At 35.5% G+C, this 57,671-nt stretch carries 51 protein-coding genes (2 of these 51 only partly in view); 27 read left to right on the top strand and 24 right to left on the bottom strand.

All coding sequences use genetic code 11. From position 1 onward, the window contains the following. On the top strand, positions 1–460 hold the 3' end of the coding sequence (locus IR022_RS18760) for a hypothetical protein (protein ID WP_194204874.1). 2,441 nt of this gene lie to the left of the window's left edge; only the last 460 of its 2,901 coding nucleotides appear in the window; the start codon falls outside the window, past its left edge; it ends in the stop codon at positions 458–460. Between the two features lie 226 nt (positions 461–686). Further along, positions 687–1,322: a class I SAM-dependent methyltransferase gene (locus IR022_RS18755; protein ID WP_050709100.1), complete on the top strand. Its 636-nt coding sequence runs from the start codon at positions 687–689 to the stop codon at positions 1,320–1,322. Positions 1,323–1,328: 6 nt separating this feature from the next. On the opposite strand, the gene IR022_RS18750 is transcribed toward IR022_RS18755, so the two are convergent. Next, on the bottom strand, positions 1,329–2,108 hold the full coding sequence (locus IR022_RS18750) for a Cof-type HAD-IIB family hydrolase (RefSeq protein ID WP_194204873.1): 780 nt from the start codon (positions 2,106–2,108) through the stop codon (positions 1,329–1,331). Between the two features lie 168 nt (positions 2,109–2,276). Then, positions 2,277–2,930, bottom strand: a complete 654-nt coding sequence (locus IR022_RS18745) for a tetratricopeptide repeat protein (protein ID WP_194204872.1) — start codon at positions 2,928–2,930, stop codon at positions 2,277–2,279. Positions 2,931–3,064: 134 nt separating this feature from the next. Here IR022_RS18745 and IR022_RS18740 point away from each other — a divergent pair, with 134 nt between their 5' ends. Then, the gene (locus IR022_RS18740; RefSeq protein WP_050709103.1) at positions 3,065–3,292 is read left to right on the top strand and encodes a hypothetical protein; all 228 of its coding nucleotides are present in this window, start codon (positions 3,065–3,067) and stop codon (positions 3,290–3,292) included. A gap of 79 nt (positions 3,293–3,371) precedes the next feature. Here IR022_RS18740 and IR022_RS18735 read toward each other — a convergent pair whose 3' ends face one another. Together IR022_RS18735 and IR022_RS18730 are read right to left on the bottom strand one after the other, a co-directional pair. Beyond that, positions 3,372–4,076, bottom strand: a complete 705-nt coding sequence (locus IR022_RS18735) for a 16S rRNA (uracil(1498)-N(3))-methyltransferase (RefSeq protein ID WP_194204871.1) — start codon at positions 4,074–4,076, stop codon at positions 3,372–3,374. An 83-nt stretch (positions 4,077–4,159) separates the two neighbouring features. Further along, positions 4,160–4,759 carry a bifunctional nuclease family protein gene (locus IR022_RS18730; RefSeq protein ID WP_050709105.1) on the bottom strand — a complete coding sequence of 200 codons (600 nt, stop codon included), beginning with the start codon at positions 4,757–4,759 and terminating at the stop codon, positions 4,160–4,162. A gap of 241 nt (positions 4,760–5,000) precedes the next feature. Here IR022_RS18730 and IR022_RS18725 point away from each other — a divergent pair, with 241 nt between their 5' ends. The 3 genes from IR022_RS18725 (at position 5,001) to IR022_RS18715 (ending at position 8,698) form a co-directional block, all read left to right on the top strand. Then, positions 5,001–5,432, top strand: a complete 432-nt coding sequence (locus tag IR022_RS18725; RefSeq protein WP_050709106.1) for a GtrA family protein — start codon at positions 5,001–5,003, stop codon at positions 5,430–5,432. 186 nt (positions 5,433–5,618) lie between these two features. After that, positions 5,619–6,821, top strand: coding sequence for a bifunctional phosphopantothenoylcysteine decarboxylase/phosphopantothenate--cysteine ligase CoaBC (gene coaBC, locus IR022_RS18720; RefSeq protein WP_050709107.1), 1,203 nt, complete (start codon positions 5,619–5,621; stop codon positions 6,819–6,821). Between the two features lie 173 nt (positions 6,822–6,994). Further along, on the top strand, positions 6,995–8,698 hold the full coding sequence (locus IR022_RS18715) for a M23 family metallopeptidase (protein WP_194204870.1): 1,704 nt from the start codon (positions 6,995–6,997) through the stop codon (positions 8,696–8,698). Between the two features lie 108 nt (positions 8,699–8,806). On the opposite strand, the gene IR022_RS18710 is transcribed toward IR022_RS18715, so the two are convergent. Continuing rightward, positions 8,807–11,749 carry a tetratricopeptide repeat protein gene (locus IR022_RS18710; protein WP_050709109.1) on the bottom strand — a complete coding sequence of 981 codons (2,943 nt, stop codon included), beginning with the start codon at positions 11,747–11,749 and terminating at the stop codon, positions 8,807–8,809. 368 nt (positions 11,750–12,117) lie between these two features. On the opposite strand from IR022_RS18710, the gene IR022_RS18705 reads away from it, so the two are divergent. Beyond that, positions 12,118–12,654 carry a C40 family peptidase gene (locus IR022_RS18705; protein WP_194204869.1) on the top strand — a complete coding sequence of 179 codons (537 nt, stop codon included), beginning with the start codon at positions 12,118–12,120 and terminating at the stop codon, positions 12,652–12,654. Between the two features lie 108 nt (positions 12,655–12,762). Here IR022_RS18705 and IR022_RS18700 read toward each other — a convergent pair whose 3' ends face one another. Further along, a complete protein-coding gene (locus IR022_RS18700; protein ID WP_194204868.1) occupies positions 12,763–14,289 on the bottom strand; it encodes a sulfatase in 1,527 nt (508 codons plus the stop codon). 145 nt (positions 14,290–14,434) lie between these two features. On the opposite strand from IR022_RS18700, the gene IR022_RS18695 reads away from it, so the two are divergent. Further along, positions 14,435–14,944 carry a hypothetical protein gene (locus tag IR022_RS18695; RefSeq protein WP_194204867.1) on the top strand — a complete coding sequence of 170 codons (510 nt, stop codon included), beginning with the start codon at positions 14,435–14,437 and terminating at the stop codon, positions 14,942–14,944. A gap of 70 nt (positions 14,945–15,014) precedes the next feature. Then, on the top strand, positions 15,015–15,650 hold the full coding sequence (locus IR022_RS18690; protein WP_194204866.1) for a DUF4377 domain-containing protein: 636 nt from the start codon (positions 15,015–15,017) through the stop codon (positions 15,648–15,650). A 73-nt stretch (positions 15,651–15,723) separates the two neighbouring features. Here the strand turns inward: IR022_RS18690 and IR022_RS18685 are convergent, their stop codons facing one another. The 3 genes from IR022_RS18685 to IR022_RS18675 form a co-directional block, all read right to left on the bottom strand. Beyond that, a complete protein-coding gene (locus IR022_RS18685) occupies positions 15,724–16,347 on the bottom strand; it encodes a sigma-70 family RNA polymerase sigma factor (protein WP_194204865.1) in 624 nt (207 codons plus the stop codon). Between the two features lie 66 nt (positions 16,348–16,413). After that, positions 16,414–16,665, bottom strand: coding sequence for a hypothetical protein (locus tag IR022_RS18680; RefSeq protein WP_050709111.1), 252 nt, complete (start codon positions 16,663–16,665; stop codon positions 16,414–16,416). Between the two features lie 95 nt (positions 16,666–16,760). Next, positions 16,761–16,913 (bottom strand): hypothetical protein, encoded by a 153-nt coding sequence (locus IR022_RS18675; RefSeq protein ID WP_194204864.1) that lies wholly within the window; start codon positions 16,911–16,913, stop codon positions 16,761–16,763. Positions 16,914–17,182: 269 nt separating this feature from the next. Here IR022_RS18675 and IR022_RS18670 point away from each other — a divergent pair, with 269 nt between their 5' ends. From IR022_RS18670 to IR022_RS18655, 4 genes are all read left to right on the top strand, one after another. Further along, positions 17,183–17,953, top strand: a complete 771-nt coding sequence (locus IR022_RS18670) for a helix-turn-helix transcriptional regulator (protein WP_194204863.1) — start codon at positions 17,183–17,185, stop codon at positions 17,951–17,953. 149 nt (positions 17,954–18,102) lie between these two features. Continuing rightward, complete coding sequence (locus IR022_RS18665) at positions 18,103–18,891, top strand: isochorismatase family protein (RefSeq protein WP_194204862.1); 789 nt, start codon at positions 18,103–18,105, stop codon at positions 18,889–18,891. Between the two features lie 78 nt (positions 18,892–18,969). Continuing rightward, the gene (locus tag IR022_RS18660; RefSeq protein WP_194204861.1) at positions 18,970–19,689 is read left to right on the top strand and encodes an MBL fold metallo-hydrolase; all 720 of its coding nucleotides are present in this window, start codon (positions 18,970–18,972) and stop codon (positions 19,687–19,689) included. Positions 19,690–19,748: 59 nt separating this feature from the next. Continuing rightward, positions 19,749–20,129 (top strand): VOC family protein, encoded by a 381-nt coding sequence (locus tag IR022_RS18655; RefSeq protein WP_050709115.1) that lies wholly within the window; start codon positions 19,749–19,751, stop codon positions 20,127–20,129. A gap of 77 nt (positions 20,130–20,206) precedes the next feature. Here the strand turns inward: IR022_RS18655 and IR022_RS18650 are convergent, their stop codons facing one another. Further along, positions 20,207–20,596, bottom strand: a complete 390-nt coding sequence (locus tag IR022_RS18650) for a hypothetical protein (RefSeq protein WP_050709116.1) — start codon at positions 20,594–20,596, stop codon at positions 20,207–20,209. A 288-nt stretch (positions 20,597–20,884) separates the two neighbouring features. After that, positions 20,885–22,537 (bottom strand): AMP-binding protein, encoded by a 1,653-nt coding sequence (locus tag IR022_RS18645; RefSeq protein WP_050709130.1) that lies wholly within the window; start codon positions 22,535–22,537, stop codon positions 20,885–20,887. Positions 22,538–22,860: 323 nt separating this feature from the next. Here IR022_RS18645 and IR022_RS18640 point away from each other — a divergent pair, with 323 nt between their 5' ends. From IR022_RS18640 to IR022_RS18630, 3 genes are all read left to right on the top strand, one after another. Continuing rightward, positions 22,861–23,712: a mechanosensitive ion channel family protein gene (locus tag IR022_RS18640; protein WP_194204860.1), complete on the top strand. Its 852-nt coding sequence runs from the start codon at positions 22,861–22,863 to the stop codon at positions 23,710–23,712. A gap of 64 nt (positions 23,713–23,776) precedes the next feature. Next, a complete protein-coding gene (locus IR022_RS18635) occupies positions 23,777–24,430 on the top strand; it encodes a hypothetical protein (protein ID WP_194204859.1) in 654 nt (217 codons plus the stop codon). A 54-nt stretch (positions 24,431–24,484) separates the two neighbouring features. Then, on the top strand, positions 24,485–26,254 hold the full coding sequence (locus IR022_RS18630; protein WP_194204858.1) for a hypothetical protein: 1,770 nt from the start codon (positions 24,485–24,487) through the stop codon (positions 26,252–26,254). A gap of 73 nt (positions 26,255–26,327) precedes the next feature. Here the strand turns inward: IR022_RS18630 and IR022_RS18625 are convergent, their stop codons facing one another. From IR022_RS18625 to IR022_RS18600, 6 genes are all read right to left on the bottom strand, one after another. Beyond that, a complete protein-coding gene (locus tag IR022_RS18625; protein ID WP_050709120.1) occupies positions 26,328–26,747 on the bottom strand; it encodes a hypothetical protein in 420 nt (139 codons plus the stop codon). After that, positions 26,744–27,109 carry a hypothetical protein gene (locus tag IR022_RS18620; protein ID WP_050709121.1) on the bottom strand — a complete coding sequence of 122 codons (366 nt, stop codon included), beginning with the start codon at positions 27,107–27,109 and terminating at the stop codon, positions 26,744–26,746. The genes IR022_RS18625 and IR022_RS18620 overlap by 4 nt, the downstream gene beginning before the upstream one ends. 111 nt (positions 27,110–27,220) lie before the next feature. Beyond that, the gene (locus IR022_RS18615; RefSeq protein ID WP_194204857.1) at positions 27,221–29,998 is read right to left on the bottom strand and encodes a prolyl oligopeptidase family serine peptidase; all 2,778 of its coding nucleotides are present in this window, start codon (positions 29,996–29,998) and stop codon (positions 27,221–27,223) included. Between the two features lie 100 nt (positions 29,999–30,098). Continuing rightward, a complete protein-coding gene (locus IR022_RS18610) occupies positions 30,099–30,815 on the bottom strand; it encodes a pirin family protein (RefSeq protein ID WP_194204856.1) in 717 nt (238 codons plus the stop codon). Positions 30,816–30,865: 50 nt separating this feature from the next. Next, positions 30,866–31,705 carry a 4,5-DOPA dioxygenase extradiol gene (gene ygiD, locus IR022_RS18605; protein WP_194204855.1) on the bottom strand — a complete coding sequence of 280 codons (840 nt, stop codon included), beginning with the start codon at positions 31,703–31,705 and terminating at the stop codon, positions 30,866–30,868. Between the two features lie 108 nt (positions 31,706–31,813). Beyond that, positions 31,814–32,470 carry a YceI family protein gene (locus tag IR022_RS18600; protein ID WP_050709125.1) on the bottom strand — a complete coding sequence of 219 codons (657 nt, stop codon included), beginning with the start codon at positions 32,468–32,470 and terminating at the stop codon, positions 31,814–31,816. Positions 32,471–32,776: 306 nt separating this feature from the next. On the opposite strand from IR022_RS18600, the gene IR022_RS18595 reads away from it, so the two are divergent. The 3 genes from IR022_RS18595 to IR022_RS18585 all read left to right on the top strand — a co-directional run bounded on the left by IR022_RS18595 (position 32,777) and on the right by IR022_RS18585 (position 35,419). After that, on the top strand, positions 32,777–33,817 hold the full coding sequence (locus tag IR022_RS18595; RefSeq protein WP_194204854.1) for a threonine aldolase family protein: 1,041 nt from the start codon (positions 32,777–32,779) through the stop codon (positions 33,815–33,817). Further along, positions 33,811–34,722 (top strand): LysR family transcriptional regulator, encoded by a 912-nt coding sequence (locus IR022_RS18590; protein ID WP_194204853.1) that lies wholly within the window; start codon positions 33,811–33,813, stop codon positions 34,720–34,722. The genes IR022_RS18595 and IR022_RS18590 overlap by 7 nt, the downstream gene beginning before the upstream one ends. 403 nt (positions 34,723–35,125) lie before the next feature. Then, positions 35,126–35,419 (top strand): hypothetical protein, encoded by a 294-nt coding sequence (locus IR022_RS18585; RefSeq protein ID WP_194204852.1) that lies wholly within the window; start codon positions 35,126–35,128, stop codon positions 35,417–35,419. A gap of 80 nt (positions 35,420–35,499) precedes the next feature. On the opposite strand, the gene IR022_RS18580 is transcribed toward IR022_RS18585, so the two are convergent. Then, positions 35,500–35,967, bottom strand: a complete 468-nt coding sequence (locus IR022_RS18580; RefSeq protein ID WP_194204851.1) for a lysozyme inhibitor LprI family protein — start codon at positions 35,965–35,967, stop codon at positions 35,500–35,502. Positions 35,968–36,218: 251 nt separating this feature from the next. On the opposite strand from IR022_RS18580, the gene IR022_RS18575 reads away from it, so the two are divergent. Then, a complete protein-coding gene (locus IR022_RS18575; RefSeq protein ID WP_194204850.1) occupies positions 36,219–37,019 on the top strand; it encodes a tetratricopeptide repeat protein in 801 nt (266 codons plus the stop codon). A 57-nt stretch (positions 37,020–37,076) separates the two neighbouring features. Here IR022_RS18575 and IR022_RS18570 read toward each other — a convergent pair whose 3' ends face one another. Next, the gene (locus tag IR022_RS18570; RefSeq protein ID WP_194204849.1) at positions 37,077–37,631 is read right to left on the bottom strand and encodes a hypothetical protein; all 555 of its coding nucleotides are present in this window, start codon (positions 37,629–37,631) and stop codon (positions 37,077–37,079) included. 278 nt (positions 37,632–37,909) lie between these two features. On the opposite strand from IR022_RS18570, the gene IR022_RS18565 reads away from it, so the two are divergent. The 3 genes from IR022_RS18565 to IR022_RS18555 all read left to right on the top strand — a co-directional run bounded on the left by IR022_RS18565 (position 37,910) and on the right by IR022_RS18555 (position 40,346). Next, on the top strand, positions 37,910–38,287 hold the full coding sequence (locus IR022_RS18565; protein ID WP_050711448.1) for a BlaI/MecI/CopY family transcriptional regulator: 378 nt from the start codon (positions 37,910–37,912) through the stop codon (positions 38,285–38,287). 5 nt (positions 38,288–38,292) lie between these two features. Continuing rightward, positions 38,293–39,762, top strand: coding sequence for a M56 family metallopeptidase (locus IR022_RS18560; RefSeq protein WP_194204848.1), 1,470 nt, complete (start codon positions 38,293–38,295; stop codon positions 39,760–39,762). An 86-nt stretch (positions 39,763–39,848) separates the two neighbouring features. Then, entirely contained in the window at positions 39,849–40,346 is a 498-nt protein-coding gene (locus IR022_RS18555) for a terminase small subunit (RefSeq protein ID WP_194204847.1), read from the top strand. A 119-nt stretch (positions 40,347–40,465) separates the two neighbouring features. Here the strand turns inward: IR022_RS18555 and IR022_RS18550 are convergent, their stop codons facing one another. Continuing rightward, the gene (locus IR022_RS18550; RefSeq protein ID WP_194204846.1) at positions 40,466–41,002 is read right to left on the bottom strand and encodes a PsbP-related protein; all 537 of its coding nucleotides are present in this window, start codon (positions 41,000–41,002) and stop codon (positions 40,466–40,468) included. 402 nt (positions 41,003–41,404) lie between these two features. Here IR022_RS18550 and IR022_RS18545 point away from each other — a divergent pair, with 402 nt between their 5' ends. The 4 genes from IR022_RS18545 (at position 41,405) to IR022_RS18530 (ending at position 47,010) form a co-directional block, all read left to right on the top strand. Then, complete coding sequence (locus IR022_RS18545; protein ID WP_194204845.1) at positions 41,405–42,649, top strand: glycoside hydrolase family 88 protein; 1,245 nt, start codon at positions 41,405–41,407, stop codon at positions 42,647–42,649. Positions 42,650–42,859: 210 nt separating this feature from the next. Next, on the top strand, positions 42,860–43,582 hold the full coding sequence (locus IR022_RS18540; protein ID WP_194204844.1) for a head GIN domain-containing protein: 723 nt from the start codon (positions 42,860–42,862) through the stop codon (positions 43,580–43,582). A gap of 118 nt (positions 43,583–43,700) precedes the next feature. After that, a complete protein-coding gene (locus IR022_RS18535; RefSeq protein ID WP_194204843.1) occupies positions 43,701–44,423 on the top strand; it encodes a head GIN domain-containing protein in 723 nt (240 codons plus the stop codon). 220 nt (positions 44,424–44,643) lie between these two features. After that, entirely contained in the window at positions 44,644–47,010 is a 2,367-nt protein-coding gene (locus IR022_RS18530) for an ATP-dependent helicase (protein WP_199330332.1), read from the top strand. On the opposite strand, the gene IR022_RS18525 is transcribed toward IR022_RS18530, so the two are convergent. The 4 genes from IR022_RS18525 to sprA all read right to left on the bottom strand — a co-directional run. Then, complete coding sequence (locus IR022_RS18525) at positions 47,011–47,871, bottom strand: SGNH/GDSL hydrolase family protein (protein WP_194204842.1); 861 nt, start codon at positions 47,869–47,871, stop codon at positions 47,011–47,013. A gap of 109 nt (positions 47,872–47,980) precedes the next feature. Beyond that, a complete protein-coding gene (locus IR022_RS18520) occupies positions 47,981–48,700 on the bottom strand; it encodes a response regulator transcription factor (RefSeq protein WP_050710144.1) in 720 nt (239 codons plus the stop codon). Positions 48,701–48,707: 7 nt separating this feature from the next. Continuing rightward, positions 48,708–50,249 carry a sensor histidine kinase gene (locus tag IR022_RS18515; protein WP_050710143.1) on the bottom strand — a complete coding sequence of 514 codons (1,542 nt, stop codon included), beginning with the start codon at positions 50,247–50,249 and terminating at the stop codon, positions 48,708–48,710. Positions 50,250–50,471: 222 nt separating this feature from the next. After that, on the bottom strand, positions 50,472–57,671 hold the 3' portion of the coding sequence (gene sprA, locus IR022_RS18510) for a cell surface protein SprA (protein ID WP_194204841.1). 270 nt of this gene lie beyond the right edge of the window; the window shows 7,200 of its 7,470 coding nt (coding positions 271–7,470); the start codon falls outside the window, past its right edge; it ends in the stop codon at positions 50,472–50,474.

Raw genomic sequence — 57,671 nt, 5'->3', positions numbered from 1 at the left:
TACAACAACACAGAGTCCTACAATCCCTAATGCTCAAGTAAACATGACCGGATGGTACAAAGTATCGGTGATGCCCGAATTTTGTGGTGAGCCCGTACAGGATAGTGTTTATATTCAGGTTTACCCCCCTTTCGCAATAGAAACTATTACGGCCGACCAAAAGACATGTGTCCGTACAAAACCAAGTACGCTTAGCTGTGACGTAACAGGAGGAAATGGTATATATACCTATCAGTGGCAATCGAGCACAGACGGTGTATCAAATTGGACAAATATAGTTGGTGCTACCAGTGTAATTTACTCACCTCCTGCTCAAATTAAATCTGGAATGTATTACTATCGTGTTATCATAACCAACACTTGTGGTGTTATTGAAAGTAGTCCTATAAAAGTAGATGTTACACCTTGCTACATTCGAATAAATCCTGATATAAGGGTACGGGTAAACGGCAAGAAATAAACCTTTTTTGCATAGTGATAAAAAAGACCTAGACTAATTATTATAAATTATAGTTTCGAGGGGAAGTCCATTTTTGGTACTTCCCCTTAATATTTGTCTCTAATAGGCTATCATAAGAACGTTGCCCTAGATTTTACCCCTATACTACTTTTAAGAAAAACTAATACAATTTATAATGCTAAAACATTACCTTTAGACCCTAATCACTAATGATAACCAAGTTCTTATGCAAAACGCAGATTATTATTCATTTGACAGAAAAGAAATCTTCCCATTTATACCCCAAAATATAGAGAAAACTTTAGATGTAGGTTGTGCTGCCGGAGTCTTCTCCAATAAGCTTAAAAAAGAAAGAAACCCTGAGACTTGGGGAATAGAAATGCAAAAAGAAGCCGCCGAAATTGCAAAAACAAGATTGGATAAAGTTTTAATTGGATCTTTTGACGAAGTTTCGGATGACCTCCCTCAACAATATTTCGATTGTGTTTTCTTTAATGATGTGCTCGAACATATGCCATATCCGGAAACGTGCTTAACAAAAATAAAAGCGAATGTACATCCGAAGGGAAAAATTATAGCGTCAATTCCCAATATGAGACACATAGAGGTATTGAGAGAATTATTGTTTCAAAAAGACTGGAAGTACAAAGATTCTGGAATTTTGGATAGAACCCATTTGCGTTTCTTCACGAAGAAAAGTATAATACGAATGTTTAAAGATTGCGGATATAAAATAGATCTGATAAAAGGAATAAACAGTGTTAGCCCTTATTGTCTGACATCAATACTCTCCAAATTATCATTAAATTCACTTGACGATATAAAACATAAGCAATTTATAATAGTAGCCTCGCCAATATAAGAAGTTTTAGATAACACCAAAATGCTTCAATGCGTTTTGAATCCCATCACCATCTACCGAATCTGTAATGTAATCGGCAGCCTGCTTTGCCTCATCGCCGGCATTGCCCATAGCTACACCAATGGCAACATGCTTCAGCATCTGAACATCGTTACCACCATCACCAAACGCCATCGTTTCGGAGAGGTCTAACTTATAATATTCGAGAAACTTATCAATACCCGTTCGTTTACTATTACCTCTAACATTTACATCTGCAAAAAGAGGATTCCAACGACTAGCGTCACAATGAGTCAACACTGTATCTAAGATTTCTTGTTCCTGTTCTTTATTTATAAAAGCATCTATTTGCAGAACTTCCTCTTTATCTATTTCATCCAATATTCCCAGAGGAGACAAGGGAACATCTACCAAACGACTTATTTCTCTCACATTTTCATCAATACAATTAATAAGCTCTTTCTTTTCGGTTATAAAAATAGAAGGGAAGAGGAACTTTTCCGAATGATAACGAAGAAGGGCATCTATATTTTCTCTAGGTATCGGATTGGTGATAATCGTTTCATTTTCGGAATTAATACAATGAGCTCCATTCAAAGTAATAAGCCCATCGAAAACCAAACCGTTCAGATCACCTATTTGCTTGAAATAACGTCCTGTTGCTATAAAAACTTTAATTCCTTTTTCCTTTACCTCATTTATTGCATCAATTGTAGATTGAGGAATAGAATGTGTCTTAAAACTTTTCAGAGTACCATCAATATCAAAAAAAATAGCCTTTATCATATTTTTGTTTCTTCTATTTTACTAATTCCAAATCAAGTATCTAAAAGAGTTTCTCTAATCATTTAAAAGAAATATTCTCTAGAGAAAGTACTCTTTATTTCCTCTGTCACTTTTATAAAAACCTCCAGTCTTACTTATTGCATAAAGAAGACTATATATCGTTTTTTTTCAGATGGATTTTTTCTCGAAGAAGATACTATTCTTTCTGGTAACAGCGTATTTCATCAATAACTCTTCGAATTTCTTGTCTTTGCGAATATTATCAAAATCGGGATCTTTTTCAATTAGAGACTTAGTTAGCCTATTTGATTTAATTTGATACTTATTTGTTAAAGCTTTTTCTAACCATTCTAGAGATTTCTTTTTCTTATTTAATAGAGAATACATGCATGCTAGATTGTATGCCGCAACCTGATCGCCCAACTTCTCAGACTTTAGACACAATGTTGTGATCTCAGATTCGTAATAACGAATATTATTCTCCATTTTAGCCAGTCTTAATACAGCTACAGCCCAATCGTTATATACATAGACACTAGAAGAACCTAACTCCGAAGCCCTTCTATACATCTCAAAACTTTCTTTGAACATTGTCTTATCTTTGTTTTTTTCGCCAAGATCTACTAAAACATTTGCTCTACTATAAAATATATACTGATCTGTAGAGTCTAACTCTAACACTTTTTGATAACAGATATTTGCAGCTTCCAAGTTCCCTGCTTCTTCAGCAACATCTGCTCTCTCAATCCAGACATCAGCACTTTGCGAATAAATGATTGTAGATATAAAGCATAAGCAGAAAAGTATAGTACATTTTTTCATAAGGTCTCAGACTTAAATTAAAGATGTAAAAGTAATATAATTGTACGAGTATCTCAAAAACCCTTTGAAGGAATAAGGATTCTACATTCTAAGAATTTATTATCTTTACATATCTAAAAAATGGATCAGAAAATATGAATGAGCTACCCAAAGAAAACAATCAATCACTGCCACCCAATGAGGCTTTAAAACCCCTCATTGATGCCTTTGTAGAGAGTGCCAGAAGATCGTTAGAATACGATATTACAAAGTATTCTCTAAAACGATACGAATCATTTATATGCAAAGGGTATTACAAAAAGAAATTATATAAAGCCATTCTAGCTTTGAGAGAATTCAATAAAGAAGTCGCAGAAAAATAAAGACTCAGCCCTATTTATATAGTAAATATAAATGCCTTAATTCTTTTGAGATTAATATTAAGATACCTCGTACTGATTATTATCCATTAAGTATTTGGATAGTATTGCAAGCAACCAAAGCAGCAGTTTCAGCACGTAAACGGCTTTCCCCTAAACTTATCGGTTCAAACCCGCACTTTAGAGCCTCTTGTACTTCTTGTTCACTAAAATCACCTTCGGGTCCTATCAATATTAAGACATTACCCCCAGTCTTGTAGATTGTTTTTAGTAATTTCTTTTCTTGAGGATAGCAATGAGCTATAAACTTTTGCCCATCAAAAGGCTTCTTTATAAAGTTCGAGAACGAAGTCATCTCATCTAATTGAGGTAGAACTGCTTTCTGAGATTGCTTCATGGCTGAAACCAGAATTTTTTCTATACGTGGTAGTTTAACCTCCTTTCGTTCCGAGTATCTGCATAACAAAGGAGTCAGGTGATCTATCCCTATTTCTGTTGCCTTCTCAGCAAACCATTCAATACGATCTAGATTTTTAGTAGGTGCAAATGCAATATGTAGATAATTGCCCCAAGGCTTTGGTTCAACTATAGTTTGGAGGATATTTACAACACAATGTTTTTGATGAGCCTCAACAATTTCGGCATCAAAGAAATTCCCTTTTCCATCGGTCACCAATATTTCATCGCCTTCTTTTTTACGCAAGACTCTCACACAATGTGCTGATTCATCTTGTGGCAAAGTACTATCTTGCTGAATATTGGGGGCGTAAAATATCGTTTTATCCATAATGTTATATAAAAAGAGCTTGATACTTAAGCTACAGAAAAGATTACTACCGCTTTTCGGAATCAGAAAAAAGATTGGAGACCTTAATGATTAAATCGTTTATCCATTTCGTCACGTAAGACGGATGCCAATTCATAATCTTCATTATCAATTGCTTCCTGTAACATCGAGTTCAACTCTTCTTCACTAAGTAATGCATAACTATCCATATATTCTGTACTATCATGACCAGTTACAATCTCTTTGTTGTCAATATCGTCTTCGCCCTCGCTGAATACTATTGCCAACTTCTGCATTATCTCTTCCGTAGTATATATGGCAGATTTACTTCTCAAAGCAATTCCAATAGCATCGGATGTACGAGACTCTATTGAAATCTCTTTTTCTCCTTGCTTAAAGATCAGTTTAGAATAAAAAATACCATTATCATACTTATAAATAAGCACTTCTTGAAGAACGATTCCCCATTCGGACATAAATGAATAAAACAGATCATGAGTCAATGGACGTGGAGGAGACGTATTTTGCAACTTAAAGGCAATAGATTGAGCCTCAGGCGTCCCGACAACAACCATAAGACGTCTTACACCATTCTCTTCTGCCAAAACCAAGCCATATGTGCCTGATTGTGTTTGGTTAAACGAGAATCCCAAAACTGATAATTTCACCTTTTTTTCCGTCACAATAAATAACCTTTGTAAGAGTATTGTAATTCAAAAATAGTCATTTTTATGGTATTTGCAGAGCGAAAAAGCAAATTTTTAAATAATAATCGTACAAAAAGACAAATCTCAAAAGAAATAAAGCCTTATCTTTGCGCCCTAGGAGAACAATAAAGTATTTATCATCATATCTTTATTTCAATAAAATTTGGTTATTTTTTCACCAAAATAATAAAAAGATCTGAGATCTAAGTAATACATAATGAATCAATCTTTCAAAGAATTAGTAAAGTACGGAATAGTCGGTTTTATTGGATTAGGTGTCGATTGGGCAGCATTTTTTCTCTTCCGAGATGTTATTGGAATCAACTATATTGCCTCGCATATACTCAGTTCGATATTAGCTATTACAAATAACTTTGTACTTAATAGCTACTTTACTTTCAAAGCCACCGATAAAATATGGCAAAGAGGTATTTCATTTTTCGGCATTGCCGGAATAGGATTAGTTATCGGTTCTGTTTTGCTTCCGGTATTCGTACAGCTAATCAATCTTAGCATCACCCATCTCGACTTAAGTCCATTAGCACCAAAGGTTGTACAAAATCTTTCGAAATTAGTAATAACCGTTATTATCGCTTTTTTACAATTCTTTTTAAATAAATACTTTACATTTAAGAAAAAGGATGCGTGATGTAGCAAAGCGTTTGCTATTTTTGCAATGAATTCAATATTAATTCGAGACAATATTTAAACTTGACACCACTTAAATAAACAGAATTATTTAATGGTGTATTTTCGAGCTACAACAGTATATAATTGTTATTCTTATCAAAACATTAAATAGGTCTATGACCTTAATTTATAAGACAATAGAGAAATGACACTAAAAGGTAAACATATAGTATTAGGTATAACCGGTAGTATCGCTGCATACAAAGCAGCATCACTAGCCCGTCTGTTCGTTAAAGAAGGCGCAGAAGTGCAGATTGTGATTACCCCCTCGGGAAAAGAATTTATTACTCCTGTTACATTATCTGCTTTAACCGGCAAACCAGTTGTATGCGATTTCTTTGGCGCAAACGATGGTACGTGGCACAGTCACGTAGACTTAGGCTTATGGGCTGATTTTATGGTTATAGCTCCGGCAACAGCAGCAACAATGGGTAAAATGGCAAACGGAATTGCCGATAATATGCTTGTAACGACCTACATGTCGATGAAAGCTCCCGTATTTATTGCTCCTGCAATGGATTTAGATATGTTTGCGCATCCTTCTACTGCACGAAATATAGCTCTACTTCAATCATACGGTAACCTCGTCATTGAGCCTGCTTCGGGCGAATTGGCTAGCCATCTGATAGGAAAAGGTAGAATGGAAGAACCCGAAAACATCGTAGCCTACATCAAGGAACATTTCGAGAAACAAGAGTCTCTTTCAAAAAAAAAAATCCTGATAACAGCGGGACCTACGTATGAAAAATTAGATCCCGTACGGTTTATAGGAAACTATTCGTCGGGAAAGATGGGTTTTGCTTTAGCTGAAGAATGTGCCGAAAGAGGGGCAGAAGTTATTCTTATAGCAGGTCCTGTATCTTTAAAAACAAGCCATCGTAACATCCAGCGAATCGACGTTGAATCGGCTGAACAAATGTACGAAGCTGCAACAAAAGAATTTGCAGACACAGATGCAGCCATATTATGTGCTGCTGTAGCCGATTATCGCCCCAAAGAACAAGCTGATAATAAAATAAAAAGAGCTGAAGGTTCAAATCTCACATTAGAGCTCATTCCCAACAAAGACATTGCAGCATCATTAGGCAAAGTAAAAAAAGAGGGACAAATCTTGATTGGTTTTGCTTTAGAAACTAATAATGAAGAGCAGAACGCACTTGCCAAAATTCAGAAAAAGAACCTTGATTTTATTGTGCTAAACTCCCTAAATGATAATGGTGCAGGGTTTCAGTACGACACCAATAAAATTGCAATCTTAAACAAGAGCGGCAAGCGTACAAATTTCGAATTAAAGAACAAAAAAGACGTAGCTAAAGACATTATCAATAATACCTTAGAGCTCATCTAAAGTTTCTTCGAAGTATATTTTCCATTTAAAATAAGCAAACACAAAATCTTTATAGCCTAATACTTGTTGTATTAAGGATAATGTTTGTAGAATCGTATTATATCACAATAATGCGATTCAATAATAGTAACACGAGTTTAAGACTTTCTTAAACATCTTATAATTAATATATAATGAATAAGATCATCACAACTATATTTCTATTTCTATCGTTAAATAGTTTTGCACAAGATTACAGAAGTCCATTAGATATACCCCTATTATTGAGCGCCAATTTCTGCGAACTTCGTAATAACCATTTCCACTCAGGTATAGATATAAAAACACAGGGTGTTGAAGGCAAGCCTATATATAGCGTAGCCGACGGATATATATCGCGAATAGGTGTTTCGCCCAGCGGATATGGATTGGCTTTATATATAGACCACCCCAATGGACAGACGTCGGTTTACGGACATTTGAGTTCTTATAATGTAAGAATAGGCGAATATGTAAAACAAGAACAATATAAGCAGGAAAGTTTTAGAATTGATGTAAAACTTAAACCTTATCAAATTCCGGTAAAAAAGGGAGAACTTGTAGCTTATAGTGGCAATACAGGAGGATCAGGAGGTCCACACCTGCATTTCGAAATAAGAGATACTAAAACAGAAAATGCTTTAGACCCTTTGGTCTATTATAAGAAATTAATCTCCGATAATAAATCGCCCGATATAAAAGGAATTGCAGCCTACCCCGTTCCGGGCAGAGGTGTTATAAATGGCACTATCCTACCCTTGCGCCAAGCTGTTAGCTTACTAAAATCAGGAGAATACTCGGGATTAAAACAATCGATTGAAGCATGGGGATTAATAGGATTTGGAATAAAAGCTTATGACCGAATGGATGCTACATCTAACATTTATGGTGTAAGAGTTGTCAAACTTTCAGTAGATGGCAAGCAAATATTCAAATCAGAGACTGCAGGCTTCTCATTTGATCAAAGTCGTATGATAAATACATTTACCGAATTTGCAGAATGGAGACTTAACAAGTCGTTCTATATGCAATCATTTATAGAACCAGGTAATAAATTGCCTTTCTATTCGGCTGTAAATAGCGGCTACATCAATATAGATGAAGAACGTCCCTACAAAATATCTTACGAGTTGGAAGATCTGTATGGAAATAAGTCTACATACGATTTTACAATCAGAGGTCAAAAGCAAAATATACTTACGCCATCTGCCTGCAATCAGGTTTTGATATGGGACGAAGATAACAAATACAACACCGATCAATTTTCGCTATCTATCTCAAAAGGGAACTTATACAATGATGTATGCTTCACTCTTTCTCAAGCTTCGTCAACAGATTTCTTTTCTGATATCTTTACAGTAAACAAAACTCCTGTGCCCCTCGATAAATCGGGAGAGGTGACCATAAAATTATCATCAGACCCTATAAGTAATAAAAAACAATATGGCTTGGTACAAGTGAACAATAACAACAAAAGAGGATCTTGGGTTGGCGGCACTTACAAGAATGGATCTGTGGTAGCTTCAATTCGCGAATTGGGCCTGCGATTAACTGTCTCTGCTGATACCGAAGCACCTACTGTAACACGTATAGAATCCTCAACATCGGGAAAAAGAAGAATAATAGTACCTAAAGACGAGATAAGACTGCGCGTAAGCGATAACCTTAGTGGTGTAGCCACTTTCAGAGGAACAATTGATGGTAAATTTGCATTATTTACACATGACATGAAATCTCCTATAATTACATATAAGTTTGATCCTGCACGACTAAAAAAGGGTATAACTCATAAGCTTGTTTTTACAGCAACAGATGCATGTGGAAATTCAACCCAATACACTGCTGACTTCGTGTATTAAGACTACTGAAAAAAACCGTAGTTGTTGTTTACAATGCTACAACTAAATACAAAATAAAAGACCATCCTTCAGCAGGATGGTCTTTTTTATAATATGTTTTATTATTCTTTACTCTTCAAGATTGTCATTCGAATCTGGCGATTGCACCTTCATCAACTTGGTTATAACATCCACTTGCTTCTGAGCCTTTTCAATTAATCTCTGATTGTTTGGCTCCAGCGAAATTACCTTTATAAAATCGTTAAGACCTTGTTGATACTGCTCTGTTACTTTACTAGCTAATCCTCTATTAAAGTAAGCTTTTGTATAATTAGGATTCAACTCAATAGCTTTACTGTAATCTTCAATCGCAACACTGTGCTGACTATGATTATAATAGATATTGCCTCTATTAAAGTAAGTTTCTGCTAACTCAGGATTAAGACGGATAGCCTCCGTATAATCTTTTACAGCCGAATCGTATGCCTGCTTATTAGTATATGCATTTCCTCTATTAAAATACGCTTCCGCATTTTCAGGAGAAATAAGCAATAACTCGCTAAAGTTAAAGATTGCCGAATCAAAATCTTTAAGGTATGCATACGACAAACCTCTATTCAGATAAGCTTCTGCATAATTAGAATCTAACTCTAACACTCTATCATAATTAGCAATAGCCTCAGAGTATTCCTCTTCTTTAAAGTAAGCTGTTGCCAAATTAGCATATACATGAACTCCAGCCTTCTGATTAATTACAACCTTGTTATAATCGACAATAGCCAATTTGAACTGATTGGTTTTGAAATAAGCATCGGCTCTGTACAAATACACCTCAATACTATCAGGATTTAAACGAAGTACCTCATCAAAGTCGGCTATTGCCTGATCGTATTGGTCTTTGATATAATAACACTCTCCTCGTTTGAAATAAGCCCTCTCGTCTGTTGAATTAACATTGATGGCTTCCGTAAAGTCAGCTATTGCTTTATCGTATTCGCCTACACTAAAATATACGCTTCCACGACTAAACAAGTCTATACTATTAGGATCTAAACGCAATGCTTCATTACAATCGTCTATTGCTTTCTGAAACTCACCTTTATTATTATAAGCATTGCCTCTGTTATTATAAGCTTCTGCATTATTAGGATTTAGTTCTATAGCTTTATTAAAATCTTCAATCGCTTTATCAACATCATTACGTTGCAATAAAATTGTTCCTCGAAGATTATACACAGATGCATCATCTGGATTCAAACGAAGTACTGTATTAAAGTTATCAATAGCTCTGTCGTATTCTTTTCTATTATAATACACTAACCCACGATTGTAATATGCTTTATCATAATCGGGAGATATAATAATTGTAGCATTATAATCATTGATAGCCTTATCTAATTCATTTATTTTTGCATACGCCAATCCTCTATTATAATAAGCATCTTTATCATTAGGATTAAGTCTAAGTGTAGCATTGAAGTCTTCAATTGCTTTATCATAATTCTCCAACGATAGGTACACCATTCCTCTATTCAAATACGCTTTGATATTATTAGGTTTGATACGCAGGGTTGCATCAAAATTTTCGATTGCCTGATTATTCAATCCTTTACTTTTACAAATCACACCCCTATTAAAATAAGCTTTGGCATCATAAGGATTCATTTTCAAAGTGGTATCATAATCATTCAAAGCATCATCAAACAAGCCCATATTAAAATAGGCATTGGCTCGATTATAATAAGCATTGGTATAGCTAGGGTTTAATTGAATCGCTTCATTGTAATCTTGTATAGCTTTATCGTACTGTCCCATATTACTGAACGTAGTACCTCTGCTATAAAATGTTTCAGCATCATTCAAATTCAAATTGATAGCTGTATTATAATTTTCGAGAGCGTGCTCAAAATCACCTTTATCGCTGTATGCTGTTCCTTTATTAAAATACGCCTCAGCATATTCAGGATTTAATGCTAATGCCTGATTATAATTCTCTATAGCAACATCATATTGTCCTTTGTTACCATACGCTGTTCCTCTATTATAATAAGCCTCTGTATAATTTGAGTTTAGTTCGATAGCCCTATCATAATCCAGTATAGCTTTATCATGCTCACCTATACTATTGTACACATTTCCTCTATTATTAAAAACCTGAGGCTGATTCGCATTTATTTCTATCAGTTTTGTATATGTTGCAATAGATTGTACAGTATCTGCATTTGCTGAATAAGCCTGAGCTAAGTAGAAATAAGTTTGATAAAGCAAACTGCTTTTTCGATCTTTATCTATCACCTCATCCTTTTCTATATTTTTTGCAATTTCCTCCAACGCTCCAATTTTTGTAGTCATATCAGCTTTACTTATTGCTGCATGTATATCAAAATTGTAGCTCGAAGTGCGTGCGTCTTCTTTTATATTTCCCTCTATTTTTTCGACTGCCGAAAGGGTACTTTCCACCTTACCCAAAGCAACTTCGATCTCGTTCTTACGATCGTCTATTTCTTGAGTCTTAGCATCAATTTGCTCTTTCTGAGCATCAATCTCTAATTTTTTAGAATCTATATCCTTTTTCTTGTGGTCTATCTCATCATTTTTATCAGTCACCTTGTCAAGAGTATCCTCCACGGCTTTCATTCGATCTTTTAACTCCATAAAACCTAAGAATGAAAAAATGAGAGTTATGAGAGCCAATACCGCAGCCCAAACAAATAAGAGCATCACTGTATTATCTGCAGTTCTCGATAGCATTCCCGAATATTCGGTTAATTGGGTAGTGGCTTGTTTAATAATCGCATCCTCAGCCATTTTAGCTTTCTGGGTTTTAACCAAATTGATGCTATCAACATAATGGCGTCCTACCTGATCGGTAGCAACCACATATTGAGAGTTCTCACGAAGCATCCCAAATAGTTCTTTTAACTCCTGATTATTTTGTTCGGCACGATCAACAATACGTTTAGTGTTAATATAGCTTATGCTGCCCGCAGTTAAGGTAAGTGCTATAAGAATACACGCAAACCAGCCAAAATTGATGAATCGAGCAGTTTTTCTGTTTTTGTCAATAGCCATAGTATAGCTTTTTTATAATATATTTAATTTATGATTTTCACCTATTAGGTTCTTTAACAACGAAGTAATTATGCATACCTCATCTATCCCGGGTTAAGGAAAAGAAGCGATTTATGTGCACAGATGAATCCTTTATTATTAAGTGCCCTTTATGTTTTTTTAGATACACAGCGTGTGCTTTATTTCATATGTACCTATAAGTTACAAAAATAAGAAAAAACATTAACACTTGAACACTAAATCCTTTTTTTTAGAAATGAAAATAAATGCAAAATTTAACAATAGGAGCATTTACCTGACTAAAGGCGTCAATCATTATTACTATCTTTATGTTTCATTTTGATCATTAGAGAATAAATTAAATATGTATGAACAGTTATTACAAGCTGACTAAATGGGTAGTTTTCGCAATTGGTATATGTATACTTACAGGCTTATCTTCTTGTGGAAGCAGCAAGGTTTTATATAATCCGGTAGAAGTTGAGCAATTATCTCGTAGTTTAAGCATTCCGATTAACAACGATGACCCCAACATACCATTATATGTAGAAGTATCTCTATGGCTGGGCGTACCTTATCGTTATAGTGGAAACTCAAAAGCCGGATCCGATTGCTCAGGTTTTGTAAGCGAAGTATACAGAAGAGTATATAGCAAGAAACTCGAAAGATCGTCCGAAGATCAGGCAAAAAAAGATGTACACAAAGTAGGCAAAGGTGGATTAAAAACCGGCGATCTCGTATTTTTCAGTACCTCTCCCAGATCAAAGAAAATAGATCATGTCGGAATTTTTCTTAGAGACGGCTACTTCATTCACGCATCCACCTCCAAAGGAGTAATAGTTAGCCATCTGAATGAAGATTATTATAAACGAACGTGGAAAAAAGGAGGCAGAGTTAAATTATAAATAACTTACGATTTATAAATGAGTAAGACACTTCTAATTCTATCCCATTCTTTTAAATATATCAACAAAAAGCAGACATTTTTCTTGTCTGCTTTCTTTTTAAACTCTTTATACCTCATCAGGCCAAGGAACTAATTTTCCTGTATTTTTAAAAGAAGGTCTTTGAGCGTCAACTCGTCTAAGGTATTTACCCAAGTCTTTCGATAGATTTCTAACAATATCTACTCGTTTTTCAGATAAATTATTTATTTCGCCAATATCTTCTGTTACATTAAAGAGTTCTTTCTTTCCTGTGTCATAATAATAAATCAACTTCCAATCTCCATCACGTACAGAACAGGTTGCTCCAATTCCTGGTCCTGATGGTCCCCAGATATTCGGAAAATTCCAATACAATTTTCGACTTTTAGAAGGATTGCCTTTCTCTGTCAACAACGGAACAAAACTCACACCATCAACAGGCTGCACTGACCTGTATTTTTCCACACCCGCCATCTCCAGAATCGTTGGAAAGAAATCTTCTATAATAACATACTCATTATTTTTAGATTGCTTTTTAACTTTTTGAGGCCACGAAACAATCATAGGTTCACGTATTCCTCCCTCGTAAGCTGATCCTTTACCACTATTGAGTGGCGAATTCTGAGTATGAGGCTCTCCACTTCGCGAAGTTGCGGCAAGCCCTCCATTATCAGACATAAACATGATTATTGTATTATCGGCTATTCCGTTTATTTCTAAGTAATCCATTAAATCACCCAAACTTTTATCCATTCCCTCAATAAGCGAAGCGTATGCCGATTCGATCTCAGTCATCCCTTTATCTCTATATTTTTGATAGAATCGCATATCTTTCTGAATAGGAATATGAATGGCATAATGCGCCATATATAAAAAGAAAGGTTGATCGAGCTTTTGAGCATGATCCAGAGCTTTTTTAGCTTCCAAGGTAAGAGCTTCGGTTACAAAAATATCTTGTCCCCAATATTTATCGAGACCCGGTATAGCTTGAAGAGGACTTTTTTGTCCATCAGTTTTGTTTCCAAAATTTTCAGTCCCCAGATAACTAGCCAAACCACCTCCGGCGTGCCCTGCAATATTAACTTCAAATCCGAAATGATAGGGACTTTCACCTGGAGTATCCTTGGCTCCAAAGTGAGCTTTTCCACAGTGTATAGTATGATAGCCATTATCTTTCAAAATCTGAGCCAATGAAGTTACCTGATAAGTATAGTTAATTCCCTCAGTTTGGCAGATTCCATTAATATTCCAGTTTGGAGGTTGTATTATATCACTCTTTCCATCATTCGATTTATTCTTCTCCAAAGTCCAGTTTGTAACGCGATGTCTGGCAGCATTCATCCCAGTCATCAAACTGACTCTTGACGGTGAACTCACACTACAAGCATAGGCTTGAGTAAACATCATCCCTTGGTCTGCTAAACGCTCCATGTTGGGAGTTTCGTACAGATTGTTCCACTGAGTTCTTTCAGTCCAAAAAGGTAGCGAAGTATCTTGCCAACCCATATCATCAACCAGAAAGACTATAATATTTGGTCGCTCTTGTATTTTTTTTTGAGCAGTACTAACTAATGGGATGCATATAGCTAATGGTACAATAGATTTCCATTTCATCTTTAATGCGAATTTATGTTTTTCATAGGTTATCAACATAAAGGTACAACTTTTCGCGCAACCCATAATTTTAATTATCCTCTATTATCATATAAAATATCAACGACACAACCTCTTAGCAATATTATTTTTTTACATTTGCTTTATGAGAGTTCGTCTAGCAATAGTTGCCATTTTGCTCATAGCAGGATTATTGATCAGTTTGTTTTCCAAAAACAAGCTGACTCGCTTTTGCCTGCACACTCCTCTCAAGGTACTACTTATCAGCTTAACAATATCTCTTCCCTTATGGATTATATCGGGCTATATTTTTAAAGACTCAGACATAAAACAATATATGGATGTTAACAATAAAGACTTATTCTTTTATCCATTTTTTATCTGTTTCAGCTGCGCCATAGCATCTTACTCTATATTTCTTAGCAAAATACGCAGCGTTCGCAAAAACTTTCTTTTGTCATTTATAAGCTTTCTCCCACTGCCCCTGCTCATATCCTTTTTCCTTGTTTCATCACAGCTAGAATCTAGTGAATACTATTTACAAACAGCCTATTATTCGCTGGCATTCATTCTACCTCAAACCTATTTCTTCGTCTATTTTTGGAGAAGGGAGCAAAAAGGAGAATGGTCAAAAGATGGTCACTTCCACAGGTGAGACCGCACAATTATAGAACATTTTAGAATGTTGGCTGTTTTAAGAGAAGTTATTTATAAACTATCTACATATGAAAAAATTAATTGGTTTACTCTTTTTGCTACCTCTATTATTTGCATCATGCGCATCGAATAATACTGTAAAAATGACCATTGCTTCACAACAAGGAGATTGTGTGGGCGTAGCTCCTCAGAAATGTTTACTCGTAAAAAAAGGCTCCGAATCTAACTGGACATTCTTTTACAATCAAATAGAAGGCTTCGACTACAAAGAAGGCTTCGAGTATGTATTGGAAGTTAAGGAAGAAAAAGTTGAAAATCCACCTGCTGATGCTTCTTCATTAAGATATATTCTTGTAAAAGAAATATCCAAGACACCCACCACATCCGAAGGATTACCTGCATCAATAAATCCTGTTACTGAAAATTACCAATGGGTAGGACGTGTACTTGAAAAAGATGAGGTAAATATAGGTCGTGGAGCTGCCGAAGGCAAGATAAGCGCAACTGTAGTAAAATTAGTGGTTACAAGTTCCGAAACAGATAAATTCAAGGAAGGTGACACCATCCATGCTGAACTAATAACATCTCCTGCGACTGCTCCGAGTATAGGAGGAGAGTATGTTTTTAAAGCAAAAGACATGCACCCGGCACACGCTTTAGGCGTATATATGCTAGAAACAGATGTACAAGATTTGACTCGATAACAGCACTATATATATAGTGAAAAGACAGCGACAAACTAAACCTGCCGCTGTCTTTTTTATTTATATAAGCCTCTCAACATTCAGTTTTACGCAAAGTAGACCTTCTTCTCATGGTAAAATCTTTTTGCTTACAAACATCTCTACGAATTTTAGAAATTATCTCACTTATCCGACTCTGAGATATTGATGTAAGACTCGATAAATCGGCATAGTTTATCGCAGGCTTCAAACGAACATACATCTTAAAGAGCTCAAATTCGTGAATAGGGTATTTAGCATATACAAAGTCAAAGATATCGTTCTCCAGCTCAAACTTACTTTTAATCAACTCTTCATCACTTTCTGAATCGTCTATTTTATCATGATTATCCAATGGAGTTGTTACGCTTTGCGATGCCTGTATATTTATCTGCATGAAGTTGGTAAAGAATGCTCTATGAAAATACGCTTTATAATCGGCTATCTCCAATCCTCCGAAACGTATCTTATCATAAATACGCAGAAAAGTATCATTCAAAACATCTTCATCATAAGTATCTTTATTGATTAATTCAGTCTGCAAACGAGGATAGAATCTCCCAAACCATTCTTTAAACGCATCTGCTTTCAATTGATTCTCAGGAGTGGCAATGGCTCCGGGTTTAATTTTAATATACTTCTTTCCTTTATTATTTGCTCCGCTATTACCTAGTTTCATAATTGTGTTTGGTTTTGATGGTAAGTATTCTTAATAAACAAATCGTATTCAACAAACATAGAGAGATTAGGCATATTGCCCATATTCAATCTGATCGACAATACTAACGGTTCTTGCTTTGTGTTTAACTCGTTCTATTATGCGATCAACATTAGATCGCTCTGCTTTTATCTGTACAACCGTATCAGCATCAATCCGGATAGAACGAAGATTAGTTTGTTTTTTCTTGGTACGATCTATCAATTTTTGAGCTTGTTTGATAGCATCCGATTGATCAAAAGTTTTGTAGCGTCTCTTTGTAGATGTTTTGGTTTCCATAAGGGTTTGTTTTAAGTTTGTTTTGTTCTTTGTAAGTTTTGTTTGTGTTGTCAAGGAGAGTCTAATTAGCCGGCAGTTTTAAAAAATTCACCGAATCATTCAAACAACTCTTTGTCTTCGTAATAGCGCTCAATAACCCATTCCTCATTGTAATTATAAGAGTTGTTCAAATACTCTTCATTCTGTTCAAATGCGGCGTTCCAGAGCAATTCTTCTGTTGTCATATTGTAGATTATTATATTTTCCATAAAGCATACTAACATATACACATTATTCTTTATTGATAAAATTATCAAAACTAGCAATATTCGGTTTCTCGGTCACATCCTTATTCTTTTAATTTTCTCTGATATTATCAAAAGCAATCAATTGGTTTATATCGTTTTAATTTGTATCTTTGCAATTCATCATTTGGATTGATAATGCAAATGTATTCGATATCTCGAATGAAAACAAGTCTGTTCAAATAAAATATTCGACAAATCGAATATTCAGAATCATTCTAAATAAAAAAAAGATGAAAAATTCAATAAACGAGCGCATTAAGATGATTGTAGAACAAAGTTCGAAATCAGTAAGGGCTTATGCTGAGTTTGCGAATATTGCCCAAACAACACTAAATGATTGTATTAAAGGCTCAACAGAGCCTAAATTTGGGCTCATCGACAAAATAATTAACGCCGAACCGAATATAAATACAGACTGGCTCTTAACCGGACGAGGCAACATGTACCGCAAAGAGGACAATGAAAGCAATCTAAGCCTCGCTATTGACGTGGAACAAGAGCCTTATTTTGTGAATAGCTCAGGCGTTAAATATTACGAAATGCCCAATGGGCGATTTCGCATGCGCGTACCTTTAATCCCCATAAAAGCTTATGCCAAATATGTAGATGAATATCGCGATGCAGAATTTGCTAATGACTTGGAGGAAGTCGAATTTATTGTCGACAAAATTGGCATGGGACGCTATTATGCTTTCGAAATAAAAGGAGACAGCATGGATGATGGTTCAAAACGCAGTATATGTGATAAAGATATTGTTTTAGCTCGTGAATTACCTAAGGACTATTGGCGTGACAGATTACGGAATGATGAGTATCCTTTTTGGATTATACTAATAGGTAATACCATTGTATGTAAACAAATAATTAAACAAGATTTGGAACGCTGCGAAATAACTTGTCACTCTTTGAATTCATCTCCCGAGTACGCCGATTTCACTCTAAGTATGAATGATATCAGCCAACTATGCAATATCGTAGCTCGTCAATCGGTACAATTTTAAGATATTGATTTATTTCATATCTTTATCATCCTATTTTTGGGGAAGAATTATTAAATTTAGCCAAAAACACTTTTAGTGATCTCCCTTACAAACAAGCCAATAGTCTACTAAATGTTGCCAATAAGTCTTAGACTTAAATTATGACTGCGATGAAAGAAAGAACAGCTGTACTAGGTATTGATATCCAAAATGATTTTACCCAATCTACTGGAGCTTTATTTGTAAATGGAGCTGATGCTGATGTTAGGCGGATGGCTACTTTTATAGAAGAATATGGTTCGAGTATTGATTATGTTGCACTCACAGCTGATTCTCATCAACCCATACACATTGCAAACCAGCACTATTGGAAAGACAAAGAGGGATACCCTCCTGCATTATTTACAACAATACACGCAGAAGATTTAGAACAAGGAAAATGGATGCCCCAATTCAATAAAGACAAGGCATTGAGCTACCTCAAAGCACTGGAAGCAAAGGGAGAAGTTTGCACTATATGGCCTGCACACTGCATACAGGGCAGTAAAGGGTGGTCAATAAACGAAATTCTAATCAAAGCTCTTTACTCGTGGTGCATAAACGAAGGCAAAACTTACGATCTTTTTTACAAAGGCATGCATCAAGCAACAGAACATTACAGCATATTTAAAGCTGCAGTAGAATATGATGACAGCGAGGAAACAAAACTGAACAAAAGATTGTTATCAAAACTAGAAGAGTTCGACAAAATATTAATAATGGGAGAGGCTGCCGATTATTGCGTAGCAAATTCTTTAAATGACATGTTGAAAGCTGCCCCCCACCTGGCAAAACGAATTATAGTGCTGACTGATTGTATTTCGTGGATCAATCCGGAAAACGAACGGGCAATAAAAATGTATGATGATGCCAAACTACAAGGGGTTAGATTTGCAACATCCGACCAATTCAGAGATTAAGAGCTAAAGCCTTTCGATTCTTCAATAAACATTATAAGAACTGAGAACGGTTCTAAATTTCTAATTTTAAACAAGAAAATGAGACTAACTTATATACATCATAGTGGGTTTGCTATTGAAACAGCAAATTTCACTATAATAATAGACTATTATCAAGATTCGATCAGTAAGAATCATGGTGTTGTAACTGACAGATTACTACATCGCCCACAAAAATTGTATGTGCTGGCATCGCATGGACATGCAGATCATTTTAATCCTGAGATTCTTAAATGGAGGGAGGAACGACAAGATATAACTTATATATTCTCGAAGGATATTGAGACAGCATCTAAAACCACCTTCTGCGATATTACTTTCATAGACAAGGACCAACAATACAAAGACGACCTATTACAGATTGATGCTTTTGGCTCTACCGACTTAGGTATATCATTCAGAATAAAAGGAGATGACAAAGTTATATTTCATGCCGGCGATCTAAACAACTGGCATTGGAACGAAGAATCAACCAAACAAGAGATTAAAGAAGCAGAGGAATTTTATTTAAGAGAACTCAATCACTTGGCAGACTCAACGCCATCTCTTGACATTGCCATGTTTCCCGTCGACCCACGACTTGGCAAAGATTACATGAAAGGAGCTGATCAGTTTTTAGAGAAAATACCGACACAGTTATTTATACCTATGCATTTCGACACCGCTTATGACAAGGCAGCTGAGATAAAAAGTATTGCCGAAAAATACAAAACAGAAGTATTTGTACCCTCACACAGAGGTGATATTATTGAAGTATAAAAGATATTTTTAATCCACAAAGGCTTACTGCCTTAACAACCAGATAAAGAGAAATAATTATGCAAATAGTAAGTAGATTTGACCACTTTAACGTCAACGTTACCAATTTGGAACGAAGCATAGAATTCTATGATAAAGCATTAGGTTTAAAAGAACTCAGACGTAAGGAAGCTCCCGACGGCTCATTTATATTAGTTTATCTATCGGATGGAGTAAGTCCATTCTCTTTAGAACTAACATGGTTAAGAGATCACTCTGAAGCTTATGAATTGGGCGAAAATGAAAGCCACCTATGCTTTCGAGTTGAAGGAGACTACGATGAGATTCGTAAATATCACAAAGAGATGAATTGTGTTTGTTTCGAGAACCACAAAATGGGATTGTATTTCATCAACGATCCTGATGATTACTGGATTGAAGTATTGCCTGTAATTAGATAAGCTAAATAGCTGAAAAACTCGGAAAAAGTTTTCCGAGTTTTTTTTATAAGTATAAAGTAATATCTATTAATATCTAATTACCGAAGAAGGCATGAATATTTCCATCCAATAAGAAAATTATGCTGCCCTGACGCCTCAGAATAATACTGTATAATAGTATCTTCGTCTACCCAAACATTGGGCTTAATAGACTCTAATGTATTATTACATAAATCGAAGCAACCCTCAATATCTACTGCATTATTAAACTGCACCAGACTCATATCACATACCTCAAAGATATTGGGTATCCACAAAATTGAAGATTCTTTACAAGGTATTAAATAGACATTTGAAGTTGGATGTCTACGCCTTGATCTAGGATATTCTCGCTCCAAAGCAATACTACTACGCCCGATAAATGCCTGAGCTGTTCGGAGAATTTTTTTTATCGCTGCCTTTGACAAAGGATTAATTACTTCTTCCATAATATGATTAGTCCTCAAATAAATAAAGAAAAGTTTAGTTTCGTGTTTGCTATAATCTATTTACGCATTTATACCATCCCTCAGGCAAGAAAGGCTGTACAATGACGATATTTTAATTAGAAATACAATTTTTTGAATAAAGAGGCAGGGGGATCTTTTAATAAAACAGACGTATAAACCACTCTACTCTTTTCAGAATAAAACAATTAACACCTTGTTATTTTCAGCCCTCTGTTTCTTACAACTTATGCCTCCAAATCTACTAAAATATAAATGTAAGTTTGTGAATTATTTGTATAAAAAACGTTTAATACTTCTTTTTGGTGTTTTATCAAACTCTTCTGCACGTATTGTATAGTCTATAATTTGACTATATCGGGGAAGGCGTTTGTTTATATTCACCATTTCTGACTGCAATAAGCTATCTACACTCTCTTTTGAGTGCAAGGCATTTATAACATCATGATCGGGAAAGATCAGTGCATGCAGTTTACCGTCTCTTTCGACAATCAGCGATTCGGCAACATAACTAGTATTATTTAATAATTGCTCAATCTCTTCGGGATATATATTCTGACCCGATGGTCCAAGAATCATGGTTTTGCAACGACCTTTAATATACACATAATTACTCTCGTCCATTACCCCTAAATCTCCCGTTCTTAACCACCCATCAGCACCTAACACTTCTGCCGTTGCTTCGGGATTCTTATAATAGCCGAGCATAGTATTTGTGCCTCTTACTATGATTTCACCTGTAACGTTTTGAGGATCGGGCGAATCGATCTTCACCTCCATCCTATCGACCGGTTTACCGCACGAAGTTGCTCTATATGTCTCCCAATAGTCATACGATATAAGCGGACCACATTCGGTCATACCATATCCCACCGTATAAGGGAATTTAATACGCGATAAGAATTTACCTACTTCTGAATCTAAAGCGGCTCCACCAACTACAATTTCAACAACCTGACCTCCAAATACCGAGATTAATTTATCTTTTACTTTTGCAAATATTTTTTCTCTGATAATAGGAATCTTAATCAGAGTTTTTGTTGGCTGCTTATTCAATTCAGTAAAAACCCTCGATATAATTATCTTCTCAATAATTAAAGGCACAGCAATAATTAAAGTAGGCTTAATTTTCTCGAAAGCATTCATTATTATCTGAGGAGAAGGCAATCGTGTCAAGAAATGTACATGGCAACCTTTGGCTACTGACAATAATATCTCGAATGCTAGACCATACATATGTGCCATAGGCAACATACTTACAATACCATCGCCTGCTTTAACAAACTCAATACTTTCGATTGCAAATTTAGTGTTAGACCACAAACTTCTATATGGAATCATTACACCCTTAGGTGTACTGGTTGTACCCGATGTATAGTTGATAAGGGCTAATTCTTCGGGTTGCTCCTCATGAAACTTCAAGTCTGAAGGCAAGAAACCCTTTGGATATTTTTCTTTGAAAACAAGAGCCAAGTTCTCACATACCTGATTGAGTTTTTCGGAACGTGATTTTTGAATGGCATAATCCTCTATTGTAATAATGGTTTCTACATGAGGTATTTTCAAAGGATCAACCTTATCCCATACATGCTCTCCTACAAAAAAGACTTTAGCATCGCAGTGATTCACAATATTATGAATACTCTCACCATCAAAATCATGTAAGATAGTTGTTACTATTGCTCCATAACTCATAGCCGCAAAGAAAGTAACCGCCCAATTTGTACAATTGCGCCCGCAGAGTGCTATTTTGTCGCCTTTTTGCACATTAATCGTGTCAAAAATAATATGCAATTCTGCCATTTTATGGGCAAAATCTTTAAACAGGAGAGTACTTCCATTATAATCGCTAAAAACAGGCTTATCCCAATTGGTATGAATGCTGCTTTCTATTAACCCTAAAAATTTATCGTTGTTTTCCATGACTGCCATATCTATCATCCAGATTTTGTATACCTTATTTATATCTCCAAGGGATTTATTTATAACATCTACCAAGATAATAAGTTGCCTCGGAGTGTCTATTTATCATAAAGCCTTGATTTAATGCAAATATAACGAAATAATCTACGAATCAAATCAAAGTATAAAAGATAGCTTTCGTTTTTCACAAAATAAATAATATGATTTTTCTCATAAGATATTGCTTTGAATATTTGAATTTTACCATTTAAAGAACAATGTTTTTTATATATATTTGCACCATTTACTTCAATTAATTATTAATATAAACTGGAATAATTTTTATGTTAGGTTTTATTTTATTGCAAAACATAAAGGAGATAAGCCCTATGGCTTTAGAGCCTATCCTACAAGGTCTATTGGATCGACTGATAGGACTTGGCGAAAAATTAATAGTAGCTGCGATTGTTTATTTTGTAGGTTCGTGGCTCATCTCATGGCTACTCAAGTTGGTTCAAAAAATTTTAAGCCGAAAACTTGTTGATGGCGCCGTCCAAACATTTATCAATAGTTTGGTAAACACTCTATTAAGAATAGTACTGATTGTTGCTATTATTGGTATATTAGGAATTCCAACTACATCTTTAGCTGCAATAATAGCTGCCGGTGGTTTGGCTATTGGTATGGCAATGAAAGACAATCTTTCTAACTTTGCTGGTGGAATTATGATTCTGCTAAATAAGCCCTTTAAATTAAAAGACCGTATTTTTGTACAAGGGATGGATGGGGTAGTTATGGAAATAGGTATTCTTTATACAATACTACTAACAGCTGACGGACGTACCATATATATTCCTAATGGACCTTTATCGACAGGTAGCATTACCAATTATTCTACACAAAAGAATAGAAGAATAGATATTGTATTAAATATAAACTATGGCAATAATGCTGATGAATTGAAAGCAGCATTAACAGAGGTAGTCAACAGAAATGAAAAAGTATTACAAGCCCCTACTCCATTTGTAGGAATAACTAACATCAACAACGGAAATTTCGACATAGTAATACGTGCTTGGGTATTAAATGACGATTATGGAAGTGTCAGCGTTGATTTGAATGAAGCTATTTACAATACTTTATCTCAAAAAGGGGTATTTGCAGCATCCTCTCTCTCTGTCAGAATGGTAAACTAAAAAGTCTCTTAGAACCAAGACGGATTCTTGGTTCTAAGAGCAATAATATTTATAGATTTGTATTATGAGAAAAAATGTAATTTTTGTAATTGTTTTTATCGCAGTAATTCTGGGATTGGTAAAACTACATACCATAAGCTTAGAGAATGAGAAGAACCAATCGATCGGCATTAAGGGCATTGCCAATATCGAGTATCCTGCAAGTGTAGAGGTTCGCAACGATATACCCTTCGAGTTATTAATAAACCCTGAGGATAAAGCTCTACTTCCTGATAGTGTAAACTGTGAAGAATTCAGACCCAACTTGATCTTGTTGAAGAAAGGATTTGATGAAAAAGACAGCCTTCAACTAAAAGAGTTTCCCAATATTATTGCAAATGCTATTTCATTGGAAAATTTCGATGCCTCGATTCTCGAAACAGAATATGCCGAGTCATTAGGAGAGAATCTAAATAATTTAGTGAAACAAAATGCAGAACGTACCTCTTCGACAATATCAAACTGGCAGGCATTACCTATCAGCAAAATAAATGGAGCAACTGTTTTAAAGTTCAAATACAAACTTGAAAACAGAAATAAGAAAAACCTTAATATAATTATAGCGTACTTATTTAAGGATAACAAGCAAGTAGAAATTACTTTAACTGCTCCCAATAAAAATATCGAAGAATGGACTACTATCTATAATGAAATTCTGAATACAGCTTCAATTAATTGATTTTTCATTTATTCGGCATTTTACAATTCAATTCCAAATTTTTAAGATTAAGTAATGAATAAAGCATACACTACACTAATTTTCGTTATCGTCCTTTTTATTCAGTCCGGCAATATTGTCGGTAAAGACATACTTGCCACTCCACTCAAAAGAATTGACATTCTAAATATAGGCTCAATAGCATACCCCACTAATCTTGAAGAAAGAAGCGATATACCATTCGAGTTATTAGTAGATGAAGAATTTCAGAAACTGGTGAACGATTCGGTTAACTATGAACAGTTTCGCCCTACTCTGATCTTTTTCGAGAAAGGATTTAAAGCTCCTAAACCCTCGGGCAAAAAAATATCTTTCGGCTATATAAGCATTACAGCTCTGTCAGGAAAATACCGCTTTCCTAAAGAAATATCAGATGTACAAAAAGCCAAGATAGAGAACAATATCAAACAGGATGTAGACACCAATTTAGTTGGAACTCAATTTCAAGTAAAGACGTGGAATCCATTCGAATTCAAGACTATTAATAATTTAGTAGCCATTCAATATTCCTACGAACAAACTCTCAAAGGCAAAAACCCCACCAATATTATAACTACAAATCTTTATGATTCTGATCTACAACTACAGATAGTACTATCTGCTCCTAAAAAGGAGTATAAGAAATGGCTAGTGTATTACAATCAGATAATAGAAACCTTCAAACGCAAGGTCAATATTGGAGACATAGCCACTTTTGAATATCCAACTGATATTCAAGAAAGAAAAGATATACCATTCAAATTTTTAGTTGATAACGAGTTCAAAAAGATACTCGGGGAATCTATCGATTACGAACAGTTCCGTCCGGGCTTACTGTTTCTTAAGCGTGATTTTGAAATAGCAGACAGCACCAACATCAATCCTTTTGGTAGTATTTCATTTAATATATTACCCGAATATAATGCAAGAGCATTAAAAAAAGATTCTTTAAATCTGAATTTACTACAAGAGAATATCAAAAAGAACATAGATCAAAATCTTGAATCTACCGATTATAAAATAAATAGTTGGGGCGATTTTGAGATTTCCGAACTTAATGGTGTACCCATCTTACAATATTCTTATGAACAACAATTGAGAGACAACGAAGCCTCGAAGGTTTATTCAACATATTTCTTCGACAAATCGGGACAAATACAATTAACAATGTCGTCCCCTCTTAATAGCTTAGATCAATGGAAAAGCAACTACCATAAAATCCTGGCATCTTACCAACGTCTGATAGCAATTCTTAATATTGGAACCATGTTTTATCCTGCCAATCTGGAGGAAAGAAGTGATATTCCATTCTCAATGCTAGTAGATAAAGAGTCTAAAAAGAAACTAGGGGACTCTATTGACTATGAACGTTTCCGTCCTACATTATTATTTCTAAAGAATGATTTTAATGAGAATGACTCTACCCAATTAGAATCATTTAGCAGTATCACCATCAGTAGTCAAGAGGGAGATTTCAGCAGATTGAGTTATCCCGACTCTCTGAATATTGATACCATACAATATGAAATGAAAGCATCTGTTGAGCGAAATTTACAGAACACAGGTTATACTTTAATCAGTTGGGATTCTTTCAATTCGAGTATCAGCAATGGTGTTCGTACCCTCAGCTACTCTTATACTCAGCAATTGAATGGTGCTGAGCCTAAACATATATGTGTAACCTATTTTTACACAAAAGAATCACAAGCAATTGTTACTTTAACCAGTTCAGCAAGTGAGTATTCATTCTGGAAACCCGAATATGACCAGATGGTTCAGTCGTTCAGACTATCGGGTTGGAGATAACTATATTTAAAGTCAAAATAAAAAAGATCGAGCCATTTATGGTTCGATCTTTTTATTTATGTCTTTTGTCTCCTTACTCTACAAGATTAAATATATATTCGGAATTTGTGGTATGATCCGGATTTATTACAATCAAATAATCAGGGAATACCTCTAGCGACCCAAATTGATACCCATTGATACGCACAATATGATTAGGGCTATCCTTTTTCTTTTGAATCTGATAAGGATATTTACCAATCGACCCTTCGTTATTATAGAAAGAGCTTCTTTCTTTCGACTCACAATCTGCTTTTGTATAATAATCTACAACAACACTGTCTTTCTCGAAATTTAGGACGTTGTATGTTGTAATCAGACATCCTCCATCAATGAACGATTTACAAGCTTCACTCACTACAATCGAGTATTTTTTACCTTCAAGAATATTACTTTGAGCAAAACCTAAAACAGAATAAAAAATCAGCCCTAATACGGTTAAGACAGATTTCATCTTCTTTCGCTTCTGAAATTTAATAGCAAAAGGTAATCGCTTACCGCATCTTGCAGAATTGTAGGTAGAGGTTTATCTGAAGGAATAACTTTCATTTCAAAAACTTTACCTCCTTCTGTGTAAATCCCTGATACTTTGTCTAACTCCAATTTGCTGTTTTCAAATTCGCGATACTCTTTATTTTCAGAGCTTTTCATCGAAACAAATTCTAAGCGGCTAATCATATCGTTCACTTTGTCGTATAACAACCATACATAAACTTTATTCTTATCCTCTTCTAAAATTCCGTTTCTTCTTATTTCAACTATTTCAATCTTTTCATTATCAAGATGAAATAGCAACTTATAACCTGGCTTAACCATAATCTAACAACTTTATTTATTACTTACTTTTTTCTTTCGTCTTCGTATATTTATAACTATCAAGGCCACTGCCTAATAATAGATCCTCTATAAAGGTAAATAGGTGTAGACCTATTCTATCTCTAATCCGTATGTTTTTCCTTTCTCTGTTGCGGGTACTCCCGTTTTCATCCATACAGGAGCAGCTTCTCCCTTCAAATAATGATCGAAAAATTGTTGTAAACGAATACTCAAATCTTTACAATTGCGACGCTCCTTAAGATTATGAGCTTCATTATTATATTGAAGTAACCAAACGGGTTTATGCAATCTTCTTAAAGCCATAAAATATTCGATACCCTGATACCAAGGCACAGCCCCATCCTTATCGTTATGCATTATAAGAAGAGGTGTATTTACCTTATCGGCAAAGAAAATAGGCGAATTCTCTTTATATAAATCTGGAGCTTCCCACATAGTAGCTCCTATACGCGATTGCGTTTGTTCGTACTGATATTGACGGCTTCTTCCTGTTTCCCAGCGTATTCCACCATATGCACTGAACATATTTGAGACAGGAGCACCCGATCCGGCAGCTTTAAACATATTGGTGCGGGTAACAAGATATGCTACTTGATAACCTCCCCAACTTTGCCCTTGTATTGCCATATTATCACGATCTATCCACTCGCTTTTCGCTAATTCTTCGACTCCCGAAACAACCGAATTATAGGCACTCTCTCCTGGATGTCCCGTTGTATATTGAATATCAGGCGTGAATACAATATACCCCCTGCTACAATAGAAAGGGATATTTATAATAGAACGACTAGGTGCAGGTGGTGAATATTGATAGAGATTATCTGAATGCTTTTCATAAAAGTAAATCATCAAAGGATACTTTTTATTTGGATCGAAATTCTCCGGTTTATAAACAATTCCTTGAGATTGCTTCTTATCAAAAGTAGTCCATTCCACCAATTCGGCTGTACCCCAATTATAGTCTCTCATTTGAGGATTAATATCCGATAGCTTAGTTTCGGTCTTCCAATTATTAGATGTCACAAATAAATCGGGCGAAGTATTAAAGCTGCTCTTAGCAAATAAATATACGTTTTTGTCTTTCGCTTTTTCGGGTGATGAGAATATATACTGATCTAATATCAATGGTTTCAGATTAGATTTCTCTACTTCATAAAACCCATGCTTTTTGCTTGTATTATCGAAAACCGAAAGCAATAGCTTTTCATTATTCTTTATGAATCGGCTCTCTTTATCAGTTTTGATATATCGGAAAGTAAGCTTCTTATCCCGACCTAAGTTTTTAGTTAGATTCTCGGGAGCTTTAATTCCGCTGGGGTCAAGCTTCCATATATCGTAAGCATCGTACACCAGAAAGGCTCCATCATTCTCCAACCAAGCACCAAAACCATAAGAATCGGGAATAGATGGTGTATCATGCTTTTCGTCCCAGAAGTTGATATTCAACTTATCAGTTAAACAAACCTCTTTTCCTGTTTCGAGAGAATAAGCATAATACTGACGGTCGTTTACATCGTACCATGCTAAATATTTGCCATCAGGCGAAAGGTTCAATTCTGCCTGCAATCCCTTCTTTATTTGTTTTTGTGTATGCCTATCTAAGTCTAAAAGCCAAATATCATTCGTTAATCGGGCAGAAATATCCCATTGAGTATCAAAGAGGTAATTCAGGTTAGACGTTCCCACTGCATAACGACCATTATTTTCGTCCGATATACTCACATTGGGCATTTCCTCTGTTGCCAATTGATAGAACGTAAAACCATTATCTAAATCAACATAAGACAAATAAGTTTGTTTTATCTTTTTCTCTAATTCGACCAATTGTTGAGGCTGTATCAAAGGTTCTTCCCAATGCCAAAGATCAAGCTGAGCTTTTTCAAAATCGGGTATAGTTGTATCCTTCGGTAAAACGATAGGTGCAATCCCTAGAAGAAGCCTTTTTCCGTTTTTACTGAATTGAGGATCATAATTCTCACTTACATTCCAATCCTTAGGCATTCCGCTTTTAGTTTTATCAACAATCAGCTTTGCCGAATCAGTATTGGAACTGAAATAAAATAAATCGTAATTCTTGATTTCAGCTTTTGCGCTATCCGATGTCGCTAAAAAAGCAAGCCTCTCTCCCGAATCTGATAATGACGGACTTTTATAAAGTGTTTTTCCTATCGAAACTATTTTCTTATTGTATCCCTTTAGATCGATATATACAACACTCGGTTTATTGATTGAATCCTTAGCCTCAGGTTTAGTAACTATCGCTAAGCCTTTTCCGTTTCTACTGAAAACAAAATCTGAAACATTCTTTACAGAATCTTCTTTTGCTGTATAGATATTACGAACAACCAGAGTACGAGTTTTCTCATCTGTTTTTGCTTTACCTTTTGCCTTAAGCGTATCATCTATTGTATATGCAAGATAGTCAGAGAAATCTTTACCTACCTTAAATGCTTTTACATTAGCTATTTTTATTGCTGAAAGTTTATCAAGAGAAATAATCACCAGCGAATCCTTTGGCAATTTCTCATCAGCGGTTTTCTTTATTTTGGCTTGTCGCGTTACCTCATAAAGAGCTTTTATCTGAGCTACAATATATTTTTGATCGGGTGTAATTGTATATGCATATCCACGAGGAATACTCAATTCTCTTTTACTTTGCAAGTCGCGAATTAAAAGATAATCGTCTCCCTCCTGCTCCTTAATTACAGTAGCAGCATATCTTCCATCATTGGTAATACCCATTGCAGACAGGCTTTTCCACGAATCATAAACAGAATGATCTAGTACTTTTTTTTGGGCAGTAATAGTTAAGGACACGAATAAAATAGCACAGATAGTAAGGTATTTCGAATACACTTTTCGAAGCATAACATATATATTTATCGTTTGACACAAAGTTAATAAAATAAAGCGAGTCAATACCCCTTTAATAGGATTGACCCGCTTACTTTTTTTGAACATTTTGAGCTTAGAACTCCATAGGAACTTCCATCAATAGAATTCTGGCATCATCCGATAAAGATTCTATCGTTAAAGATTCTGTATCCCAGATACCAAGTCCGTCTCTATTATCAAGAACCGTTCCCGAAACGTTGAAACTGCCTTGTATTACCATGGCAAATACACCGTTCGATTTCGATTTCAATTCATATTTTTCGATTACTCCTTTGTCAAAAGAACCAATTGAGAACCATGCATCCTGATGTATCCACAAACCTTGCTCGGTTGGGGTTGGAGATACCACCAACTGGAATGAGTTCTTATGGTTTAAGAAATCCAGAGTCTTTTGTTCATATCTAGGAGTTACATTCTTTTTATTAGGGAACACCCATATCTGAAAAAGATTTACAGGTTTATCTTTTTGTGCATTAAACTCACTGTGCTGTATTCCTGTGCCTGCACTCATTACTTGTATATCTCCCGATTCTATAACACCACCGTTGCCCATACTATCTTCGTGACGAAGACTTCCGGTTAAAGGTATTGTTATGATTTCCATATTATCGTGAGGGTGCGTACCAAAACCTTTACCTCCATCTATGATGTCATCATTCAATACCCGTAAAGCTCCGAAGTGTATTCTTTCGGGATCGTAATAATTTGCAAAGCTAAATGTATGATGGGCATTTAACCAACCATGTTGTGCGTGACCGCGAGTTTCTGCTTTATATAAAATAGTTTTCATAATTGTTTTTCTTTCTTTTAATTAAACATTTGTATGATAGGTCTACGACCTTAGTTGATAATAATAGAAGTCATGGATAATGCACCCGCTACTATTTTATCGTTAAACATACTGGCTTGTTCTCCTTCCGCTTGTAATGCCAAAGCATATATCATCGGAATATAATGATCTAATGTAGGCATTGACAGTTGCGTCCATTTACTTAAAGACTTGTAATGAATTAAAGCACTGTGATCTCCTTTCTGTATTTTCTCTTTAAATAGTTCGTTTAATTCTATAGCCCAATCGTAACCATACTGGGCGTTAAAATCGCCTCCCTCGACTTGCAGCATACGCAGATTATGAATCATATTGCCACTGCCTATAATAAGTACCCCCTTTCTTCGCAAATACATTAATTCTTTTGCCAGATCGTAATGGTATTGCATATCTTTCGTATAATCGAGACTTAGTTGTAATACCGGAATATCGGCTTTTGGATAAAAATATTTCAATACGCTCCATGTTCCGTGATCGAGTCCCCACTCATAGTCGGTTTCGAGATTAAATTTAGAAGTATTTTCCTTTATATCATTTGCCAAGTCGGAAAATCCCTGTGCTTGGTATTGTTGCATATATAATTCGCGGGGAAAGCCATAAAAATCATGAATCGTTTTAGGGCTTTGCATAGCTGTAACAAAAGTTCCGCGAGTTTCCCAATGTGCCGATATACATAGTATTGCCTGAGGATGAGGAATCTCTTTTCCCAACTCAATCCATTTTTGTGCAAACTCATTGTCTTCTATCGCATTCATGGGAGTTCCATGTCCTACGAATAAAACGGGCATCAATGGTGTATCCTTCAGATACGATAGTTGTTTATGTAAATGTTGTAAACTATTTGTTGTCATATTAATCAACCCTCCTGCGTATTATTTGCATTCGAAATAAAAAAAGATCGGCTTTAGCGAATAAGTTGCTAAAGCCGATCAGGAAAAAATTCACTGTCAAAAACTCTCTTATTTGCTAGCAGCTTTAGCTATAATTGTTATTTGCAATTCAATATTGTCATCGATAAACTTGTCTTTCAAGTCAGCGAAAAGGCTTTTCGAACCATATTGAACGTTCCATTGAGTACGGTCAATAGTGAAAGGTACAGTAACAGCTTTGTAGGTATCACCATCTTTTGAGATTTTAGCTCCAAATGTGATGTTCTTTTCTACATCTTTCATCTTCAGATTACCACTTATATTGTGCGTAATAGAGTCATTACCCGCTACCGCTTCTACTTTAGTAATTGTAAAAGTACTTGTTGGGTATTTTTCAACATCAAAAAAGTCTGCACTTTTCAAGTGATTTACCAACATTTCGTTCATCTTTTGATCTGTAAGATCTTCGTCCGCAATAGCGTTCATGTCAATAGTAAATGAACCTGAAGCTACTTCTGTTCCGTTGACTGCCAAGTTACCGTCTTTTATCCCGATAATTCCGTGGTGGCTTCCGCCTGGTTTAGTTCCTACCCAATGGATAGATGATGCTTGTGTATCAACTGTAAGTTGTTGTCCATTGCCGTCAGCTATCGCTTGTGAGTCTGTTCCTTCAATTTTGTTTTTGGGGCTGTTGCTACAAGATACTGCAAGCAACAAAATAGATAATACTAATAAATACGATTTCATAATTGTTTTTGTTTATTATTTCTAATGCAAATATAGATGGAGTTTAATCATTCTCAAAATAGATCTTTTTATACTTATCTATTAATATTTTTATAAATTTGTGTGAACTTTTAAGCTGATGAAAATATTGAATGATATACTTTCAAGTTGTAACAGGCTATTGTTATTATGCTTAACAAGTAAATAAAAAGGTCTGAGACCTTATTATAACGTATTAATACTCGTTTTGTTTACTCTTAACGGTATTTAATTGCTGTTATATCAATAAGTATTAAATAGATATACGTTCTTAAATCAATTTATAGGATGATTATTCACAGTTTTACAAATGACTATAGCGAAGGTTGTCACCCTTCTATCCTGCAAGCTTTAACCGAAAGTAACCTTATACAACAATCGGGATATGGAGACGATGCCTATACTTTGAGTGCAATCCAATCAATTAAAAATAAAATTGGAGATGATAATGCAGAGGTACACCTCATTTCAGGAGGTACATTAACCAACTTATTGGTATTAGCATCCATACTTAAACCGTTTGAGTCTGTTATAGCTGCACAAACAGGACATATAAGCACACACGAAACAGGGGCAATAGAAGCTACCGGTCATAAGATAGAGGAAGTGATTACTTCTGATGGAAAGCTAACGCCAGAACTTATCAAACCCGTTCTGAATAAATTTCCCGAATATCATACCGTTAAACCAAGAGTTGTTTATATTTCGAATTCAACAGAGATAGGAACAATATATAATAAAAAGGAGTTAACCAATCTATCAGAGTTCTGCAAAGAGAATAATCTTATCTTATTTATGGATGGTGCAAGACTTCCATCTGCTTTAACTGCTGCATCTAATGATCTAACATTAGTCGATGTAGCTCGTCTAACTGATGTATTTTACATTGGTGGAACCAAATCGGGAGCTTTGTTAGGGGAAGCTGTGGTTATAACAAACGACACGTTGAAAAAAGATTTCAAATATCACCAAAAACAACGTGGAGCCATGATGGCAAAAGGTCGTGTGATTGGTATTCAATTCGATCAACTACTAAAGGATGATCTTATATTCAAACTAGCTGCTCACGCTAATATTTTAGCGACAAAGATTAAAGATACTGTGAAAGAATTAGGCTACTCTTTTCTTACAGAGTCAGACTCCAATCAGATTTTTCCTATCTTACCAAATAAAGTAATTGATAAGCTGATTCTGAAATACGGTTTCTATGTTTGGGAACCCGTAGATGCAGACAATTCGGCTGTTAGACTAATAACTTCATGGGCAACACCCGAAGATAAAGTTGATCTATTTATTCACGATCTGAAAGAAATATCTAAGATATGGTAAACCTCGAATGGTATAGAACTTTTAAGGCAATCTATCAAAATGGAACACTTACAAAGGCAGCTCAGGAATTACTTCTTTCTCAACCCAATGTAAGTGTGCAATTAGCTGCATTGGAAAGCTATATCGGTCATGCTTTGTTTATCCGATTGCCCCGAAAAATGGTTCCTACCGATTATGCAAAGCAGCTTTATACTCAGGTGGTAGAGCCTCTAGACAATCTGGAACGTGTTGAGGCTGAATTTAAAAAGTCTATCTTAAGTAAGACTACAACAATAAGATTAGGTAGTCCTGCCGAATTTTTCAGTGTGTACTTAGCTCAAAACCTAGCTCAACTAAAATCATATTTAGTAGTTCAATATGGACTTGCTTCTGATCTGATTGAAAAGCTTGTAAATAACGATCTGGATATTGCCATAATTACACAACGCAATACTATTCATGAATTTATCACTTACGAACCTCTACTAACCGAGACATTCAGCATTGTTTGCAACCGCGATTTTGATTCTTCTGAATTTGACAGTTTAGTGGAAACCGAAGATTTGGACGAGATTGAGAGATGGTTACAAGCTCAAAAATGGTATGCTTACAATAGTAATCTTGTTTTGATAAGAAGATTCTGGCGCGAGAATTTCAAGAAACGACCTTTATTAAGATTACAAGCTGCTATCCCCGACAATAATTCTATACTGGAAGCTGTAGGACACAGCGACGGACTGGCTGTATCATCAGACCTCATTGCAGGTAAAGCTTTGAAAGGGGGATTAGTTCGCATTCTTTGGCAAGGTATTCATCCAGCAAATAACGAAATATACTTAGCCTACGATAAAACAAAAATAGAGCCTAAACTATTAGATGAAATAAGAAACTTCGTCACTCTCAGCCTCCAAGATTTTAAGGTTTAATACCTTTTTTATAGCAACCTCCCTTAATAAAGTCGTCATTTTCCTTTTTTATCTATAAGGAAAACCATTCCTTATGCTGACTTTATTTATCCTCTGCATTTTTATAAATTCATCGGGCATCCTTTTAGGTAAAATACTTACTGAAAGTAAATATTTGGCTTTAAACCGTTTTTCAGATAAGCTCGACAGGAAACCTTTCAACTGCAAACCTTGCCTTACTTTTCATCTTTTGTGGATAATCTATACAATAGTATCCATTATAATATCATCACTCATATTTTGGGTAGTAGGGGTATTTTTTGCCTTAGCCATATTCGGTGTATTGCATCTTAATGATAAATCGAAAATAGTAAAATAAGGCATCAACTTTTTTTCAAATTCTAACTTTTACTCAATTATATTTATGACACAAAACAACGTAACAAATAAAACCGAGACCTTAAAAGAAAAGGTAATCTCACTTATTCAAGAAGTAAATACTACACATCGATACAGTATGAGCCGTATCTACGGACTCTACAATGAGGCATTTACAGTAGCCGAAACACCTCAATCGTGTGCGAGCTGCCTGATACGTAAAGTAAATCAGCTAAAATCGTGGTTGGCTGAACAACCCGAAGAAAAAGAACAACCCGATTCAAGTGAGACATTACAGCCTCTGCCAAAAACACGAGGACGAAAAGCAAAACAACGCTAATGCATTTACTTACTATGCAAAAAAGAAGGTTTACTCTAATTGCATAGTAAACCTTCTTTTTTTATGTGTTGTATATACTTTCAGCTAAGCGATGAAAACTGTATGAAATTATAAAGTTCAAAAACACGCCTACGGGTAATATCTGCTCTCTCGCTTGCAGCTATAACTCCCCAAACAGTTCCACCTCCCATTGCCTCATAAGTTTGGTCTTTCATTCCCGAAATCAATTTTTTATCGCTATCTCTCAAATTGATCCAATTTCGCTGACTTGTTCTCAATAGAATTTTATTCTCTTCATTTAATATATTCAACAATACTTTATAGTATTTATTAAGTAGCTTATCATAACCTTGCTCTAAATAGTAGGAAGCCTCTATCATTCCCAAAGTTGAGTAATCTTTGTCTAACATAGCTCTCACTTCTTGCTCCAGATGTGCTGTATCTTGTTCAAACTCTACCTTCTTATCTTCTAACCATTGGAAATCCTGAGCGAAAAGACCATTACTAAAACAGCCTAACCCTATTAATATAAACAATATAAATTTCATTATTTTTTGCTTTATATATAACTAAAGAAAATCAAGGTAAAGCTATAAATATTAATTCAAAATTGAATATCCGATAATAAGATAGTGCATTAGTGATACTATTTTAATTACTTTTGTATTTGTAGTAATAAGGTCTCGTACCTATTTTAATGTTTGAACGAATATAGCAACAAAAGCTTGTTGTGACCTCGCAACACAACATTAAATTCTTTTATGAACTTAATAGACAGAGGTCGGCGACCTCCTCAAATATGAGCAATAACGGATTAAGCAAAATACTGGGATTTCTAGGATTAGATAAAACCGGAAATAATGAGCACAGCACACCAGATAATTACTCTTCTCTTTACTCTGAGAAATTAAGAGATGCGCTACACCAACCGGCAGGTGCAGAGAAGGCTAGTGCATTGAGGCTTTTATTAGAAGAAATAGAGAAACAAAATACAAATTCCGCAGAGGAATCTCCCGAACAAAAGGTAGATCGTTACAGTAGTGCAGGAGTAGCTTATTCTGAGTTACAGCAATACGAAGAAGCTCTATCCTATCATGATAAGGCAATAGAGATAGCAAACAATAGTCCGGCGCTTTATTACAACAGAGCAAATACCTATAACAAATTGGGTGAATACCAAAAAGCTATTATTGACTACAAAAGAGCCATAGCTCTAGACCCTGAAAATGCCGATTATCACTGTAATCTAGGATATACTTACGACGATCTGGGTATGTACGAAGAAGCCATCGAAAATTACAATAAAGCGATTGATATAAATCCTTACAATACAATCAATCTAAGTTGTAGAGCTGCAGCATATGTCAACTTGAAAGAGTACGACAAGGCTATTGCTGATTATAATCAGGCAGTGGAACTTGATCCTTTCGATCCTCAATTATTTTTTAATCGTGGACTAACATTAGCCAATCGTGGGGAAATAAAAGAGGCTCTCAAAGATTTTGAAGAATGTATTAATATTGATCCAGAGAACCAATTCGGACAGAAAGGAATGGCTCAAATGGCAATTCAACAACTGTCAAACATAGGGCAACAATAATAAATAAAAAAGCACCTTGAAATCAAGGTGCTTTTTTATTTATATCATGCTGAATGTTTACGAGTTACTTTTTTCAGCTGCTTTAGGGCGTGCTTCTTTTATAATCTCTCGACGATCTGTTCTATATTTTTGTTTCAAACCTTGTATTTTTTCTTTTTGAGCTTCGGGAGCAATACGGCTCATTTCTACCGCTTTCTTTTCCTTTACGAAGTTAGATTTCAAATCATCCAATTTTGCAGTAGTAGCAGCATCTAGATTCATTCGTTTTCCGCCTCTACCATTTCTTCCTGAATTCTTTCCTGCTCTATTTTCATTTCTTGATCTTTTCTCTACTCTATCCTTCCATTTCACTTGTTGCTCTGGAGTTAGTATTGCCATAAAATCAGACTGCTGACTTTTTCTTAATTCTCTTTGTTGACTTCTTAGAGTATCATTCTTTGTCTTAAAATCCTTAGATAGAGATTTCACCTTTTCTTGTTGCTCAGCAGTAAGATTCAATTCTTCTAGAGCTTTCGACCTGTCTCCTCCTCTACGTCCGCCATCTCTTCCCTGAGCTGATAAACCAAATGAAACGCTTGCTAATAGTGCTAATGATAATAATATTTTTTTCATATTCTTTTTACTTTTAATTGTTTATGCATCTTTGACGACACAAAGAAGCATAGGTTTAATATCCTCACATTCTTTAACTAAGAATAAATACAATTTCGATGTAGCTTTTTCTTTATTAGAAAGAGCTTTACAAAGATTTATCAACATATTTAGAAAAATACATTTTAACTAAAATCAAAAGAAAAATGCGCCACCGTCTAATTTTATAGACAAAAATTAGAGAAACTATTGTATGTCTAAAAAATTAGACATACATTTGCTTCATAACATCGAAAATTATGCAACTGACAAAAGCTGAAGAACAAATAATGCACATACTCTGGACTTTAGAAGAGGCCACAGTACAAGATATACTAAAAGAGTTCGCTAAGGACAAACCTGCACGAACTACTATTGCTACTATATTAGGGATATTAGAGACTAAAGAATTTGTAGCACACCGAACTGATGGACGGTCGAATGTTTATTGGGCAATTATCAAAAAAGATGATTATTCGAAGAAACAATTATTCGGCTTTCTTAAAAACTATTTTGACGGATCGTTTTCCTCTCTCACCTCTTTCTTCGCAAAGGAAACCAATTTATCTATAGATGATCTTGATAAATTATTAGAGGAAACAAAACAAGCCTTGCAAGAAGAACAAAGCAAAAAATAAAAACCATGAAAGAACTCATAATATACATTGCTCAATCGGGTATCTGCATAGGAATATTCTTTCTTATTTATAGGATATTTCTGCGCTCCACTACATTCTTTCGTTTCAACAGAGCATTCCTGATAAGTGGTTTGATAGCGTCTTTTATAATACCAAGTATACGTTTTTCATACGATGTAATTTTGCCATTTTCAATATCAATAAATGCAACAGAGATAGCAGAAGCCAAAGAAGCAACTCTAATTCAAAGAATAGATATTTGGATTATTCTGTCTGCCATTTATATAATAGGAGTTACAATACAATTGATTCGTAACCTAACATCGTATCGAAAACTCTTCAAGCTGATAAAATCAGGAGAAGCAAGAGAATACGACAACTACAAGTTAATAGACAGTGTAGAAATAAAATCTCCATTCACAGTACTCAATTGCATTGCTATCAACACAAAAGTCTTAAGTGAGACCGAAAAAGATTTAATAATAAAACACGAAGCAACTCACATATATCAAAAACATTGGATCGATCTGTTATGCAGCGAATGTGCACTATTACTGCAATGGTTTAATCCTCTGATGTGGTTTTACGTGTCATCACAGAAAGAGAATCACGAATTCTTAGCTGACAAGGCTGTTATAGATTCTGGCATTTCGCCAGTTCTATATCAGGCAGCACTTATCAATCAAAGATTTCAGGGCCCAGTGTTTTCTTTCTCCAATTCATTTAATTATCCAAATCAATTAAATCGTTTATGTATGATTAAGAAAGTAAAAACTTCACCTTGGAAAAGAGTAGCTATACTGGCACTCATTCCATCTTTTGGATTATTCTTTTGGGCTTCGGCAACACCTCGTTACATATTTAAATCTATCGAAGATAATCCTTACACTCAATTATCAGAAGTACCTGCGCAAGATTCCATAATACACATAGGTATTTCTACGAATAATAATGAACCTCTGCAAGTTATCGGATATGCAACAGATAGTAACAATACAAATGTGAGTTCCGACAAAGCATTGTATATTATTGATGGCAAAGAATCATCACATCCTACAATGAAAGCACTTGATCCTAAAGACATAGAATCGGTCTCGGTACTTAAGGATAAGTCTGCAACGGAAACATATGGAAGTAAAGGTAAAAATGGAGTAATAATAATTACAACAAAAAAAGAAACCTCCACCCCTCCTACTATGCTTCGTATTAATGTAACAACGCAGCCTGCTGAAGACAACCAAAATCCAGCAGAAAAAACTTCTTCCTCAAAAGGTGAAAATATTAAGATGATAAATATTAAAGCTAATAGCCCTATAATCATCATCGATGGAAAAGAAATCAGTCAAGAGATTTTTCAGGCAATAAATACAGATAAAATAGAAAGCATCAATGTTTTAAAAGGTGATAATGCAGTAGAAGCATATGGAGAAAGAGCCCGAAACAGTGGTGTTATAGAAGTTACATTAAAAAAATAATTGACCTTAAATTATATATAAAAGCTATGGATTTCTGATTTAAAGATGAGTTTTTTATCTATATAGAAAACTCATCTTTATAATTTATGGCTGCACCAAAAGGAAATCAGTTTTGGAAATTAAGAACCAAACACAATCGGAAGGCATTGTTTGAATCGCCCGAACTTCTACTAAAAGCTGCCGACGAGTATTTCGAATGGTGTGATAAACACCAGTGGTATAAGCAGGAGGCTGTAAAATCGGGGTCGGAATGCGGTCGCATTATCGATGTACCTATTAAACGCCCCTACTCTATCAGCGGTTTGTGCGTATATCTCAATTGCAGTCAAAGCTTCTTTAATAAGTTTAAGAAAAAATGCGGAAGTGATTTTACAGAGATCATTAATCGTATCGAAAACATTATAGAAACTCAACAGTTCGAAGGAGCAATAACAGGTATATTCAATACATCAATCATATCTCGAAAATTAGGCTTGAAGGAACAAACGGACATTACATCAAATGGACAATCTATATTCCAGATAGAAGTAATAGATGATAAAACGAAAGAACAACTCGAAAGATTAAAAGAAAAGCTGAAATAAAATCGCCTATCTTTTTATTGCTTTAATATCCATAGTAGTAATATTCTTTTTTTGAATTAAAGTAAAAAGGCTGCAACCATTGATGGTTGCAGCCTTTTTATATAAAATCTAATTTCTTCTTATTTAAAAGAATTAAATAGAGGATTAAGCATAGCATTAAAAATATCTCTTTCTTCTTTAGGATACTTAAGCACAGCTGTTACTAAAGCCCCTTTCGAGAAAATTGTTTTTTGATAATAAAGCAAATCACCATCCAAGCCTGATATTACATAATAATTAGGACTTAACGAGCTATGTGCTATTTGTCTACCACTCTTATCAGCTATATCTTGCTCATAAGCAGCATTAAATACAATAGGAGTTCCACTTTTATCTACACGCTTATCACTATAAATACGAAGTTCAGCTTTACCTTCTGCAGGTTTAAAGATTTGTTGCTCGCTATTCACAGTAGACTCATCAAGAATAAGAATATCTTTCGGATAAGTTATACTATATCCCAATTGCTCGTTGGTAAAGCTTCCTGCTGCAACCTTGTTACTATCTACAACTTGTTCCGTAGATGCATCTTTTGAAGCATCTTTATTGGTATTTCCACCACAACTAATCACCATTACAGCCAAAGCCAAAACGATTACTCCATTAATAATTTTCATAATATATCTGTTTTTAAGGTCGAAGACCTATTTATTGTTTTACTAAATCTGAAGAAATGAGAGTTTGTTCTTTCCACTCATACACCCACTAGGGCCATAAAGATATAGAAAATCATAACACGAGTAACTATAACTCACCGTTTATAGCTCTTTATTCTTTGATACAAACCTTAATTACAACTTCTAGAAAGAAAACTTACGCTATTCATCACACAATGTAGAGCTTAAATAAAAAAATTACTATTTTTGATCTATTACATAACCTTAATCTAAAAGCGAATTTACATAATCCATACAATTCAAACTATAACAAGTACTTATTGAACTGCTCCAATAGATACAAAATTATATAGCAATAAGAAAAAATAACTAATAACCTTTTTTAATTTAAAACAATACTCTATGAAAACATCAACAATTAAAGTATTCTCTCTTTTTATAGCCGGAATATTTTTCGTTACTTCTTGCAAAGACGAGAAGAATAAAGACAAAGCAAATTTCATCCAAGAAAATGTTGATTTTGCAAAAGCTCAAACTCTTAAGATGCTCGAAGCCACAGGAGAGCCAACGGGGAAAAACTATCCTCGGACAGCAAATGAAAACGGAACTTTGAGAGTGACAGATATGTATGATTGGACTCCTGGTTTCTTTCCCGGCTCATTATGGTATATATATGAATTAACGGGTGATACAACATGGCGAAATAGTGCTGAGAAATGGACACACTCGCTAGAACCATTGAAAACATATACGGGCAATCACGATCTGGGTTTTATGATGTATTGTAGCTACGGAAACGCTGCACGATTAGCTCCAAAACCTGAGTATAAAGATATTCTAATAGAAAGTGCCCAATCTTTATCTACTCGTTATAACGAGAAAGTACAATCCATCAAATCATGGAATGGTGGCCGAGCATGGGGTGATACCACAAAATGGTCTTTTCCGGTTATCATCGATAATATGATGAATCTGGAATTGCTCTTCAATGCTTCTAAAATATCGGGAGACAAGAAGTTTTATGATATTGCAGTAAAACATGCTAATACAACCCTGAAAAACCATTTTCGTGAAGACTTCGGTTCTTTTCATGTATTAGATTACGATACTATCACAGGAGATGTACGCTTCAAGGGAACAGCACAAGGTTTTAGTGATAATTCGACTTGGGCTCGCGGTCAGGCATGGGCTATATACGGATTTACTATGGTTTATAGAGAAACCCAAGATTCGAGCTACCTAAATACAGCCAAACATCTGGCCGATTTTTTCATAAAAAACTTACCTGCCGATTTTGTTCCTCTATGGGATTTCAATGTTGGACAGACAGGATATACGCCTCAAGGAAAATCATATGCTATTGAATTTCAAGAAAAGCTTAAAGATGCATCTGCTGCAGCAATTGTAAGTTCGGCATTATTCGAGTTGGGAGAGATGACCCAAAACAAATCTTATACCGACACCGCGACCAAAATGCTATATAGTTTAGCATCCCCGAATTACAGAGCTGCATTAGGAACAAATGCCAATTTCTTAATTATGCATTGCGTGGGTAGTATCCCTCATCGTTCCGAAATAGACGTTCCATTATGTTACGCCGACTATTACTTTTTGGAGGCACTTGTCAGATACAAAAATCTAAAATAAGGCCTAAGACCTTTCAGTTAGCATTTCTTTTTTACTTCTCAACCTGTTTACAAAAAGATGTATAACAATAAATAATTGGAATTACTTCAGAATAATAAAGGGTAATCGTTTCTGATTACCCTTTATTTTTTAGAAATAAAATAAATTTCTCTTCGGTTTTTGTAACCAAACATACCCTTACTTAGTCAAATAAGAAAAGCTTAAACGATTATGAGAATATTAGTATGTATATTGATGAGTGTCGCAATTATGACCTCTTGCAAAATGTCTTCATTTAAGAATGGAGTTAAAGGAAACGGGCAATCTGTTTCTTCGGAAATAAAGATTGGCGACTATAACAGTATAGAAATTGGAGGAAAATTTGATCTTGTCTACGAGCAAAAAACAAACCAAGCACCCTATCTGCGTATAGAGATTGACGAAAATCTACAAGAATATGTGTCAATAACCGTAACTGATGGAAAACTAACAATACATACTACTCAAGAAATTAATCCGAAATATTATAATATATATACAAACTCGACTGCTTTATCAGATCTATCCGTTAGCGGAATCAACAATATAGAATTAAAAGACTCTATTAATACCGAGAGCCTTCACATTTCGGCATCGGGAATGGGCGATATCCATGCACAAAATCTGAATTGTCAGAATTTAAATATAAATATGTCCGGCTTAGCCAACATAACTCTGGCAGGAGAGGCTGCTAATACAAAAATAGACGTAAGTGGTAAATCTAACGTAAAAGCATACAATTTGAAATCAAAAAATGCAGATTGCGCAGTATCGGGAATGGGTAATATCAACATATACGCTTCGGAGACACTTTCAGCTCAAGCAAGTGGTATGGGCGATATTAACTATAAAGGCAGCCCCAAAGAAACAAATTTATCAAAAAGCGGAATGGCAGACATCGCTTCTAAAGATTAAAAACATACATTGCTGTAACAATTTACAAACAGATGGGGTCTTCCTCTTTAAAGGATAAACAGAAGCCTTATTCTCAAAATATAATATAAACATATCACTTTTAAAATTGAATTCTGACATGAAAAAATTTCTAACCATTCTATGCATACTTGCAGTAATAACATCTTGCAAATCGGGAGGTGCTTTTAGCCCTATAAAAGGAAATAAAAATATTACGACCACAGAAGAATCTATTCCATCCTTTTCTGAAATATCAGTAACAGGCTCGAATGACATTATTTTTGAACAAAAAGTAGGTCAAACTCCTTCTGTACGCATCGAGATAGATGAAAACCTAAAACAATACGTAAGAGCCGAAGTTAAAAACGGAGTTCTGTCTATTTCCTTAGATGGACAAAATATACAGCCATCGCAATTTAAAGCATATGCTAGTTCGGAAGCCCTATCGAGAGTAAGAATTGCAGGATCGGGAGATATAATTCTAAAAGGTAACATTACATCTCCATCTTTAGATATTTCTATTGCAGGATCGGGTAGCTTATATGCTGACGATATTCAATATGGCAATCTGAATATATCAATCGCAGGTTCGGGAGGTGTTAAAGTAGCAGGAAGTGCAACAAATAATGACATTTCGATAAAAGGTAGTGGTAGTGTTGATGCAGTCGATTTAAATACCAGAAACACAAGTTGTACCATAAGTGGATCGGGAAGTGCAAAAGTATATGCTACTGAAAAACTGGCAAGTAAAATAAATGGCAGTGGAAGCATACTTTATAAAGGTGATCCCCAAACACATGACAAATCAATAAACGGATCAGGAAGCGTATCTAAACTATAAAAGAATAAAAATATAACGCCCTTTTTTCATAGAGCCGATGTTTGCAATGCATATTGCCGATGTCGGCTTTAGTTTTAGGTTTTATTCTTGTAGAAAAGACCATAACTTAAAAAATAAGATACCAAATACCTACTGTTAACTGTATGAAATATTTCATCGAAATAAATTATAGTAAATTTGTTTCAGTGGGTTTGTTCCATTATGTATCTTTGTCTTATATATGGATATAGATAATCTACTACAAGAACTAAATGAATCGCAGCGCAAAGCTGTTGAATATAACGATGGTCCATCTTTGGTTATAGCCGGAGCAGGATCGGGTAAGACACGTGTGCTTACTTACAAAATTGCTTATCTGCTTAATCTGGGGCTTCCCCCTCACAATATACTCTCTCTGACATTTACCAACAAGGCTGCACGCGAAATGAAAGCTCGTGTAGGACAGTTGATGGGAGAAAGCGTTGCTCGCCGATTGTGGATGGGTACATTTCATTCTATCTTTTCGAGAATACTGAGAACCGAAGCCGAAAAAATAGGCTTTACTTCCAATTTTACCATATTCGACTCGGCAGACTCTCGTAATCTGATAAAGACCATCATTAAAGAGTATCAGCTCGATGATAAAACATATAAGCCTGCACGCATTCAGTCTATGATATCTAATGCCAAAAACGCATTAGTGTCGCCTGTTGCCTATGCACAAAGCAAAGAGATGCAGGAGTATGACATGAAAGCCAAAATACCCATGGTGAGAGATATTTACCGATCGTACAACGCTCGTCTAATAGCATCCAACACGATGGATTTTGACGATTTATTATACTATACCAACAGATTGTTCCGCGATCACCCAGAGGTATTAAAAACTTACCAAGATCGTTTTCAGTTCATTCTGGTAGACGAGTACCAAGATACTAACTTTGCACAATATCTGGTAGTTAAACAGTTGGCTGATGCGCATCACCGTGTATGTGTAGTGGGAGACGATGCACAGAGTATTTACTCTTTCCGTGGAGCAAATATTGATAATATTCTCAACTATAAAAGCAATTATCCCGAAGCACGAATATTTAAACTAGAGCAAAACTACCGTTCTACTCAAAATATTGTAAATGCTGCTAATAGCCTTATCAAACAGAATAAAGGGCAGATACAAAAAAATGTCTTTTCAGAAAATCAGGTAGGCGAAAAACTCGAAGTAGCCAGCGCCTTTTCAGACTTTGAGGAGGGCATCATTGTAGCCAATAAAATACAAGACCTACGCAGAAGCAAAGACGCTTCATATAGCGATTTTGTGATACTCTATCGTACCAATGCACAATCTCGTGTATTTGAAGAATCGTTGAGAAAAAAGAATATACCCTACCGTATTTATGGTGGGCTTTCGTTCTATCAACGCAAAGAAATAAAGGATGTTATTGCTTATTTCCGCATGGTAGTAAATCCTAAAGATGAGGAAGCATTCAAACGAATTATCAATTATCCTACACGTGGGATCGGAAATACTACGGTCGGAAAAGTTGTAGATACCGCTCAGCTTCACAATCGGAGTTTATGGGAAACAATCTGTGACCCATTAGCATATAACTTGAATGTAAATGCGGGAACTGCTAAGAAGCTAAACGATTTCCATACTCTGATTAATGGTTTTATAAAAGAACTACCTGTTGCCTCAGCATACGAATTAGCAACCAAAATAGTAAAAGAAAGTGGTATAGCTAGAGAAGCATACCAAGATCAGACTCCGGAAGGGATGAGCCGCCAAGAGAACTTACAAGAACTCTTAGGTGGAATACACGAATTCTGTGAATCGAGAGTTGAAGAAGGTGAGCAAAACATCAGCCTTATCGATTTCCTATCAGAAGTATCTCTACTTAGCGATCAGGATACAGATAAAGAAGTTGATCAGGAGAAGGTAACAATGATGACTATTCATGCCTCTAAAGGATTAGAGTTCAAGAACGTCTTTGTTGTAGGTCTCGAAGAAGATCTCTTCCCCTCATCGATGACTAAATCTGAACCTAAAGGATTGGAGGAAGAACGTCGTTTGTTTTATGTAGCTATTACAAGGGCAGAGCAATTCTGTATGTTGACGTATGCTAAGAGTCGTTTCCGCAATGGACAAACCAACTCATGTAATCCAAGCCGTTTCCTTAAAGATATTGACAGAGAGTTTCTCAATGCCAATGCAGGTGTACTTGAAGGAACTATGGGAGGATTCTCTCAACAAACTCAAGGTAACTTCTGGGACACTGTCCGTAGAAACAGAGAGGAAAAAGAAGAACTACAAGAAGTAAAAAGAAAAGAAGAGTCAATTTTCGAAAGGCCTCAGATTCCGGTATCTCGCGAAGACAAGTACTCGAAACCTAACTTTGTGAATGCTCGAAATGCAGAGCCGAAGACTCCTCTTACAAAGGATATTTACGGTATACAGGTGGGAGCAGTAATCAAACACGAACGTTTTGGAATCGGCACTGTAAGTGCTATCGAAGGCGATGCTGCAAGCAGAAAAGCAACAGTAGAATTCGAGAATGCAGGAGTAAAACAATTACTTCTAAAATTTGCTCGCTTCGAAATTATCGGTTGATTATAGAGCCAGTTCTTCGTAAACAATACGTGCCATATCTTCGTACCCTTTTTGATTGGGGTGTACTCCGTCCATTGTGTAGATACCTTTATTTGTATAAATATCAGTAGGTGAAGTATAATAAGGCTCATTAGAGAAATCCCAATCGCATAAATTATAAAAATCGATACAGTGTATCTTATATTTTTCGCAACTTTCAACCACTGCATCTCTTTTACGTAACCAGTTGTCGGGTTGCGAAAATTTATTGAATCTGTTGCTACGCTTTTGAGGTAAAGTTGTACCAAATACAATGAAAGGCTTTTCGGGTGAAATACTATCAGCTGATGAGCTATGAGTATTTTCATCCATATCATAATATTTATTGATCTTTCGGATAATATGTGATACAGCCTGTATAAAAGCATATCCCGAATAATCGTGAGTAATGTCTGTTTCTTCAACCAGTATTTCATCAGTAGCTCCAAAAGTACCTACTTCTCCTTTTACACCAGCATCATTACCACCCACTAAGCAGATAATAATATCGGGCTTATAATCGTAGATCAATTGCAATTGCGCATCTTTTGCTAACTGGCTTGTTGTATAACCCGGAAAACCTCCGGCACATACTTCGGCACCCGTCAGCTCTTCAAGTGTAGATTTATACCAAGGATAAGACGAAGAGGATATACTATCTCCATAGAGAAGGATTCTCTTTCCTTTCAATGGAATTTTAAACTTTTTACTATATACTTTTAGATTATGACGATCGGCCTCCTTATACCCAAAAGTACAACTCGAAGTAGAGAATATGAGGATTAGAAATAATACGGTTAATCTCAAGGGTAAAGATCTGAAGGTTATTCGGCGTTTCATCATAGTAGTAGAGATTGATTGAAAGAGAGAAAGTTGTTGACCGTATAAAAAAGAAAGCCATCTTTTAAATCAAAGGTGACTTTCTCTTTTATTATAGTGAGCTTTACGTTACTTAAGCCTCGCTGTCTTCTGCTTCTTCATTAGTTGGGGCAATTAATTTATAACCCTTTCCATGAATATTTATAATTTCAATTTCTGGATCAGCTTTCAACAGTTTTCTAAGCTTAGTAATATAAACGTCCATACTTCTTGCGTTGAAATAATTATCGTCAACCCAAATTTGTTTCAAAGCATGGTTACGTTCCAAAATATCATTAGCATGAGCACAAAGCAATCCTAGTAATTCTGATTCCTTAGTCGTCAATTTAGTACTTTCTCCACTAATTGTAAGAATTTGTTTTTGAGTATCAAAAACCATTTTACCAAATTGATATACCTGACGATCTTTACCTTTTTTACCTTTTACTCTTCTGAATATAGCTTCGATACGAAGCACCAATTCTTCCATGCTGAAAGGTTTAGTAATATAGTCATCAGCTCCAGCTTTAAAACCATCCAAAATATCATCCTTCATATTTTTAGCTGTTAAAAATATAATCGGAATATCGGGGTTGATTGCTCTAATTTCTTTTACCAATGTTATTCCATCTTTTTTAGGCATCATTACGTCTAATACACATAAATCATATTTTTCTTTAACGAAACCTTTGTATCCAGCTTCTCCATCTGGATATAAGTCTGTGTCGAATCCTTTTGCTTGGAGATATTCTCTCAATAACATTCCTAGATTCTCGTCATCTTCACATAAAAATAATTTCAACTTCTCTTCCATAATATCTCTACTTTATATTGAGTAAACTTATAATAAATTTAGTTCCTTGTCCCAATTCACTTTCCACCTTAATGGATCCTTTATGGTCCTCGACTATCTTTTTCACATACGCTAAACCTAGACCAAAACCTTTCACATCGTGTAAATTCCCAGTAGATACTCTAAAGAAACGCTCAAAAATCTTTTTTGCATCTTCTTTTTTAATACCTATTCCATTATCTTCAACACTTATATATATCTTATTGTTTTGATTCCATGTCCTTATCATCAATTCTAGGGTCACATCTTCCCTTCTATACTTAAGTGCATTATCTAACAAATTAAATAAAACATTTGTAAAATGCATCTCATCTGCGCTCACCAATGTATCGCCAGCTTCCAGATCAATATCAATTTTTCCTCCAAATTTCTCAACTTTAAGTTGAAAAGTATTAGCTACGTTCACAATGATGTCATTAACATCTAATTCTTTGAATTTGAGAGTTGCTTTCTGTTTCTCAAAAAGAGACATCTGCAATACTTTTTCTACCTGAAAACTCAAACGCTTGGTTTCATCATTTATTACACTCGAAATATGCTTAAATATTTCAGGCGATTTCATAATACCCGGATCTTTCAACATTTGAGCAGCCAATGATATTGTTGATACCGGAGTTTTCAGCTCATGAGTCATATTATTCATAAAATCGCTCTTCATTTCCGACAAACGCTTTTGTCTAAATATTAAATAGATAGAAATGATGAAAGTGATCAATAATATCAATGTGAAAACAAATGCAGGTACAAGAAACGAAATCTCACTCAAAAGATAATCTTTTTTTGTGGGAAAAGATACCCGAAGGTAATTTAACTTATCAATTGGGTCATTCGGATACAAAACCTGAGTGTACAAAGCATTTTTGTCTGGCTCGGCATAACTCTCCTGTTTATAAACAGGTCTATCATTTTTATCTACAATCTCAAACTGAAACGGCAACTCTATACCATTATATCTGAGTTCGTCTTTTATATTGTCGTTAAGTGTCTTATAATTTATCTTCTCATCCAAAGGTACAGAACTAGATGTTTGAATGAGCTTATAAATTACATTATCTAGCAATTGCCGCTGATAATCATAACGCTGTTTAAACAACTCCTGTATATTGAATGATGCTTGAGCTAGTGCATTTGCTCCTCCCCGTGAAGTATTCGTATTCTTCTTAGATCTAAAACTGGTTGTCTGAGAACTGTTATACTCTATATTCATAATAGGAGTACCAGTTGGATCTGTCATTTTTATTTGTTGAGTATGGGTTATCGTTTTCTCCCCTAAAGGATCTTTATAACCTTTTTTATTTTGAAAATCAACAATTTCCTGATCCAGATATTTCTTAGTTTGATCCAGTTCTAAATTCTTCGATACTTGGTAAAGGCTTCTACTTACTGCTTCTTCAAATTGATCATTTCTCATTTTTAGCGAAATGCGAAAATAACTAATCTGCAAGTATAGTAGACCGAAAAAGGTAAATGCCATCACCCCCGCGAGTAACCATATCGTTGATTTTTTCATTTTATTATATTTTCCGCATACATTATAACCAAGCAAATATCAAGTACCTATGATACCATAAACAAAGATAGTCTATTTTTGTTTAACATTTTGACTTAAAAAAACGAAGATTTATTTTTTTTTATTTTATTAAAAAACATAGACAAAAATAAATAAACCCATAGACTTGATCTATTAAAAATAAACAAACTCTATCAACATAGAACACAGCAACTTACTCTACTACTCTGTAAGAGTAAAACGTATACTTACCCCAAAATTGGTATTAGCTGTTGGATAAGATACCGAGGATATTAATGGAGAATTTACAATACGATCGTAAAAAGCCCGCAACAACAAAGCTCTACTTAAGGTATATTCAGCAGATAATTTCAATGTCAGTATTGTATTTCCACTAGTAGCTTCTGTAAATCGCTCATCTATCCTACGGATAAGAGCTTGTGATGTTCTTCTCGAAATATCAGCCGTAACATTCAAATCATTATTAAACTCTCTATCCTTTTTAATCGGAAGCCCTATCAGCTTATTAAACTCATTGATACGATAGCCACCTCCTAATACCAGATCTTTTTGTACTGTCTCTACAATCTGGAATGATGTAATACTTAAGTTTAGCATTCGCGAATAATTATAACGAGCACTCAAAGTCAAGTTGTTAGACATTGTACCTTCGGCACCCAATAACGGATTAAACTGCTCTATCAGGTTAACCGATGAAATGTCATACGCCGAAGTAGGCACCGGCATAGCTACAGCATCTAAGCTTTTCATAAATCCCATATTTTCCCCAGCCTCTATCCATGTCAGAAAAGAAGTATATGATCCAACACTATATTGAGCCGTATAAGCATGAGATAATATAAGCTTCTTAAATTTATCTCTAAACCAAGGCAAATTAGTTAGCCCATCATAATTGATTCGCCAGTTAGGCAACATCGAAAATAGTGTAGGGAATGCAGTCAATGCAATATTATCTGCACTTCTTCCTGTATATGCGGCAAGGAAAGCAGGAATCAATACATCTGCAGAGTTTGGGTTTATCCCTCCTATAGTTGGATCAAAAGGTTTACCTCCCAAATTAGCATCAGCAATGAAACCTGTGTTGGGATAAAACGTTCCATCGTATTTATTTCCTAATCGTTTTGCTATAACATCACGATTTTTTAAGAACTTATTAAATGCAGCAGATTCATAATTATTCTTCACATTACTACTTTCGAAACTCGATCCTAAAGCGATTGTCGTCATAGCAAAGCTACCTCCGTATATCTTCTTTACATTTGCTTTGCTATCGTATTGGAAAGTCGTTCGATCATTTTTCTCATGAAGAGCATTCAATCGTATTTTCAAACCTTTGATAGGTTCTATCTGAGCCTCCAAATCTAATTTCTTAATGGAGTTATACACAGCTGGACTGATACTCATTTCATTAAGGACAAGCCAATCATTACGAAGAGATTTATTTATGTAATCTTCACCTCCATCAAAACCAAAAGCAAAACCAACTCCCGGAACCATTCCAAAATCGGTTCGCTTTTGCCCGAAGACATCACCTATACCCGGACGGAATCCTCCTATCGCAGTCTCTTCGCGAGTTGAATAGTTGACAGATACAGACCTCACGGACATAAGCCCCCTAGCTGCATACTGAGCTACTTTATATAAAGTTGTTTCGTCAGACTCTCCTTTTTCGATAATGTTTATTTTGATCTGCGAAGTATCCTTTGTAGTTATTCGGATTGTATTTTCATCAATACGCTTGTACTTCACATTAAACAATCGCCCATCTCGTCTCGCAGTAACCATAATATTTTTGATTCCCAATCCATGTTTTAAAATTGTAGCCGAATCGGTGTTTAAGCGAACCTCCTGTTCAAAACGTTTTTTTCGACTTTCAGCAGTAGCACGTCTTGCTCTCTGAGCACTTTGGGTACGACGGTTCGTATCAAATTTTTCATTCACCTTTTTCAAAAAAGGAGATTTATTATATAAAGATGTCAGATCGAGCCTATTGCTAATATTCAAGGTCATATTATTAGTTATAACATTCCCCACCTCTGTAGCAGTATCTATTTCTGCACCTCTATCCCAGGTATATCGACTATCGTAATTTGCTGACGAATTTATCCAATCGACAAACGGAATATTATTAAATGGCAATACATATGTAACCCTAGCCGCTTGTCGGTAAGATAAAGGGTCTCCCAGATTGCGTATGCTTCTCATTACTTCATCTCGCCAGATCTCATAATCGTCTCTATTGAGCTTTTTATTTACCTGTAGATAAGGCTCTTCTATTTCCGCTCGTGTTCCAGTCTGAACACTTATTTTCAAGTTACGCAGAGGATCCCAATTTATGCTAAAATCTCGATCCCAATAAAAATTCTGACTCCATGTCAAAAACAAATTATCATTGGTACTTCCACTTCCTATATTATACCCTTCCAGATCCCGAACAAGAGTTTCTGTATAGAAGCGTGTCATATATGAATTGAACGATATATTGCTCGGCAGATAATTAAATCCTAGAGATTTTGGATACTTAGCCAGTGGAGCCTTGCTCTTCATATCTTTAAAAGGAGCCCAAGTCTTTACCGCAGGTGAATAAGAATAATTCATACTGGCTTTGTAATTCTTAGTAAGGTCATATACCGTAGTTGGGTTCTTTACCTCCGTCTGACTATAAGCATAACCAAAAGTAAAGTTCGCCGGATCGTAAGGCATAGGAGTCTTACTCTGAATATTTACTTTCATATTAGTCATACTCAGATTCTTTGTCGTAGTTCTATCCTGAGCTAAATTCTTAATAGAATCTCTTTCGGCTCTGGTATCAACAATACTCAAGGCTTCTTTGAGGGTCACATCCTGATCAAGAGGGTCGTATTTAGGAGTCGTAGTTTGATTCGAATATGAGTAATAAAGAGGAATACTCACCTTTGCCTTTTCGGGAATAAATCGACCTAAATCGACATTTGCTGCAATATCATACGAATAAAAATCATCTAACCGACGCTCAATAAGATTCTGATCTATGGATCCAAATCCTGAAGTTTCTTTTCTCCCCGAGAAAGAGAATGTTCCCAAATCTGATAAAGCTATACTCAAGTTACCTTGAGCAGCCCAACCATTTTCATCATCATAATCGGTTAACCTCAATTCATTCACCCATACCTCTGCCGATTGGACATGTGTCGAATTATTACGTATACCAATCATCATGACATTGATTTCCGACAAACTTGGATTACCAATTACACTTATCTTATTGTTCTCTTTACCGGGCTCAGGATCATGACCCGAATACAATTCGGTGTATGAAACTGTTGAACCAGCTTGGCGCTTTGCTTTATTTCTTTCTAATTTTATATTCTTCAGAAGCTCTAATGGGAAATCAAACATATTATTAGCAGGCCATACCTTTGCACGATCCGCATCATTATTTGCAATATACGTTCCAGCAGGGGTTATAGACAATGGTATTTCGTATTCATAGTAGTTGGTCTTGAAGTCTGAACCCAAGCGCAAGAATACAGTGATCTCGCCTTGTCCTATTGGTGGTCCATCTTTTAGTTCCTCAGCATGTGTAAACATTTGTAAACGCTTGTAACGACGCAAGTCGTAACTTGTATTCTTGAATACTGCTCTAGCATCTTCTGGCTCCAGATTAAGAACCTGCAAAGATAACGCCTGCTCATTTTCTTGACGTATTTGAGGTTGACTTGGATCGAGAATACGTGTTACACCTGGAGGTATTACATAATTTACAGGTTGCTTTTCGCTATTTTCTTCAATGTTTACGGCGGCTATACTTAGCGATCCAGTTCCTTGATTTATTCCATCTTGAAGAGTTTGAGTATATTGTCTCCACTCTCCTCTAACTAAATCTAATGTTCCAAATCTCAAATGAGTTGTCTCTTTGAAGTTTGTAAGGAACATCCGCATAAAACGAATAGAGGTAAAATCATGAATATTTCCTACAGTTTTCTTTTCGGGTGTACGAATAGGTATTTGAAACTGATACCATTTAATGGTAGTCGGAGTTCCATCTCTAAGTGTTACCCGAGCTTCTTGAATATCAGAGATAAAATTATCACTACCTATATGCATTTTATCGGGACGTAATGAAACTTTATACTGAAAATACCTCTCAGATTCGTTCATTGTATTATCCTGATCCAAATCTTCCACATCAGGATTGGCAGTAGCTGCGGTTGAGAAACCCTCATTACCTGAATCTCCAGCCGAAGAGTTACCTTCGGTTCCGTTGAAATATTTATAGCGGTCTATTATACCTGTTTGCTGGCGATCATAGTCTGCTCCACGATAATGGTGGTATTTATCTCCTGATAAATCATTTAAAGGAGAAAAGGGATCTTGCAACATTCGAGCTTCCGTTTCCGCTGAGATTTTCGATCTAAAGGTGTTTAAATAGGTTGCATATGTTGCAAACTGAGCCTCTTCAGCTCTACTTAATCCATTCAATCCAACATCCTGTTTAGTTATAGCACCTGCTCCTTGCGAAATATCAAAGGCATATACAGTAGACTGACGTGTAGGCACTTTACCCCAAGCCGTTAATTCGTATGCCGTGGGATCATCATCCAGCGGTAGCCCATTCTCATAAAACTTCCTACCATCTTTCAAGACATCTTCGGATACATCCCCTAGATTGAAATACAAGTCGCCACCTTGACTCTTTACCGCAAGAGTATCATATACAAAAGGATCCATTAACCAAAATTGAATATATTCGATATTGGTACTCTCAAAATCTCGATTCTCTATTTTACGAGTAATCCCTCCCCACCTAGTTTCTGGTCTCAAAAGCTTACCCTCTGAGCTTATGTTAGTGGCATCTAGATTATACATACCTCTCTCCTGTGGATAATAAGTTAAGTTAAGAGTAGAAAGAAGAGGAGGTTCGTTAGCTAACATATCACGTCCCGGAAAAATCTCCCTTTGCTCAATTTCTCTTACAAAGTGATTGGAAAGAGAATCTTCATTCAGATAAGAAGGTCTAAGAGATGAGTTTTTACGGGTAAATAAATTATCAATCGTATACCATGCCAGATGAGCCCGATTATTTCCATATTCAATATTATTGCTCAACTTAGATTCCTCAAAGAATGTAGGCGTAGAAGACAGTTTCCATGCATATGGGTTGTTCAAAGAAATAGTCGATTTAGCCGACTCAAAATCATCCAGATACGAATATCCATGTAAATACTCATTCTGGTAGTGCCCCCCAATCATGTGGGCAAACTCGGCATTCAAAGCTATCTGCGAAGGAGCTGTTGCTGTAACAAAAGGTAACTTATCAACCAAGTTGGTCAACCATTGAGACTGCGTTCTATATGCTGTATTTAAACCCCAAAGGGTATTCTTTATAGCTTCTTCACCTATTCCAACCTTCATAGTCAAAGGTCTTTCATACATATGCATAATAGTTCCTCCGATGGTGAAATCTTTGCTAAAATCATAACTCAAATTCAATCCTAACAGAGTTTTTCGCTGCATGCTGAACAATGCCTGATTCTCGAGAGTCACATTAATGGGCGTACCGGCATCTATGAGCGATTGATTAAGAATAGTAACCTCACCCGCAGCATAATCAACCGTGTAATCAGCATTTTCAATCAGCGGCACACCATTAGCTGTAACTACAACAGAACCTCGGGCAACATTCATTGCATTCAGATTTATGACCGAATTAGAAGCTGAGGCTCTATAAGACCCACTTATCCTGAACTTATTTCTATCGGCAATCTGCTCTGCTACAAAACGCGTAGAATCATATAATTGTTGATACACAAATTTATCGGCAATGGCATCATTAGCTATTTGCTTTCGAAGGTGAGAACCAAAAGGCTCAACAACAGGAAATATAACCCGTCCATTTTCGGGATATATGGTAAAGCCATCCAAGAAGTCGAAAATACCATCCGGATGCTGATTCTCCTGAGCATCTAATCTATCCAGATTCATGACTCTCAGCAGTAGTTTGTTTTTGATTGCACCTTCCGGTAGAAAGTTTATATAAGTACCTGTCGTATCGCTTAGGTAAGTAATATTAAGCCTGAATTTATCCTTCTGAATTTGCCTGTCTCCCAATCGATAAACGTTTTTCATCATCAAATCCCAAGAGTAAGAGAGAGGCGATAGAGCTACCGGCTTCACTAACTTTAGAAACAAAGCCCCCGATTTGGTTCCTGTTTTTACTTGACTAGGAATTCGAGCGGCAAACTCTCCAACCATATAAGCCTGCCCGTTCATAGTATACTCAAAAGCTACAGCAAGTACCTCATCATCTGCCAGAGCTGATTTAAGAGAAATAAATCCTAATTGAGTATTAAGGGTATATTCGTTAGCATCAAGCAATCTGGCACTTTCAAGTTTTTCGTAATCCTGACCACTAACCAAACCTCCCCTACCGGTTAGTTCTGAAGTAACACTACTTATTTCTCGAGCTCCTGCATACTCACTATTAATGGTAGCATACAGGTTATTCGATTCATTAGCAGGAACCTTTACCGAGCCGGGCTGCCATCTGTCATTATGTATTTTTTCATTCTCTGCAAGATCCGCAAATGCGACTACATTACGCGATTTATCAAAGTTTCCCCTTTTATTGGTAACCCACACCTCTGCATTCGTAATAAGAATAGGCGACTTTACAAAAGGTAGCTTACTCATTCCCCCATCGAAATGATCTCTGAAATATTCGCTTAAAAAGAAGTGTTGATTTTCATCATATTTATTGGCGTCAAATTCAAAGGATTTAGTCTGTACACCACCCTTTGAGCCTACTGTTTGTGTTTCTGATTCTTGCTGAGATATAACTGTATTGATTCTCAATTTACCAAATTGTAAATCAGCGCGAATACCAAATAAGGATGCACCTCCACCAATGAGCGAATTAGTTGTATTTAGAGCAACGTTACCTGCTCCCAGGTATTTAACAATCTCGTCTTCGTCTCCTTCATAAGCTAACTTTACCCTTTTCGAGTCAAAATCGAAGGTTGCTTCCGTATCATAATTTAATCCAAAATTCACTTTATCTCCAACAGAAGCATCAACATTCATCTGTATTTTCTGTTGGAAATCGAACATGGTACGACTTCTGTTCTTCAACGCAAGAGTAGGATTCTCGGTTGATGTATGCTTTATTCCAGCTGAAACTTCGGTATATCCCTGAGTTTTTAGCTGAACACCTCCGGGACCAAAAACACGTTCTAATGATCCTAGATTAACTTTAATATCTTTCAGAGAAAATTCTTCTTTCTTATCCTTCTGATCAAACGCTTCCGAATTTTTCACTTTGAAGTATTGAGCCATAGATTCTTTCAAAGAATAATCCATGTACTGCTGAGGATTCAATGTAAATGGTGTAACCCATTCCCCCTCATTCATTTTGGTTCGGAA

This window comes from Dysgonomonas sp. GY617 (genome assembly GCF_015233815.1).
In the GTDB taxonomy this organism is placed as follows: Bacteria; Bacteroidota; Bacteroidia; order Bacteroidales; family Dysgonomonadaceae; genus Dysgonomonas_A.
The sequence above is the reverse complement of the archived record's forward strand: the minus strand, read 5'-3'. Positions and strand labels throughout refer to the sequence as shown.

What these genes read in the sequence shown, in the direction of transcription:
- IR022_RS18620 (WP_050709121.1), bottom strand. Translation starts at nt 27,109, where the DNA reads ATGGTTAAGCCAGGTTATAAGTTGCTATTTCATCTTGATAATGAAAAG.
- IR022_RS18630 (WP_194204858.1), top strand. Translation starts at nt 24,485, where the DNA reads ATGAATAAAGCATACACTACACTAATTTTCGTTATCGTCCTTTTTATT.
- IR022_RS18660 (WP_194204861.1), top strand. Translation starts at nt 18,970, where the DNA reads ATGAGACTAACTTATATACATCATAGTGGGTTTGCTATTGAAACAGCA.
- IR022_RS18705 (WP_194204869.1), top strand. Translation starts at nt 12,118, where the DNA reads ATGAACAGTTATTACAAGCTGACTAAATGGGTAGTTTTCGCAATTGGT.
- IR022_RS18615 (WP_194204857.1), bottom strand. Translation starts at nt 29,998, where the DNA reads ATGCTTCGAAAAGTGTATTCGAAATACCTTACTATCTGTGCTATTTTA.
- IR022_RS18710 (WP_050709109.1), bottom strand. Translation starts at nt 11,749, where the DNA reads ATGGCTATTGACAAAAACAGAAAAACTGCTCGATTCATCAATTTTGGC.
- ygiD (WP_194204855.1), bottom strand. Translation starts at nt 31,705, where the DNA reads ATGACAACAAATAGTTTACAACATTTACATAAACAACTATCGTATCTG.
- IR022_RS18610 (WP_194204856.1), bottom strand. Translation starts at nt 30,815, where the DNA reads ATGAAAACTATTTTATATAAAGCAGAAACTCGCGGTCACGCACAACAT.
- IR022_RS18575 (WP_194204850.1), top strand. Translation starts at nt 36,219, where the DNA reads ATGAGCAATAACGGATTAAGCAAAATACTGGGATTTCTAGGATTAGAT.
- IR022_RS18545 (WP_194204845.1), top strand. Translation starts at nt 41,405, where the DNA reads ATGAAAACATCAACAATTAAAGTATTCTCTCTTTTTATAGCCGGAATA.
- IR022_RS18695 (WP_194204867.1), top strand. Translation starts at nt 14,435, where the DNA reads ATGAGAGTTCGTCTAGCAATAGTTGCCATTTTGCTCATAGCAGGATTA.
- IR022_RS18715 (WP_194204870.1), top strand. Translation starts at nt 6,995, where the DNA reads ATGAATAAGATCATCACAACTATATTTCTATTTCTATCGTTAAATAGT.
- IR022_RS18535 (WP_194204843.1), top strand. Translation starts at nt 43,701, where the DNA reads ATGAAAAAATTTCTAACCATTCTATGCATACTTGCAGTAATAACATCT.
- IR022_RS18680 (WP_050709111.1), bottom strand. Translation starts at nt 16,665, where the DNA reads ATGGAAACCAAAACATCTACAAAGAGACGCTACAAAACTTTTGATCAA.
- IR022_RS18525 (WP_194204842.1), bottom strand. Translation starts at nt 47,871, where the DNA reads ATGATGAAACGCCGAATAACCTTCAGATCTTTACCCTTGAGATTAACC.
- IR022_RS18635 (WP_194204859.1), top strand. Translation starts at nt 23,777, where the DNA reads ATGAGAAAAAATGTAATTTTTGTAATTGTTTTTATCGCAGTAATTCTG.
- IR022_RS18690 (WP_194204866.1), top strand. Translation starts at nt 15,015, where the DNA reads ATGAAAAAATTAATTGGTTTACTCTTTTTGCTACCTCTATTATTTGCA.
- IR022_RS18520 (WP_050710144.1), bottom strand. Translation starts at nt 48,700, where the DNA reads ATGGAAGAGAAGTTGAAATTATTTTTATGTGAAGATGACGAGAATCTA.
- IR022_RS18555 (WP_194204847.1), top strand. Translation starts at nt 39,849, where the DNA reads ATGGCTGCACCAAAAGGAAATCAGTTTTGGAAATTAAGAACCAAACAC.
- IR022_RS18640 (WP_194204860.1), top strand. Translation starts at nt 22,861, where the DNA reads ATGTTAGGTTTTATTTTATTGCAAAACATAAAGGAGATAAGCCCTATG.
- IR022_RS18550 (WP_194204846.1), bottom strand. Translation starts at nt 41,002, where the DNA reads ATGAAAATTATTAATGGAGTAATCGTTTTGGCTTTGGCTGTAATGGTG.
- IR022_RS18745 (WP_194204872.1), bottom strand. Translation starts at nt 2,930, where the DNA reads ATGAAAAAATGTACTATACTTTTCTGCTTATGCTTTATATCTACAATC.
- IR022_RS18530 (WP_199330332.1), top strand. Translation starts at nt 44,644, where the DNA reads ATGGATATAGATAATCTACTACAAGAACTAAATGAATCGCAGCGCAAA.
- IR022_RS18755 (WP_050709100.1), top strand. Translation starts at nt 687, where the DNA reads ATGCAAAACGCAGATTATTATTCATTTGACAGAAAAGAAATCTTCCCA.
- IR022_RS18670 (WP_194204863.1), top strand. Translation starts at nt 17,183, where the DNA reads ATGAAAAATTCAATAAACGAGCGCATTAAGATGATTGTAGAACAAAGT.
- IR022_RS18560 (WP_194204848.1), top strand. Translation starts at nt 38,293, where the DNA reads ATGAAAGAACTCATAATATACATTGCTCAATCGGGTATCTGCATAGGA.
- IR022_RS18750 (WP_194204873.1), bottom strand. Translation starts at nt 2,108, where the DNA reads ATGATAAAGGCTATTTTTTTTGATATTGATGGTACTCTGAAAAGTTTT.
- IR022_RS18515 (WP_050710143.1), bottom strand. Translation starts at nt 50,249, where the DNA reads ATGAAAAAATCAACGATATGGTTACTCGCGGGGGTGATGGCATTTACC.
- IR022_RS18665 (WP_194204862.1), top strand. Translation starts at nt 18,103, where the DNA reads ATGAAAGAAAGAACAGCTGTACTAGGTATTGATATCCAAAATGATTTT.
- IR022_RS18600 (WP_050709125.1), bottom strand. Translation starts at nt 32,470, where the DNA reads ATGAAATCGTATTTATTAGTATTATCTATTTTGTTGCTTGCAGTATCT.
- IR022_RS18735 (WP_194204871.1), bottom strand. Translation starts at nt 4,076, where the DNA reads ATGGATAAAACGATATTTTACGCCCCCAATATTCAGCAAGATAGTACT.
- IR022_RS18590 (WP_194204853.1), top strand. Translation starts at nt 33,811, where the DNA reads ATGGTAAACCTCGAATGGTATAGAACTTTTAAGGCAATCTATCAAAAT.
- IR022_RS18675 (WP_194204864.1), bottom strand. Translation starts at nt 16,913, where the DNA reads ATGGAAAATATAATAATCTACAATATGACAACAGAAGAATTGCTCTGG.
- IR022_RS18570 (WP_194204849.1), bottom strand. Translation starts at nt 37,631, where the DNA reads ATGAAAAAAATATTATTATCATTAGCACTATTAGCAAGCGTTTCATTT.
- IR022_RS18650 (WP_050709116.1), bottom strand. Translation starts at nt 20,596, where the DNA reads ATGGAAGAAGTAATTAATCCTTTGTCAAAGGCAGCGATAAAAAAAATT.
- IR022_RS18740 (WP_050709103.1), top strand. Translation starts at nt 3,065, where the DNA reads ATGAATGAGCTACCCAAAGAAAACAATCAATCACTGCCACCCAATGAG.
- IR022_RS18595 (WP_194204854.1), top strand. Translation starts at nt 32,777, where the DNA reads ATGATTATTCACAGTTTTACAAATGACTATAGCGAAGGTTGTCACCCT.
- IR022_RS18645 (WP_050709130.1), bottom strand. Translation starts at nt 22,537, where the DNA reads ATGGAAAACAACGATAAATTTTTAGGGTTAATAGAAAGCAGCATTCAT.
- IR022_RS18685 (WP_194204865.1), bottom strand. Translation starts at nt 16,347, where the DNA reads ATGAAACTAGGTAATAGCGGAGCAAATAATAAAGGAAAGAAGTATATT.
- IR022_RS18580 (WP_194204851.1), bottom strand. Translation starts at nt 35,967, where the DNA reads ATGAAATTTATATTGTTTATATTAATAGGGTTAGGCTGTTTTAGTAAT.
- IR022_RS18655 (WP_050709115.1), top strand. Translation starts at nt 19,749, where the DNA reads ATGCAAATAGTAAGTAGATTTGACCACTTTAACGTCAACGTTACCAAT.
- IR022_RS18700 (WP_194204868.1), bottom strand. Translation starts at nt 14,289, where the DNA reads ATGAAATGGAAATCTATTGTACCATTAGCTATATGCATCCCATTAGTT.
- IR022_RS18540 (WP_194204844.1), top strand. Translation starts at nt 42,860, where the DNA reads ATGAGAATATTAGTATGTATATTGATGAGTGTCGCAATTATGACCTCT.
- IR022_RS18585 (WP_194204852.1), top strand. Translation starts at nt 35,126, where the DNA reads ATGACACAAAACAACGTAACAAATAAAACCGAGACCTTAAAAGAAAAG.
- IR022_RS18725 (WP_050709106.1), top strand. Translation starts at nt 5,001, where the DNA reads ATGAATCAATCTTTCAAAGAATTAGTAAAGTACGGAATAGTCGGTTTT.
- IR022_RS18625 (WP_050709120.1), bottom strand. Translation starts at nt 26,747, where the DNA reads ATGAAATCTGTCTTAACCGTATTAGGGCTGATTTTTTATTCTGTTTTA.
- IR022_RS18565 (WP_050711448.1), top strand. Translation starts at nt 37,910, where the DNA reads ATGCAACTGACAAAAGCTGAAGAACAAATAATGCACATACTCTGGACT.
- coaBC (WP_050709107.1), top strand. Translation starts at nt 5,619, where the DNA reads ATGACACTAAAAGGTAAACATATAGTATTAGGTATAACCGGTAGTATC.